Annotated in this window: 56 protein-coding genes and 1 pseudogene (2 of these 57 cut by a window edge); 26 read left to right on the top strand and 31 right to left on the bottom strand. The window is 51.7% G+C overall.

Translation table 11 applies throughout. The features are described 5' to 3' along the window. The 3 genes in view from lolE to cobB are tightly spaced (at most 32 nt apart) and all read left to right on the top strand, a layout consistent with a single transcriptional unit that may run on beyond the window. Positions 1-1,138, top strand: partial view of a lipoprotein-releasing ABC transporter permease subunit LolE gene (lolE, locus tag OGX80_RS09470; RefSeq protein WP_024130429.1) — the 3' portion only. The gene continues 107 nt to the left of window position 1, outside the view; 1,138 of the gene's 1,245 nt are visible here — the last part of the coding sequence; its start codon lies off the left edge, out of view; the stop codon is at positions 1,136-1,138. Positions 1,139-1,170: 32 nt separating this feature from the next. Continuing rightward, positions 1,171-2,082 carry an N-acetylglucosamine kinase gene (nagK, locus tag OGX80_RS09465; protein WP_110494339.1) on the top strand — a complete coding sequence of 304 codons (912 nt, stop codon included), beginning with the start codon at positions 1,171-1,173 and terminating at the stop codon, positions 2,080-2,082. A 15-nt stretch (positions 2,083-2,097) separates the two neighbouring features. Continuing rightward, entirely contained in the window at positions 2,098-2,919 is an 822-nt protein-coding gene (cobB, locus tag OGX80_RS09460) for a Sir2 family NAD+-dependent deacetylase (protein ID WP_047457485.1), read from the top strand. Positions 2,920-3,020: 101 nt separating this feature from the next. On the opposite strand, the gene potD is transcribed toward cobB, so the two are convergent. The 4 genes from potD to potA are packed head-to-tail and all read right to left on the bottom strand — an operon-like array spanning position 3,021 to position 6,845. Then, a complete protein-coding gene (potD, locus tag OGX80_RS09455; RefSeq protein ID WP_114848562.1) occupies positions 3,021-4,067 on the bottom strand; it encodes a spermidine/putrescine ABC transporter substrate-binding protein PotD in 1,047 nt (348 codons plus the stop codon). 24 nt (positions 4,068-4,091) lie between these two features. After that, entirely contained in the window at positions 4,092-4,871 is a 780-nt protein-coding gene (potC, locus tag OGX80_RS09450; RefSeq protein ID WP_012132793.1) for a spermidine/putrescine ABC transporter permease PotC, read from the bottom strand. Further along, a complete protein-coding gene (potB, locus tag OGX80_RS09445) occupies positions 4,868-5,725 on the bottom strand; it encodes a spermidine/putrescine ABC transporter permease PotB (RefSeq protein WP_047457478.1) in 858 nt (285 codons plus the stop codon). Before potB ends, potC begins: the two co-directional genes overlap by 4 nt. Further along, positions 5,709-6,845 (bottom strand): spermidine/putrescine ABC transporter ATP-binding protein PotA, encoded by a 1,137-nt coding sequence (gene potA, locus OGX80_RS09440; protein ID WP_012132791.1) that lies wholly within the window; start codon positions 6,843-6,845, stop codon positions 5,709-5,711. The genes potB and potA overlap by 17 nt, the downstream gene beginning before the upstream one ends. 250 nt (positions 6,846-7,095) lie before the next feature. Between potA and pepT the strand changes: the two genes are divergently transcribed. Beyond that, entirely contained in the window at positions 7,096-8,322 is a 1,227-nt protein-coding gene (pepT, locus tag OGX80_RS09435; protein WP_047457474.1) for a peptidase T, read from the top strand. A 109-nt stretch (positions 8,323-8,431) separates the two neighbouring features. On the opposite strand, the gene roxA is transcribed toward pepT, so the two are convergent. The 12 genes from roxA to rluE all read right to left on the bottom strand — a co-directional run bounded on the left by roxA (position 8,432) and on the right by rluE (position 20,593). Then, a complete protein-coding gene (roxA, locus tag OGX80_RS09430) occupies positions 8,432-9,553 on the bottom strand; it encodes a [50S ribosomal protein L16]-arginine 3-hydroxylase (RefSeq protein WP_047457471.1) in 1,122 nt (373 codons plus the stop codon). Between the two features lie 92 nt (positions 9,554-9,645). Further along, entirely contained in the window at positions 9,646-11,109 is a 1,464-nt protein-coding gene (gene phoQ / locus OGX80_RS09425) for a two-component system sensor histidine kinase PhoQ (RefSeq protein ID WP_012132787.1), read from the bottom strand. Further along, on the bottom strand, positions 11,109-11,780 hold the full coding sequence (gene phoP, locus OGX80_RS09420) for a two-component system response regulator PhoP (RefSeq protein WP_024130426.1): 672 nt from the start codon (positions 11,778-11,780) through the stop codon (positions 11,109-11,111). Before phoP ends, phoQ begins: the two co-directional genes overlap by 1 nt. 65 nt (positions 11,781-11,845) lie before the next feature. After that, positions 11,846-12,577: an Arm DNA-binding domain-containing protein gene (locus OGX80_RS09415; RefSeq protein ID WP_233644113.1), complete on the bottom strand. Its 732-nt coding sequence runs from the start codon at positions 12,575-12,577 to the stop codon at positions 11,846-11,848. Further along, the gene (gene xisR / locus OGX80_RS09410) at positions 12,577-12,792 is read right to left on the bottom strand and encodes an excisionase family protein (protein WP_115181714.1); all 216 of its coding nucleotides are present in this window, start codon (positions 12,790-12,792) and stop codon (positions 12,577-12,579) included. The genes OGX80_RS09415 and xisR overlap by 1 nt, the downstream gene beginning before the upstream one ends. 221 nt (positions 12,793-13,013) lie before the next feature. Then, complete coding sequence (locus OGX80_RS09405; RefSeq protein ID WP_142757155.1) at positions 13,014-14,336, bottom strand: DUF6418 domain-containing protein; 1,323 nt, start codon at positions 14,334-14,336, stop codon at positions 13,014-13,016. Between the two features lie 326 nt (positions 14,337-14,662). Continuing rightward, entirely contained in the window at positions 14,663-15,727 is a 1,065-nt protein-coding gene (locus OGX80_RS09400) for an acyltransferase family protein (protein WP_181898483.1), read from the bottom strand. A 529-nt stretch (positions 15,728-16,256) separates the two neighbouring features. Further along, positions 16,257-17,627: an adenylosuccinate lyase gene (gene purB / locus OGX80_RS09395; RefSeq protein WP_012132704.1), complete on the bottom strand. Its 1,371-nt coding sequence runs from the start codon at positions 17,625-17,627 to the stop codon at positions 16,257-16,259. A gap of 3 nt (positions 17,628-17,630) precedes the next feature. Beyond that, positions 17,631-18,272 (bottom strand): high frequency lysogenization protein HflD, encoded by a 642-nt coding sequence (hflD, locus tag OGX80_RS09390; protein WP_115182340.1) that lies wholly within the window; start codon positions 18,270-18,272, stop codon positions 17,631-17,633. Positions 18,273-18,307: 35 nt separating this feature from the next. Beyond that, positions 18,308-19,414 carry a tRNA 2-thiouridine(34) synthase MnmA gene (gene mnmA, locus OGX80_RS09385; RefSeq protein WP_024130406.1) on the bottom strand — a complete coding sequence of 369 codons (1,107 nt, stop codon included), beginning with the start codon at positions 19,412-19,414 and terminating at the stop codon, positions 18,308-18,310. A 54-nt stretch (positions 19,415-19,468) separates the two neighbouring features. Next, positions 19,469-19,930, bottom strand: coding sequence for an NUDIX hydrolase (locus OGX80_RS09380; RefSeq protein WP_047457463.1), 462 nt, complete (start codon positions 19,928-19,930; stop codon positions 19,469-19,471). 9 nt (positions 19,931-19,939) lie between these two features. Beyond that, complete coding sequence (rluE, locus tag OGX80_RS09375; protein WP_012132700.1) at positions 19,940-20,593, bottom strand: 23S rRNA pseudouridine(2457) synthase RluE; 654 nt, start codon at positions 20,591-20,593, stop codon at positions 19,940-19,942. Between the two features lie 172 nt (positions 20,594-20,765). On the opposite strand from rluE, the gene icd reads away from it, so the two are divergent. From icd to OGX80_RS09360, 3 genes are all read left to right on the top strand, one after another. Further along, on the top strand, positions 20,766-22,016 hold the full coding sequence (gene icd, locus OGX80_RS09370) for an NADP-dependent isocitrate dehydrogenase (RefSeq protein ID WP_047457457.1): 1,251 nt from the start codon (positions 20,766-20,768) through the stop codon (positions 22,014-22,016). A gap of 704 nt (positions 22,017-22,720) precedes the next feature. Continuing rightward, positions 22,721-23,680, top strand: coding sequence for a Kdo(2)-lipid IV(A) acyltransferase (locus tag OGX80_RS09365; RefSeq protein WP_024130404.1), 960 nt, complete (start codon positions 22,721-22,723; stop codon positions 23,678-23,680). Positions 23,681-23,803: 123 nt separating this feature from the next. Next, positions 23,804-23,935 (top strand): hypothetical protein, encoded by a 132-nt coding sequence (locus OGX80_RS09360; protein WP_012132696.1) that lies wholly within the window; start codon positions 23,804-23,806, stop codon positions 23,933-23,935. A 666-nt stretch (positions 23,936-24,601) separates the two neighbouring features. On the opposite strand, the gene uspF is transcribed toward OGX80_RS09360, so the two are convergent. Beyond that, a complete protein-coding gene (uspF, locus tag OGX80_RS09355) occupies positions 24,602-25,030 on the bottom strand; it encodes a universal stress protein UspF (protein WP_012132695.1) in 429 nt (142 codons plus the stop codon). 531 nt (positions 25,031-25,561) lie between these two features. Here uspF and OGX80_RS09350 point away from each other — a divergent pair. From OGX80_RS09350 to OGX80_RS09320, 7 genes are all read left to right on the top strand, one after another. After that, on the top strand, positions 25,562-26,656 hold the full coding sequence (locus tag OGX80_RS09350; RefSeq protein WP_115181709.1) for a NapC/NirT family cytochrome c: 1,095 nt from the start codon (positions 25,562-25,564) through the stop codon (positions 26,654-26,656). Positions 26,657-26,676: 20 nt separating this feature from the next. Next, on the top strand, positions 26,677-29,121 hold the full coding sequence (locus OGX80_RS09345) for a trimethylamine-N-oxide reductase 2 (protein ID WP_115181708.1): 2,445 nt from the start codon (positions 26,677-26,679) through the stop codon (positions 29,119-29,121). Between the two features lie 136 nt (positions 29,122-29,257). Next, positions 29,258-29,908 (top strand): metal-binding protein ZinT, encoded by a 651-nt coding sequence (zinT, locus tag OGX80_RS09340; RefSeq protein ID WP_024130401.1) that lies wholly within the window; start codon positions 29,258-29,260, stop codon positions 29,906-29,908. A 209-nt stretch (positions 29,909-30,117) separates the two neighbouring features. Next, a complete protein-coding gene (leuE, locus tag OGX80_RS09335; RefSeq protein WP_012132690.1) occupies positions 30,118-30,756 on the top strand; it encodes a leucine efflux protein LeuE in 639 nt (212 codons plus the stop codon). A gap of 186 nt (positions 30,757-30,942) precedes the next feature. Further along, positions 30,943-31,305 (top strand): DUF1971 domain-containing protein YeaR, encoded by a 363-nt coding sequence (gene yeaR / locus OGX80_RS09330; RefSeq protein ID WP_024130400.1) that lies wholly within the window; start codon positions 30,943-30,945, stop codon positions 31,303-31,305. Positions 31,306-31,308: 3 nt separating this feature from the next. Continuing rightward, complete coding sequence (locus tag OGX80_RS09325) at positions 31,309-31,491, top strand: DUF1869 domain-containing protein (protein ID WP_012132688.1); 183 nt, start codon at positions 31,309-31,311, stop codon at positions 31,489-31,491. Positions 31,492-31,723: 232 nt separating this feature from the next. Further along, positions 31,724-32,371 (top strand): hypothetical protein, encoded by a 648-nt coding sequence (locus OGX80_RS09320; RefSeq protein WP_058669016.1) that lies wholly within the window; start codon positions 31,724-31,726, stop codon positions 32,369-32,371. A gap of 63 nt (positions 32,372-32,434) precedes the next feature. Here OGX80_RS09320 and fdhF read toward each other — a convergent pair whose 3' ends face one another. Further along, on the bottom strand, positions 32,435-34,582 hold the full coding sequence (fdhF, locus tag OGX80_RS09315; protein WP_115181707.1) for a formate dehydrogenase subunit alpha: 2,148 nt from the start codon (positions 34,580-34,582) through the stop codon (positions 32,435-32,437). A 466-nt stretch (positions 34,583-35,048) separates the two neighbouring features. Between fdhF and OGX80_RS09310 the strand changes: the two genes are divergently transcribed. Next, positions 35,049-35,297, top strand: a complete 249-nt coding sequence (locus tag OGX80_RS09310) for a GlsB/YeaQ/YmgE family stress response membrane protein (protein ID WP_012132684.1) — start codon at positions 35,049-35,051, stop codon at positions 35,295-35,297. Positions 35,298-35,436: 139 nt separating this feature from the next. Here OGX80_RS09310 and OGX80_RS09305 read toward each other — a convergent pair whose 3' ends face one another. Then, on the bottom strand, positions 35,437-35,535 hold the full coding sequence (locus OGX80_RS09305) for a YoaK family small membrane protein (RefSeq protein ID WP_024130398.1): 99 nt from the start codon (positions 35,533-35,535) through the stop codon (positions 35,437-35,439). Between the two features lie 170 nt (positions 35,536-35,705). Between OGX80_RS09305 and OGX80_RS09300 the strand changes: the two genes are divergently transcribed. Further along, positions 35,706-35,960 carry a putative hemolysin gene (locus tag OGX80_RS09300; protein ID WP_115181706.1) on the top strand — a complete coding sequence of 85 codons (255 nt, stop codon included), beginning with the start codon at positions 35,706-35,708 and terminating at the stop codon, positions 35,958-35,960. A gap of 55 nt (positions 35,961-36,015) precedes the next feature. On the opposite strand, the gene OGX80_RS09295 is transcribed toward OGX80_RS09300, so the two are convergent. Next, entirely contained in the window at positions 36,016-36,363 is a 348-nt protein-coding gene (locus OGX80_RS09295) for a DUF488 domain-containing protein (protein WP_115181705.1), read from the bottom strand. 217 nt (positions 36,364-36,580) lie between these two features. Between OGX80_RS09295 and OGX80_RS09290 the strand changes: the two genes are divergently transcribed. Further along, positions 36,581-37,288 (top strand): CTP synthase C-terminal region-related (seleno)protein, encoded by a 708-nt coding sequence (locus OGX80_RS09290; protein WP_012132680.1) that lies wholly within the window; start codon positions 36,581-36,583, stop codon positions 37,286-37,288. A 32-nt stretch (positions 37,289-37,320) separates the two neighbouring features. Here OGX80_RS09290 and OGX80_RS09285 read toward each other — a convergent pair whose 3' ends face one another. Further along, entirely contained in the window at positions 37,321-38,508 is a 1,188-nt protein-coding gene (locus OGX80_RS09285) for a CynX/NimT family MFS transporter (RefSeq protein WP_047457440.1), read from the bottom strand. A 99-nt stretch (positions 38,509-38,607) separates the two neighbouring features. Between OGX80_RS09285 and OGX80_RS09280 the strand changes: the two are divergent. Beyond that, positions 38,608-39,397: pseudogene (locus tag OGX80_RS09280) on the top strand (AraC family transcriptional regulator); the annotation flags it as partial. Here the strand turns inward: OGX80_RS09280 and OGX80_RS09275 are convergent. Further along, positions 39,380-39,826, bottom strand: coding sequence for a DUF441 domain-containing protein (locus tag OGX80_RS09275; RefSeq protein WP_012132677.1), 447 nt, complete (start codon positions 39,824-39,826; stop codon positions 39,380-39,382). The pseudogene OGX80_RS09280 and the gene OGX80_RS09275 overlap by 18 nt on opposite strands. A gap of 210 nt (positions 39,827-40,036) precedes the next feature. On the opposite strand from OGX80_RS09275, the gene yoaI reads away from it, so the two are divergent. Then, the gene (gene yoaI, locus OGX80_RS09270; protein ID WP_096753847.1) at positions 40,037-40,141 is read left to right on the top strand and encodes a small membrane protein YoaI; all 105 of its coding nucleotides are present in this window, start codon (positions 40,037-40,039) and stop codon (positions 40,139-40,141) included. A 4-nt stretch (positions 40,142-40,145) separates the two neighbouring features. Here the strand turns inward: yoaI and OGX80_RS09265 are convergent, their stop codons facing one another. Continuing rightward, on the bottom strand, positions 40,146-40,649 hold the full coding sequence (locus OGX80_RS09265) for a YbaK/prolyl-tRNA synthetase associated domain-containing protein (protein WP_012132676.1): 504 nt from the start codon (positions 40,647-40,649) through the stop codon (positions 40,146-40,148). A gap of 45 nt (positions 40,650-40,694) precedes the next feature. Further along, positions 40,695-42,182 (bottom strand): diguanylate cyclase DgcJ, encoded by a 1,488-nt coding sequence (gene dgcJ / locus OGX80_RS09260; RefSeq protein ID WP_071258209.1) that lies wholly within the window; start codon positions 42,180-42,182, stop codon positions 40,695-40,697. A gap of 170 nt (positions 42,183-42,352) precedes the next feature. Between dgcJ and OGX80_RS09255 the strand changes: the two genes are divergently transcribed. Continuing rightward, on the top strand, positions 42,353-43,123 hold the full coding sequence (locus OGX80_RS09255) for a class I SAM-dependent methyltransferase (RefSeq protein ID WP_049008788.1): 771 nt from the start codon (positions 42,353-42,355) through the stop codon (positions 43,121-43,123). 51 nt (positions 43,124-43,174) lie between these two features. On the opposite strand, the gene OGX80_RS09250 is transcribed toward OGX80_RS09255, so the two are convergent. Continuing rightward, positions 43,175-44,458 (bottom strand): YeaH/YhbH family protein, encoded by a 1,284-nt coding sequence (locus tag OGX80_RS09250; RefSeq protein WP_058669020.1) that lies wholly within the window; start codon positions 44,456-44,458, stop codon positions 43,175-43,177. 204 nt (positions 44,459-44,662) lie between these two features. Further along, positions 44,663-46,597 carry a protein kinase YeaG gene (yeaG, locus tag OGX80_RS09245; RefSeq protein WP_012132672.1) on the bottom strand — a complete coding sequence of 645 codons (1,935 nt, stop codon included), beginning with the start codon at positions 46,595-46,597 and terminating at the stop codon, positions 44,663-44,665. 432 nt (positions 46,598-47,029) lie between these two features. On the opposite strand from yeaG, the gene OGX80_RS09240 reads away from it, so the two are divergent. After that, positions 47,030-47,776 carry a MipA/OmpV family protein gene (locus OGX80_RS09240; RefSeq protein WP_012132670.1) on the top strand — a complete coding sequence of 249 codons (747 nt, stop codon included), beginning with the start codon at positions 47,030-47,032 and terminating at the stop codon, positions 47,774-47,776. 209 nt (positions 47,777-47,985) lie between these two features. Here OGX80_RS09240 and OGX80_RS09235 read toward each other — a convergent pair whose 3' ends face one another. Together OGX80_RS09235 and gapA are read right to left on the bottom strand one after the other, a co-directional pair. Next, the gene (locus tag OGX80_RS09235) at positions 47,986-48,870 is read right to left on the bottom strand and encodes a D-hexose-6-phosphate mutarotase (RefSeq protein ID WP_047457434.1); all 885 of its coding nucleotides are present in this window, start codon (positions 48,868-48,870) and stop codon (positions 47,986-47,988) included. An 84-nt stretch (positions 48,871-48,954) separates the two neighbouring features. Continuing rightward, positions 48,955-49,950, bottom strand: coding sequence for a glyceraldehyde-3-phosphate dehydrogenase (gapA, locus tag OGX80_RS09230; RefSeq protein ID WP_012132666.1), 996 nt, complete (start codon positions 49,948-49,950; stop codon positions 48,955-48,957). A 341-nt stretch (positions 49,951-50,291) separates the two neighbouring features. Between gapA and msrB the strand changes: the two genes are divergently transcribed. Together msrB and OGX80_RS09220 are read left to right on the top strand one after the other, a co-directional pair. Then, positions 50,292-50,705: a peptide-methionine (R)-S-oxide reductase MsrB gene (msrB, locus tag OGX80_RS09225; protein WP_047457431.1), complete on the top strand. Its 414-nt coding sequence runs from the start codon at positions 50,292-50,294 to the stop codon at positions 50,703-50,705. Positions 50,706-50,746: 41 nt separating this feature from the next. After that, on the top strand, positions 50,747-51,022 hold the full coding sequence (locus tag OGX80_RS09220; RefSeq protein ID WP_012132664.1) for a YeaC family protein: 276 nt from the start codon (positions 50,747-50,749) through the stop codon (positions 51,020-51,022). Positions 51,023-51,125: 103 nt separating this feature from the next. Here OGX80_RS09220 and pncA read toward each other — a convergent pair whose 3' ends face one another. From pncA to sppA, 3 genes are all read right to left on the bottom strand, one after another. Next, complete coding sequence (pncA, locus tag OGX80_RS09215; protein ID WP_115181704.1) at positions 51,126-51,767, bottom strand: bifunctional nicotinamidase/pyrazinamidase; 642 nt, start codon at positions 51,765-51,767, stop codon at positions 51,126-51,128. Between the two features lie 10 nt (positions 51,768-51,777). Further along, positions 51,778-52,794 carry an asparaginase gene (gene ansA, locus OGX80_RS09210; protein ID WP_049008792.1) on the bottom strand — a complete coding sequence of 339 codons (1,017 nt, stop codon included), beginning with the start codon at positions 52,792-52,794 and terminating at the stop codon, positions 51,778-51,780. A 127-nt stretch (positions 52,795-52,921) separates the two neighbouring features. Further along, entirely contained in the window at positions 52,922-54,778 is a 1,857-nt protein-coding gene (gene sppA, locus OGX80_RS09205) for a signal peptide peptidase SppA (protein WP_115181703.1), read from the bottom strand. Between the two features lie 180 nt (positions 54,779-54,958). On the opposite strand from sppA, the gene OGX80_RS09200 reads away from it, so the two are divergent. From OGX80_RS09200 to topB, 3 genes are all read left to right on the top strand, one after another. Next, positions 54,959-55,510, top strand: a complete 552-nt coding sequence (locus OGX80_RS09200; protein ID WP_012132658.1) for an NAD(P)H nitroreductase — start codon at positions 54,959-54,961, stop codon at positions 55,508-55,510. 160 nt (positions 55,511-55,670) lie between these two features. Continuing rightward, a complete protein-coding gene (gene selD, locus OGX80_RS09195; protein ID WP_024130393.1) occupies positions 55,671-56,714 on the top strand; it encodes a selenide, water dikinase SelD in 1,044 nt (347 codons plus the stop codon). Positions 56,715-56,718: 4 nt separating this feature from the next. Next, positions 56,719-56,959, top strand: the 5' portion of a protein-coding gene (gene topB / locus OGX80_RS09190) for a DNA topoisomerase III (RefSeq protein WP_115181702.1). 1,703 nt of this gene lie beyond the right edge of the window; 241 of the gene's 1,944 nt are visible here — the first part of the coding sequence; its start codon is at positions 56,719-56,721; its stop codon lies beyond the right edge, outside the window.

Here is a 56,959-nt window from a genome sequence, read left to right as displayed (position 1 = left end):
GGGCGTGGCGGTACTGATTGTCGGTTTAAGCGCGATGAACGGTTTTGAGCGCGAGCTGAACAACCGTATTCTGGCCGTGGTGCCGCATGGTGAAATTGAAGCGGTGAATCAGCCGTGGACTCACTGGCGCGAAGCGCTGGAAAAAGTGCAGCACGTACAGGGGATTGCAGCGGCAGCGCCTTATATCAACTTTACCGGGCTGGTGGAGAGCGGGGCGAATCTGCGCGCAATCCAGGTGAAGGGCGTGGACCCGAAACAGGAACAGCGCTTGAGCGCGCTGCCGTCGTTTGTGCAAAACCATGCCTGGGATAACTTCAGGGCGGGCGAGCAGCAGATCATCATTGGCAAGGGCGTTGCCGATGCGCTGAAAGTGAAGCAGGGCGACTGGGTGTCGATCATGATCCCCAATGCCAGCGCCGATCATAAATTGCAGCAGCCTAAGCGAGTGCGTCTGCATGTGACGGGGATTCTGCAACTGAGCGGTCAGCTCGATCACAGCTTTGCCATGATCCCTATGGAAGACGCGCAGCAGTACCTGGATATGGGGGCCAGCGTGTCCGGCATCGCGATTAAGGTCAACGATGTCTTTAACGCCAATAAATTGGTTCGGGACGCTGGCGAAGTGACCGACAGTTACGTTTACATTAAGAGCTGGATCGGTACTTACGGCTATATGTACCATGATATTCAGATGATCCGCGCCATCATGTATCTGGCGATGGTGCTGGTGATCGGCGTGGCCTGCTTCAATATCGTTTCGACGCTGGTGATGGCGGTAAAAGATAAGAGCGGCGATATCGCGGTATTAAGAACCTTAGGGGCGAAAGATGGCCTAATCCGCGCCATTTTCGTCTGGTATGGGCTGCTGGCGGGTCTGCTCGGCAGTCTGTGCGGCGTGGCGATTGGCGTGGTCGTCTCGTTGCAACTGACCCCTATCATCGAAGGCATCGAAAAGCTGATAGGGCATCAGTTCCTTTCTGGAGACATCTATTTTATCGACTTCCTGCCATCCGAATTACACTGGCTGGACGTTATTTACGTACTGGTTACGGCATTGTTGCTGAGCTTGTTGGCGAGCTGGTATCCGGCGCGACGCGCCAGCAATATTGACCCCGCGAGAGTGTTAAGCGGCCAGTAGTCGCAGTACATAAGAACAAGGAGCGGTGCGTGATGTATTACGGGTTTGACATTGGCGGGACAAAAATTGCCTTAGGCGTGTTTGATAACGAGCGACGTTTGCGCTGGGAAAAACGCGTACCGACGCCACGCGAAGGCTATGAGGCTTTTTTAACGGCGGTCTGCGATCTGGTGGCGGAAGCCGACCAGCGGTTTGACGTAAAAGGTTCCGTGGGCATTGGTATTCCAGGGATGCCGGAAACGGAAGACGGAACGCTGTATGCCGCCAATGTTCCGGCCGCCAGCGGTAAACCGCTCCGCGCCGATCTCAGCGCCCGGCTGGATCGTGATGTTCGCCTGGATAACGACGCGAACTGCTTTGCACTGTCGGAAGCCTGGGATGATGAGTTCACGCAGTATCCGCTGGTCATGGGGCTTATCCTCGGGACGGGCGTAGGCGGCGGACTGGTGCTCAACGGTAAGCCGATCACCGGTCGCAGCTATATTACCGGCGAGTTTGGTCATATGCGTTTGCCTGTCGATGCGCTCACCCTGATGGGGTTCGATTTTCCTCTGCGTCGCTGCGGCTGCGGTCAACTGGGCTGCATCGAAAATTATCTTTCCGGCCGCGGGTTTGCGTGGCTGTATCAGCATTACTATCATCAACCTCTACAGGCGCCGGAGATTATTGCTTTGTGGGAGCAAGGTGATGAACGCGCGCGTGCGCATGTTGAACGTTACCTGGATTTACTGGCGGTCTGCCTGGGGAATATCCTCACGATCGTCGATCCCGATCTGGTGGTGATTGGGGGAGGATTATCAAACTTCACTGCTATAACAACGCAACTGGCAGACAGGTTGCCACGTCATCTCCTTCCTGTTGCTCGTGTACCGCGTATTGAACGGGCGCGACACGGTGATGCGGGCGGGATGCGCGGCGCTGCCTTCTTACATCTTACCGATTAATCAAAAGAGGTTGTTATGCAGTCGCGTCGGGCTCATCGATTAAGCCGTTTTCGTAAAAACAAACGCCATTTGCGTGAACGCCTGCGTCAGCGAATCTTTTTCAGAGACAGAGTGGTGCCGGAAATGATGGAAAAACCAAGAGTATTAGTTCTTACTGGAGCGGGAATCTCTGCCGAATCCGGCATTCGTACATTTCGCGCCGCTGATGGTCTCTGGGAAGAACATCGGGTTGAGGATGTGGCGACCCCGGAAGGGTTTGCCCGCGATCCAGAACTGGTTCAGTCATTTTACAACGCCCGCCGTCAGCAGTTGCAGCGGCCTGAGATTCAGCCCAACCCGGCGCATGTCGCGCTGGCAAAACTGGAAGAGGCGCTGGGCGATCGTTTCCTGCTGGTGACGCAAAATATCGATAATCTGCATGAACGCGCGGGCAACAAGAATATCATCCACATGCACGGCGAGCTGTTGAAAGTGCGCTGCTCCCAGAGCGGGCAAATTCTGGACTGGACGGGCGATGTGACTTCAGACGATAAGTGCCACTGCTGCCAGTTCCCGGCTTCGCTTCGCCCGCACGTCGTGTGGTTTGGTGAAATGCCGCTTGGCATGGATGAGATCTATATGGCGCTGGCGATGGCGGATGTGTTTATCGCTATCGGAACATCCGGGCATGTTTATCCGGCGGCCGGGTTTGTGCATGAGGCCCGCCTGCACGGCGCGCATACGGTCGAGCTAAACCTTGAACCAAGCCAGGTCGGCAGCGAGTTTGAAGAGAAATATTATGGCCCGGCAAGCCAGGTCGTACCGGCGTTTATTGAGAAATTATTGAAAGGACTGTGATTTTTTTGCCGGATGGCGGCGAATGCCTTATCCGGCCTACGGTTCGCATTTGTCCAGGCCCGATAAGCGCAGCGCTATCGGGCATTTTTTACAACGCTGAATTAGCGTCCCGCTTTCAGCTTCTGATAATACTCTTCATAGATAGCACTGGCGGAACCCACGTCGTTCTGCCATTCCCCTTTATTGATGGTGTCGGCATCAGGGTAGAGTGATTTATCATTTGCCACTTCAGGACTTAACAGCTTACGTGCGGCCAGGTTCGGCGTCGGATAACCGATCGTTTCCGCCACTTCTTTCGCCACATCCGGGCGCAACAGGAAGTTGATCAGCTTCAGCGCGCCTTCTTTGTTTTTGGCGTTCGCCGGAATAGAAAGGCTGTCCATCCAGAAAATACCGCCTTCTTTCGGCCAGATAACCTCAAGCGGCGTCCCTGCCTGACGTGCAACGTACGCAGAACCGTTCCACACCATCCCCAGGTTGACTTCGCCTTCCATATACGGGTTAGCCGGGTTGTCGGAGTTGAACGCCGCCACGTTTGGCATCAGTTTTTTCAGTTCGCTATACGCCGCTTCAATCTCTTTAGGATCGGTGGTGTTGCCGGAGTAACCCAGCTTACGTAGCGCCATCTGGAACACTTCACGCGCATCGTCAGTCAGCAGCAGGCTGCCTTTATACTCAGGCTTCCACAGGTCAGCCCAACTGGTGACGGTTTTCGGGTCAATTTCGTCGCTGTTAACGCCAATTGCCGTTGCGCCCCAGATATACGGGATGGAGTAGTCGTTATTCGGGTCAAACGGTTTGTTGAGCATTTCAGGATCGAGGTTGTGGAAGTTGGTTAACTTCGTTTTGTCGATCTTCTGGATCATGCCCTCTTTACGCATTTTATCGACGTAATAGGTGGAAGGCACCACCAGGTCGTAGGCGCCGTCTTTATACGTTTTCAGCTTGGCATACATGGTTTCATTCGACTCGTAGGTTGAATAGATAACCTTAATGCCCGTCTCTTTAGTGAACTGTTCCAGTAGTCCTGGTGGAACATACTCGGTCCAGTTGTAGAAATAGAGCGTGTTGTTGTCATCAGCGTGAGCGGCGCTCATGCCCAGTGCCAGAGCACCCGCCGCGAGCAGGTGGCGTGACCATTTTTTCATTTAACGTCCCCTGAATAGTGGGCCTCAACGGCCCTTGGTTTTATCACGAGCAATAAGCTGGCTGGCGATGACCATAACCAGCGACAGAACCAACAAAATCGTTGCCAGCGCGTTAACTTCCGGCGAAACGCCGACTTTTACCATTGAGTAAATTTTCAATGGCAGAATCTCATAGCCAGGCCCGGTGACGAATGACGAAACCACCACGTCATCCATCGACAGGGTGAAACTGAGCAACCAGCCAGCCGCGACCGCAGGCATTGCCAGCGGCAGAATGATCTTACGCAAAATCGTGACTTCACTGGCTCCCAGGTCTTTTGCCGCTTCCAGCATCCGCACGTCAAACCCTTTCAGGCGCGAGTAAACGGTAACGACCACGAAGGGCAGGCAAAAGGTGATATGCGAAAACAGCAACGACCAGAAGCCCAACTGGATGCCGAGCAGCATAAACAGCACCAGCAGTGAAATCGCCATTACAATATCCGGCGACATCATGACAACGAACAGCATGCCGCTGACAAACGGTTTACCACGAAAACGATAGCGATACAGCGCCACTGCCGTTAGCGAGCCGATGATCGTGGCAAAGGTGGCCGAGAACACCGCCATCGTCAGCGAGTGCTGTGCCGCCTGCAACAGGCTGTCGTTATTCATCAGCAGGCTGTACCAGTTGGTGGTAAAGCCCTGCCAGTTGATGCCAAAGCGCGAACTGTTAAAGGAGTTCACAATCAAGATGATGATTGGAATATACAGGTACGCGTAGATAGCGGTCATAAAACCGCCACGAAGCAGTCGACCGATCATTCGAGTTCCACCTTCTTATTCAGCAGCCGCGATGCGCGCCAGTAAACCAGCAGCATCAGGCCCATCACAATCGTCAGCGTAATGCTGGTGGCTGCGCCAAACGGCCAGTCGCGAATGTTCAGGAACTGAACCTTAATAACGTTACCAATCAGCAGGTTCTTTGCTCCACCCATCAGGTCAGAGACATAGAACAGCCCCATCGCTGGCAGCATCACCAGCAGACACCCGGCGATGATCCCCGGCATGGTCAGTGGAATAATAATGCGAATAAAGGTCTGCAATTTACTGGCGCCCAGATCGCGGGCGGCCTCCAGCAGCGGCTTATCCAGTTTTTCAATGCTGGAGTAGAGTGGCATCACCATAAACGGCAGCAGGATATAGACCAGACCGATAATGACCGCGCCCGGCGTGAACATGATGCGGATCGGGGTGTCAATCACACCCAGCCACAGCAGGAACTCGTTGAGATAGCCCTTGGTGCTGAGAAAAATTTTCAGGCCGTAAATACGGATCAGCGAGTTGGTCCAGAACGGTACGATCAGCAAAAACAGCAGCAGCGGACGCACTTTTTCCGGCAGTTTCGCCAGAAACCAGGCAAAGGGATAGCCGAGCACCAGGCAGGCGAAGGTGGCGATGAGCGCCATATTGAGGGAATGCAGCAATACCTCAAAATAGAGCGGATCGAGCAAACGAGCGTAGTTATCCAGCGTAAAGACCATTTTGACGAAGTTCGCGTCATCACGGGTCAAAAAGCTGGTACCAATAATCATCAGGTTGGGCAGAAAGACAAACAACACAAGCCAACCAACGACAGTGACAATCACTACATTCTGGAATTTACTTGTGTTCTTCATCAGCCAGTACGACCTCCCAGCTTTCTACCCAGTTAATGGCCATTTTTTGGTCGAGAGAGTGGTCGAAGTCAGGATCGTCTTCATTGAAGAATTCGCTGACCATCACCATTTTGCCATTTTCCAGTTCGACGACGGACTCCAGCGTCATACCTTTGTAGTTGCGCTCGCGCACGTAGCCAATGAGACCTTCAATGTGGTTATCATCGTTAATTTCATCAACGCGCAGATCTTCCGGGCGTAACAGTACGTTCAGTTTCTGACCAGGAACGACGGCAAAGTTAACATAAATATTGCACTCGCGTCCTTCTACATTGGCGCGTACGCGTTGTTCGTCCAGACGTTCAATTACCGTGGCGTTAAACATGTTGATTTCGCCAATGAATCCGGCGACGAACAGGTTTTTCGGCTCCTCATAGATTTCTCGCGGCGTGCCGTCCTGCTCAATAATGCCGTCGCGCATCACCACGATACGGTCAGACATGGTCAGCGCTTCTTCCTGATCGTGCGTAACGAACACAAAAGTGATGCCCAGCTTACGCTGCAACGCTTTCAGTTCGTTCTGCATCTGCTTTCGCAGCTTGTAATCCAGCGCGGAGAGGGATTCATCCAGCAGCAATAAACGCGGTTTATTGACGACGGCGCGGGCGATGGCCACACGCTGCTGCTGCCCGCCGGAAAGCTGATGCGGCTTTCGCTGCGCAAACTCTTCCAGTTGCACCATGCGCAGAGCGTCGGTGACGCGAGGGGTAATCTCGGCGGCGGGGGTTTTCTGCATGCGTAAACCGAAAGCCACATTTTCAAATACGGTCATGTGGGGGAATAACGCATAGCTTTGAAAGACGGTGTTCACATAGCGGTGTTCCGCTGGAACGTCGGTGATGTCCTGGTTATCCAACATAATATGACCGGCATCAACATTTTCCAGACCGGCAATCAGGCGCAGAACGGTTGTTTTACCGCAGCCAGAGGGGCCAAGCAGCGTGAGGAATTCGCCGTTATTGATGGTCAGATTCAGATTAGAAATGACCTCTTTTCCGTCGAAGCTTTTGCGAATTCCCGCCAGTTGTACCAGCGGTGAAAGCGAACGCGGTTGTTTATTCAATTTTTTACTCTGTCCCATGTAGACGCAACGGATGGCTGACCGATGCGGGGTTTGTGGTTAACCACCTTGGTGACTCTTAATGAGGGCGGTCATTCTACGGCAAACCGCTAAAATCGCCAATCCTTGTTGCGAATTACTGGCTTAGCTTTATAGTCAGAAAAAGTGTCTACGCGAAATATTCTCGTTTGCAGGGATAAAAGTGACCTGACGCAATATTTGTCTTTTCTTGCTTATTAATAATGTTGTCACGAAAAGTGAGGGTGACTGCATGGATAAACTACTTGAGCGTTTTTTACACTACGTGTCGCTGGATACCCAATCAAAGGCGGGCGTACGGCAAGTGCCCAGCACTGAGGGCCAGTGGAAATTATTACATTTGCTCAAACAACAGCTCGAAGAAATGGGGCTGGTGAACGTCACGTTAAGTGACAAAGGGACCGTCATGGCGACGCTGCCAGCCAACGTTGCTGGCGATATCCCCGCGATTGGTTTTATCTCTCATGTGGATACCTCACCTGATTTCAGCGGTAAGAATGTGAATCCGCAGATTGTGGAAAACTACCGTGGTGGCGATATTGCGCTAGGGATCGGCGATGAGGTGCTGTCGCCAGTGATGTTCCCGGTTCTGCATCAACTGCTGGGGCAGACGCTGATCACCACTGACGGGAAAACGCTGCTGGGCGCTGATGACAAAGCGGGCGTGGCGGAAATCATGACCGCGCTGGCGGTACTGAAACAGAAAGACATTCCGCACGGTGATATTCGCGTGGCCTTTACGCCGGATGAAGAGGTCGGTAAAGGGGCGAAACATTTTGACGTTGAGGCTTTCGGCGCGCAGTGGGCTTATACCGTTGATGGCGGCGGCGTAGGGGAACTGGAGTTTGAAAACTTCAATGCGGCCTCCGTGAATATCAAAATCGTGGGCAATAACGTACACCCCGGTACGGCGAAGGGCGTGATGGTGAATGCGCTGTCGCTGGCGGCGCGTATTCATGCCGAGGTTCCGGCGGATGAGAGCCCGGAGACGACCGAAGGCTATGAAGGCTTCTACCATCTGGCGAGTATGAAAGGCACCGTTGATCGTGCGGATATGCACTACATCATTCGCGATTTCGACCGCAAACAGTTTGAAGCCCGCAAGCGCAAAATGATGGAGATCGCTAAAAAGGTCGGGAAGGGGCTGCACCCGGACTGCTACATTGAGCTGGTGATCGAAGACAGCTATTACAATATGCGTGAGAAAGTGGTCGAACACCCACATATTCTCGATATTGCACAGCAGGCAATGCGTGACTGCGATATTGTGCCGGATATGAAGCCGATTCGTGGCGGCACTGACGGCGCCCAGCTTTCGTTTATGGGTTTACCGTGCCCGAACCTCTTTACCGGCGGCTATAACTATCATGGCAAGCATGAGTTTGTGACGCTGGAAGGGATGGAGAAAGCGGTGCAGGTGATTGTGCGTATTGCGGAGCTAACTGCGAAGCAGCAGTAATGGTGTCGTGGTGTGATGGCGCCGGATGGCGCTTCGATTATCAGGCCTACCGTGTGTAGGCCTGATAAAACGCGCTAGCGTTGCCATCAGGCTCAATCGCAATAACTTATTACCCTTCGAAGAACCAGTACCCGCTGTTGACCAGTGCGGCCAGCATTGCGAGGAACGACGGGTCTTCCAGCGCATCGCCAAAATTCTCGGCGGTCAGCACGATGTGACTGGAGAGCGCCTCCAGCGCCGGGCGGTGCGGAGAATCAATCTTCTCACCGTTGGCGTAGACCTCATCGCCAATGCGCAGGACGCGTAATCCGCCCAGACGCACCAGCACATCGCCTTGTTTCAGCGCATCATAGATCTCATCCGGCTGATACGGAGGTTCCGGCGGCGCGATGTCCAGTTCGTGACGAGACTGGGAGATAAATTCGCCAAACCACTGTTTAAAGTGTTCAGGCTGATTGATCAGGTCGAGCATCATTTCACGCAGCTTGTCCATCTCCTGCGGCAGAACGTCGGCAGGATGCTCGCGCGGCGGGATATCCGGGTCGCTGTAATAGGTGCTGCCCAGTTCGCGTTGCAGAACGTAGTCGGCAAAACCGCTGATCAGTTCACGCGTATTCGGCGCGCGGAAACCAACCGAGTAGTTCATCGCGTTTTCCAGCGCGTAGCCTTCGTGCGGGAATCCGGGTGGGATATACAGAATATCGCCGGGCTCCAGCTCTTCATCAATGATGGCTTCAAAAGGATCGACCTGGAGTAGATCCGGGTGAGGGCAATGCTGCTTCAGTTGCAGCTTCTCGCCTACGCGCCAGCGGCGGCGACCGGTTCCCTGAATGATAAAGACATCGTACTGATCCAGATGCGGACCCACGCCGCCGCCAGGGACGGAAAAGGAGATCATCAGATCGTCAATACGCCAGTCTGGCAACGCGCGGAAAGGGCGCATCAGCGCAGCGGTAGGTTCATGCCAGTGGTTTACGGCCTGAACCAGCAGCGACCAGTTGTTCTCGCCGAGGTGGTCGTAACTCTCGAACGGGCCGTGGCTGACCTGCCATTTACCATCCTGATGACTGACCAGACGGCTATCGACTTCGCTTTCCATCGCCAGTCCCGCCAGTTCGTCAGGGGAGAGCGGATCAATGAAGTTGTTGAACCCACGTTTTAACACCACCGGGCGTTTTTGCCAGTGGCGTTCAAGAAATTCGGGCCAGTTAAGTGTTAATTGATATTCCATGTTGATTATCCGCAGGCTGGTATCTGACACCGATTATAACGGATGCTTAACGACATGCGGTGAAGAACATACATAAATATTACACGCCAGCGTCATTCATCGCGCTGAATCGGGTGCTGGCGACCAAAAATCACCTCCATCCGCGCTCCGCCGAGCAAACTGTCACCGGCGACGATCTTCCCTTCATATTGCTCAGTGATCTCACGGGCGACCGCTAGCCCAACGCCTTGCCCTGGTCGCAGGGTGTCAATGCGCTGACCGCGATCGAAAACCACATCACGCTTGCTTTGCGGAATGCCCGGGCCGTCGTCTTCTACCAGAATATGCAGATGCTCATCGGTCTGCCGGGCTGAAATTTCGACAAACTCAAGGCAGTATTTACAGGCGTTATCCAGCACGTTGCCCATCACTTCAACAAAGTCATTCTGCTCGCCGACAAAGCTGATTTCCGGCGAAATATCGAGGCTAATGTTGACCCCTTTACGCTGATACACCTTATTGAGCGCGCAGGTGAGATTGTCCAGTAACGGCGCTACGGGGTGCAGCTCGCGACTGAGTAACACGCCGCTTCCGCGCATGCTGGCGCGATGCAGGTAATAACCAATCTGCTGGGAGATACGGCTGATCTGTTCCAGCATGACCGGTTCGGCGTCGCTGACGCTCATTTTTTCGCTGCGCATTGAACGCAGGGTGCTCTGCAATACTGCCAGCGGCGTTTTCAGACTATGGGTGAGGTCGGTTAACGTGGTGCGGTATTTATCATAACGCTCACGTTCGCTCTTCAGCAGCCGGTTGAGGTTGCGCACCAGGCTGGTCAGTTCCCGCGTGGTTTCTGGGTTGAGCATTTCGCGGTGGTGTTCTTCCAGCTCGCGCACTTCACGCGCCAGCGCTTCGATAGGGCGTAAACTCCACCATGCGGCGACCCAGAGCAACGGGATGACTAACAGCAGGTTTGCCGCCAGAACATAAATAAACCAGCTCCAGACCATATACGAGCGTTTCAGCTCGATGGGGATAGTATCGACAACCACGATCGTCAGTTGCGGCATCCGCGCGGTAGCCGGATAGACATTCACCGCCACGGAGTGGGTCATTTCCGCATCGTCGTCATCTTCCCGCACCTCTTTGAGCTGCTGTTGGGCGGAATGATCTTCACTCAGCAACGTGCTGGTGGCATCGACATCGGCTTCAATTTCATGAAAACCGTTGGCTTTCAGCCATTCCGGCTGGATACGTTTCTCCAGCCAGGGAACGTTGCGCTGCGCCCATAACAACTTGCCGTTCTCATCATAGATCAGTGTCATCGTGGGGCTTTGCATATCGAGATTTTCCGGGATCTCGATATTGATTTTATTGTTTTGCCATGACGCGAGGGTGTAGAAAAGGTTGCTCTCACCGCGTAACAGGCGAAAGGTTGTCTTATCAAAACTGACGCTATAGCCAACCAGCGCGACCATTCCGTAGGCCAGAGAGAGCACCAGCACAACGCCTGCCGTCGCCAGCAGAAAGCGCAGGCGCAGCGATAAAGGAAAAAGATGACGCAGTAATTTATTCATTAGCGCAGTTCGAACAGGTATCCCTGACCACGGACGGTGGTAATCACATCATCAGGATATCGCGCCTGAATTTTTTTGCGTAAGCGCCCCATTAATACATCAATGGTATGGCTTTCACGCAGTTCCGCATCCGGGTAGAGCTGTAGCATCAACGAATCTTTGCTGACGACTTTGCCATTATTGCGGATCAGCGTTTCCATAATGGTGTATTCAAACGCCGTCAGTTTTATCACTTCATCATTTACGGACAATTCACGGCGGGAGAGATCCACCTGAAAAGGCGGAATAGAGATAACCTGCGAGGCCAGACCGCTGTTGCGGCGCATTAACGCCTGCATACGCGCGACCACTTCTTCAATATGAAACGGTTTTGTCACGTAGTCGTCGGCGCCGGCGCTCAGCACTTCCACTTTATCCTGCCAGCCTTCACGGGCGGTTAATACCAGAACAGGAAGGGAAACGTCATTGCTGCGCCAGCGGCGGATCAGCGAAAGCCCGTCTTCATCCGGGAGGCCTAAATCGACGATGGCGATGTCCGGCAGATGCTCGTTAAGATAATAATCGGCTTCCTTTGCATCTTCTGCGTCATCAACCTGGTGCCCCAAATCCTGTAATTGAACCTTCAGGTGGTGGCGTAATAAGGCATTATCTTCGACAACCAGTACGCGCATCATCTTTTCTCCCTAAATTAACGGTATTAGTAGTTTAACGCTGATTGTGTGGATTGAAACCAGCGCTATGAAATTAAATGACTTTTTTCATACTCCCTCACCCGTGGGGGCCTCATCCCCGTATGCACTGCAATAATGATGATTAATGCCTGGCTACGGGGAAGGGCGGCTATCAGTACCTGGTACTCATGAAGTAAAAGTGGATCGGGATCATTTTTAGATAACTTGAGTCGCGACACTCCTTCATAAGGAGCATGCAATATAAACTGGCTTCGGTTTGCAAGCTTCAGCATTTCTGATAAAACAGCCATCTGTTTATTGACTGTTGAGGGCGCGCGCCCATTTTTGATGCGGTTTGGCATTGAAGGGTTGAAAACTTCCCCGGTCAGTTCTTTGCGGTAATTCAGAATATCTGCGTGCTGAATATCAACCAGCCGTGTGTTCTCGCCCACGACTCGTTTCAGGGTGTTAACGACTGATGTGATGGATAGCAAAGTGGCTTCAGATACCTCCAGTGACTTTGTATCTGTAAAAAAATCACTCAGTTCTTTGAATGTGGAGATCCGTTTTGTGGACGAAAATTTCTTAAGAGCTTTTGATTCCGGGAAACGATCTGCGTAGTCAAACTTACCGAGTTGTATCTCACTCACAATTGCTGCGCGCAGATTGCCCGCTTTTTTAATGTTGCTACTGTTGACAACCCAACCCTGGAGAACTTCGCGGCAACGAATGCCGCGATAGATAAATGTGATTCTGATTTTTCCGTTATGTAGTTCAACACCAGTCGGGTATTTCATTAAGCATCCTGAACTAACTGATTAATCTTCGGGTAGTTGTACCAAAGCAGACCTTTAGAGTTGTCAGTCTGTCCAGGCGCAGTAAGGCGCTTGAAGTGAACACCTTCAACCCATAGCTTCAGGCGATAATTTTTAATTTGTCCTTCAGTAAGTCCTGTTCTTTCGGTAAGTCTGGACTCAACAACCCACTCTTCGTTAAAAATTACCTGTGACATGGTTCACCTCAGGTATAGCTGTACTTCCATCAGTTGAGTGGGGCACTGCTGCGCCAACTTCCGGCCGGTATCTGCAAGGATCTATTGTATACAATACCAATGTGTTGGCTGCTGGAGCGCTGGGGTGGGTGTGTCCTCTGGCACCCCAGGAACATGGCGAGGATTTGGTGGAGTAGCATAATAATTGAAAAGCGGGGCACACATGCCCCGCTGCAATGTCATTATGCTAGTTTTCTTCTTACTAGCAACGCAGATACTATGCAATATGATATAAAAACAAATATACAGGCTATGGTTTTCATCTCAAATAACTGATGCACATCAGCCATTGTCAGAACTCTAATCATGACATAATACAGCTTGATTGATAACAGGCATAATATCATATCACCAACTTTGATTGACTCAATTACCACTCGAAATGAAAGACCTGTTATCCATCCAATGATGATTGCCGGAAGTAAGCACAATGGAAATCCAAAGAAGTAGATAAGATTTACAGGGCCAGCCATAGTAAAAGTGATTCCTCTGTCCATAAATATGTTATAGACATCTGCTGGTGCGACAATACTCATAAGGTATTTTATCCCTTGATAATTGTCTTCTGCGCCAAAACCAAGCATATGAGTTAAAATATTATCCAGCCCAGAAAACCCACCACTAGAGTAGTAATCTACTGCCCACCACATCTGGGCTTGCAAAACAAATCTATTAAGAAGCCTTTCGCTTGCATCACTTCCACTAATAGCTAAATAGCTAAGGAAGGCTGTTATCATAAGCAAGCCAGAGCCAATCAACATCATTGCTATAGTTTTGGGATTGAATAAAATTCTCCATAAATTAATCTGGCGAACTACAACCAATGGAACAAAAAAGAAAATTGTTGACAGGAAAAGTCCTGTAAATTTTTCGCCAGTAAAATATTGAGATAATACCGATATAAAATATAGGAAAATATAAAATTTATTTCTCTTTACTGCGTATAAAACACCAACTAAAAACGATAGTTGTTGTAATATAAATTTTGCATACTCTCCCCATTTAGGCGCTATGTTATTCCAGTAATAAAACCTGTCAACCCCATAATCATTGGGGGAACCATATCTAATTCTGAAATAAAGCATTAACAACACAAGAACCATTACGGTAATGGTTAACATTTTAATTATTATTTCATTTGAAATATGTGATATATTACCGTAAATGAACTTTATTGATCCTGTTATTTTATAAGAATAAAAAGCGCTGAGCATTACGAAGTAGCATACGGCCATAATTCTTGACGTTGCACCTGTCAAAAATGCAAATTGATGTATCTCGCTTAACAAAGCCCCAGTTTCTGCATAAGTACAAACAATACCAGTTACACTAAATGAAAATAGAATTACCAGTGAAATTACACCAAACTCACTATTTTTTCTGATAAAAGCCAAACAGGATATAACCCAAAGAATAACGGAAAGAGAATTAATCAATGACAGACTGACGAAATCAAATAAAGATAAGAAAAATAATGAAAGCCATAATGATGTCAGAAAAATCATTGATTATCTTCCGTTGACTTCTTGCATAAGTTTGATAGTGTTGAATCAACATCAAAGACAGCAGCTATAATCAGAATTACAATCATAACAAACAATGTGGCGTCAAGATCAAAAAACATAGCTTTGACCATTCCACAAATCATCATCAATACATATGTGATTCGGAGATTTTTTTTGAAAATCAATGTGTTACTATTCATTCTTCCCCCAGGTTAACCTGTAACTACACTGCAAATTGTACCATCGTAATGTCAATTGATCGATGAGTTACTGGCTAAAATGTAATTATTTATTTATCAGTTAGTTAATCCTAGCCGTCATGCAGATTACCGTGTCAAGGACTTTAGAACATAGCTCTTTGCGGCTCTGTATGTGTAACTGACAGCAGTTGGTAATAAAACGCCGACTGCTGAATACACTGGCCACGTCCACTTATCATAAAAATGGTTGCTATATGCGTCAGTGCCTTGAATTTTGTAAGATAGTGTATAACTGAAAATAATATCAAGAATAACAAAACTTAATATATGATAAGACATGATGTCACGGGATGATTTTCCTATTTCTCGGAATAGTTTCATCTCGCCTTGTAATGCGAGTAATTTTGATATGAACATAACGGCATATATGCCAGCGAACGCTGTAAACGTTGAAACGTAAAAGCCGTCTTTGTATGCTGCCCAGGACATTCCGGTACTTGTTGCTAGACCATAGTTTCGTAGCACAAGCAATAGCGCAGTTATAATTATAAATGAATAAATATTAAGGTTATCAAAAATGTAATTCCTAAGAGAGAATCCTGCACAGTAAAACATAAGACCGAAGCATACTTGTGAAAGTATCAGTTTCGCTATTTTTTTGTCCAGATGATAGCTGTCAGCGAACACATTAACAGCAACGTACCCTAGAGCCAATCCCACTAAAATGATAAGAGCACGGTTTAATGCTGTGTTTTTCACCAATGATAAAATTTTGTATGCTGCGGAGAATGCTATTGATACCAGCCAATATGCAAGTAAAAACCACGCGACAATAAAAAGTTTATTGTTTGACAGGTTTGATTTAAAAGCTAAAGCAATTGAATCCAGTAAATTACCTGTGTACACATTCCCGTTTTTTATACCAAAAATACTTTCTATAAGCATTCCTATTATTGCAAGAATAATGAAAGTGTATACAAGATAAAAAAACTGTTTTTTTGTAGAGTTAACAACCGTGGTAATGAAAGGCCTGTCTTTGTACAGTATTCCACCAATAAAGAAAAACAAAGGCATGTGATACATATACGCATGGTATACATTAAAAAAACCAGTTTTTAAGTGATACATTACCACCAAAATTATACCTATGGATTTCGCATAATCTATTATTAATGATTCATTATCTTTCATCAAATGGCACCTATGATTTTTTGTGGATAATATCATCTTTCAGATAGATTTGTTAGCAGCTATAGCTTAATGACAGCCCGATGTTTAGGTGCCTCCGCCGTGTCGTATGCAAGAACACAGCGGCGGCCAGCTGACGATCATTCGATAGTGCTGGTTGCCATCTGCTGACTCTCCCTGATTGTCGCTATCCTCTGGTGAGCAGCCCACTCAGGTGGGCTTTTTATTGGTTTTCGGTATGTATTTGGGGGCGGATCTGGGGGTAAATAGTAGGTTTGGGGCAACTTTAGGGGCGATAACATACCTGATATTGTCCGATAAGTACATTCCCCAACTTTTTGATATTGTTATAAATATATGTTTTTTTTTAATTATTTATTTTTTTCATTCGCAGCCTAACGCTGATTATGTTGCGGCGGGGATAAACATTTCGTAAACCGGGGGGAGAGTTATGCCGGATGAGTCTCCGGCATTGGAGGCGCTGAATATCGGCCGGATAAGATGCGTTAGCATCGCTATCCGGCAGGAGGGATTACTTCAGCTCGTCAACCATGGTGATGGCGCGACCAATATAGTTGGCCGGGGTCATCGCCTTCAGGCGCGTTTTCTCTTCTTCCGGCAGGGCCAGACTGTCGATAAACTGCTTCATGCCTTCGGCGTCAACACGTTTGCCGCGCGTTAACTCTTTCAGCTTCTCGTACGGTTTCTCAATGCCGTAGCGGCGCATTACGGTCTGGATCGGCTCTGCCAGCACTTCCCAGTTGTGATCCAGTTCATCCAGCAGACGATCGCGGTTCACTTCCAGTTTGCTTACGCCTTTCAGGGTGGACTGATATGCGATCAACGCATAGCCAATACCGACGCCCAGGTTACGCAGCACGGTGGAGTCCGTCAGGTCGCGCTGCCAGCGGGAAACCGGCAGTTTGCTTGCCAGGTGTTGCAGTACGGCGTTAGCCAGGCCCAGGTTGCCTTCGGAGTTTTCGAAGTCAATCGGGTTAACCTTGTGCGGCATGGTGGAAGAACCAATTTCACCCGCGATGGTTCTCTGTTTGAAGTGGTTGAGCGCGATATAACCCCAGACGTCGCGATCGAAGTCAATCAGGATGGTGTTAAAGCGCGCGACGCAGTCAAACAGCTCTGCGATGTAGTCATGCGGTTCAATCTGTGTGGTGTACGGGTTCCACTGAATACCCAGCGACGTCACAAACTCTTCGCTGAAATGGTGCCAGTCCACTTCCGGGTAAGCGGCAATGTGGGCGTTATAGTTACCGACCGCGCCGTTGATTTTACCAAGGATTTCCACCTGGTTTAACTGGCGGAACTGGCGTTCCATACGGTAAGCCACGTTAGCCATCTCTTTCCCCATCGTGGACGGCGTAGCCGGTTGACCGTGGGTACGGGAGAGCAGGGGAATGTCGCGATACTGAACGGACAGATCTTTTACCGCGTCGATCAGCTGACGCCAGTACGGCAGGATCACTTCGTCGCGCGCGGTTTTCAGCATCAGCGCATGAGACAGGTTGTTGATGTCTTCAGAAGTACAGGCGAAGTGGATGAACTCAGAAACCGCATGCAGTTCCGGGATATCCGCCACTTTTTCTTTCAGGAAATACTCAACTGCCTTCACGTCGTGGTTCGTCGTGCGCTCAATGGTTTTGATACGTGCGGCATCTTCTTCATTGAAGTTCGCGACGATCGTATCCAGGAAACCGTTTGCGTCGGCAGCAAAAGCAGGAACTTCCTTGATCGCTGCGTGCGCGGCCAGTTTTTGCAGCCAGCGTACTTCAACCTGTACACGGAATTTCAGCAAACCGTATTCGCTGAAAATCCCGCGCAGCGCGCTGACTTTATCGCCGTAGCGTCCATCGACAGGGGAAACGGCGGTCAGTGAGGATAATTCCATAGATCACAACTCCGGGGTTAAATGAGCAAGAATTTGTTTTGCCTGAGTGGTCAGGCGATTACGAGAAAACATTAATTGCAGGCGGCCACCGCCGACCTGGTGCCAGAGCACTGCGGCACGGATACCGGCCAGAAGCGAGGCGCGAACTTTTGCCTGCACCTGCGGGCTTTGCAGCACGGCGGGTGAGCCCGTCACCTGAATGCGCGGCCCCAGCGGGCTGATGACATCGACATAAATACCGGCCATCGCGCTCATCAGCGTTTCTGATTGCAGGTCAAAATGGTCAAGCTGACGCTGTAAGCCGTTAATGCGCTCGCCCAGCATGTCCAGCGCGCCTTTGGCGGCTGACAGTTTGCGCTCCAGCACTATCAGGCTCAGCGTATAGCGCGTCAGCTCTGCGTTCAGCCCCTGGCGGCTACTGGCATTCAGGACGCCTAGCAGGGTTTCCAGACCGAGGCGAAGGTTCGCTTCGCTGCCGCCGAATACGCCCAGCGTAGAGCTGGGGTTCATATCGATAACGCTGTTCAGTGAAACGTGTAGCGCATCGGCATCACAGTGCCCCTGGTGCGCCAGCTGTTGCACCAGGCGTGCTGACTGGCAAATACCTGCCAGTGCGAGGGTGATGTCATAATAATTCTTTGCCACGATCACTGCTTCCTTGTATCAGTTATAGAGAATAATTATACCGGCAGGGGCAGGCGCTGCTCGATAATACCGCCGCCGAGGCACACTTCTCCGTTATAAAAGACAGCCGACTGACCCGGCGTTACTGCGGCTACCGGCTCATCAAAAATCACTTCAATGCGTTCGTCATCCAGCGCTTTCACGGTGCACGGAATGTCGGTCTGGCGGTAGCGGGTTTTCACCGTGCAGCGCAGGGTGCCGCTAAACGGTTCGCGATCGACCCAGTGAAGCTGTTGGGCAATCAGGCCGACGGACATCAGACGTGGATGCTCATGACCCTGAGCGACAACCAGAATGTTGTTCTCGACATCTTTATCGACCACGTACCACGGATCTTCGGTGCCTTCTTTGGTGCCGCCGATACCCAGACCTTTACGTTGGCCCAGCGTGTGGTACATCAGCCCCTGGTGCTGACCGATTTCGTCGCCGTCTACGGTGATGATTTTTCCTGGCTGCGCCGGGAGATAGCGACCGAGGAACTCGCGGAATTTACGTTCGCCGATAAAGCAGATGCCGGTAGAGTCTTTTTTCTTCGCGGTGATCAGACCGAGGTCTTCGGCAATTTTGCGTACCTGCGGTTTTTCCAGCTCACCGACCGGGAACAGGCTTTGGGCGATCTGCTCATGGCCGAGTGTGTAAAGGAAGTAGCTCTGATCTTTGTTACCGTCGAGCCCGCGCAGCAGGCGGCTTTTGCCGTCCACATCCGCGCGACGGACGTAGTGACCGGTGGCGATATAATCAGCGCCCAGATCTTCAGCGGCAAATTCGAGGAAGGCTTTAAATTTGATCTCTTTATTACACAGAATATCCGGGTTCGGCGTGCGGCCCGCTTTGTACTCTTCCAGGAAGAGTTCAAAAACGTTGTCCCAGTATTCTGCGGCAAAGTTTACGGTATGCAGTTCAATGCCAAGTTTGTCGCAAACGGCCTGCGCATCAGCCAGGTCGGCTGCCGCTGTGCAATATTCCTCACCGTCGTCCTCTTCCCAGTTCTTCATGAACAGGCCTTCTACCTGGTAGCCTTGTTGTTGCAACAGCCAGGCGGAAACGGAGGAGTCGACACCGCCGGACATGCCGACGATCACTTTTTTTGGGCTTTCTGACATTGGAATACTCACGACATTGAACTTCAAGGCGGCGTATTCTATCACGCAGCCCTTTTACTTGACACCCTCTGTAAACGGCCAGTTAAATTCGCCGATGATCGCCAGCGGATAACGTTGCCCGTTCTGCCAGCAACGAATGCTCTCGGCAACCAGCGGCGAACGCAGGTTAGGGGCGTTGAGGATCGCGTCGGCGCTGACCCAGCGACAGCAGTCAATGTCGTTGTCGTGAGGTTCAGTGGCGCACATCCTGGCAAGCTCAATGGAGAACAGGAAACGCAGGAACGGCGTATTGTCCGGTGCGATCCATTGATGCAGACGAATAAAGTGCTGGGGTTGCGCGGTAATCCCTGTCTCTTCCCAGAGTTCGCGCGCGGCGGCTTCCACCAGCGTTTCGTCGGCTTCCAGGTGTCCGGCTGGCTGATTCCAGAGCGCTTTGCCGTTAATGGTCTCTTCCACCACGAGGAATTGACCTTCTGCATGGACGATGCAGGCGACGGTGACGTGCGGTTTGAACATGGTTTTTCCTTAATCGGTAGCGTCTCGCCATTCGCCGTTGGCAAGATTATCCAGCGTGTAGTTGCCCATTGCGTAGCGGATCAGTCGCAGCGTAGGGTGGCCGACGTGCGCCGTCATACGCCGTACCTGACGGTTACGGCCTTCATATAAGGTCACTTTGAGCCAGCGGGTGGGAATACTTTTTCGTTCGCGAATCGGTGGCGTTCTCGGCCACAGCCATTCGGGTTCGTCCACCACCTCAATACCCGCAGGCAGAGTGGGGCCATCATTGAGCGTCACGCCATTGCGCAGGGCTTCCAGCGCTTCTGCGGTGGGTTCGCCTTCAACCTGAACGTAATAAATCTTACCGGTACGTTTGCCGGGCTGCGTCAGACGAGCCTGCAATGCGCCATCGTTGGTGAGCACCAGAAGACCTTCGCTGTCCCTGTCCAGACGACCTGCTGCGTAGACGCCCTGGACAGGAATATAGTCTTTTAATGTGCTGCGCCCGGCCTCATCCGTAAATTGCGGCAAAACATCGTAAGGTTTATTGAACAAAACCACGCGTTTTGGCTGGTTTTCTTTCCGCCGCTTAGTGACTTGTCGTGAGCTGAATCGCTCAACCCGGTGATTTCTAAAAGAAGTTTTTTGCATGGTATTTTCAGGGCTTATCAATTGCCGCATTATAGCCTAATAACGAGTGTCTTTCATGGCAGCAAACAATAGGGTAGTATTGACACGCTCATTACAAATCATTAACAAAAAAGTTGCTCTAATGCATCCGTGTCGCAGGACGCAAACGCACATGCAGCGTGATGACAGACGAGCAAACCAGAAGCGCTCGAAGGAGAGGTGAATGGAAAGCAAAGTAGTTGTTCCGGCGGAAGGTAAGAAGATCACCCTGCAAAACGGCAAACTCAACGTTCCTGAAAATCCGATTATCCCGTTCATTGAAGGCGACGGTATCGGTGTTGATGTAACCCCAGCCATGCTCAAAGTGGTCGATGCCGCTGTCGAGAAAGCCTATAAAGGCGAGCGTAAAATCTCCTGGATGGAAATTTACACCGGTGAAAAATCCACTCAGGTTTATGGCCAGGATGTCTGGCTGCCTGCTGAAACCCTGGATCTGATTCGTGATTATCGCGTGGCCATCAAAGGCCCTCTGACTACCCCGGTCGGCGGCGGTATTCGTTCCCTGAACGTGGCGCTGCGTCAGGAACTCGACCTGTACGTGTGTCTGCGTCCGGTTCGTTACTATCAGGGCACCCCAAGCCCGGTTAAACACCCTGAACTGACCGACATGGTCATCTTCCGCGAAAACGCTGAAGATATTTATGCAGGTATCGAATGGAAAGCCGACTCTGCGGATGCCGAGAAAGTGATCAAATTCCTGCGTGAAGAGATGGGCGTGAAGAAAATTCGCTTCCCTGAACACTGTGGTATCGGTATTAAGCCGTGTTCCGAAGAAGGGACCAAACGTCTGGTGCGTGCGGCGATTGAGTATGCCATCGCTAACGACCGTGATTCTGTGACCCTGGTTCACAAAGGCAACATCATGAAGTTCACCGAAGGCGCGTTTAAAGACTGGGGCTACCAGTTAGCGCGTGATGAATTCGGCGGTGAGCTGATCGACGGCGGCCCGTGGGTCAAAATCAAGAACCCGAACACCGGCAAAGAGATCGTGATTAAAGACGTGATCGCCGATGCGTTCCTGCAACAGATCCTGCTGCGTCCGGCTGAGTACGACGTGATTGCCTGTATGAACCTGAACGGCGACTATATCTCTGACGCCCTGGCGGCGCAGGTTGGCGGTATCGGTATCGCGCCGGGCGCGAACATCGGTGACGAGTGCGCGCTGTTCGAAGCGACTCATGGCACTGCGCCGAAGTACGCGGGCCAGGATAAAGTTAACCCGGGCTCCATCATTCTGTCTGCTGAGATGATGCTGCGCCACATGCAGTGGTTCGAAGCCGCAGATCTGATCGTCAAAGGGATGGAAGGCGCGATTGCTGCGAAGACCGTCACTTACGATTTCGAACGTCTGATGGAAGGCGCTAAACTGCTGAAATGTTCAGAATTTGGCGACGCGATCATCGCAAATATGTAATCCAGTTTCTGGGTTAAACAAGAACGGGAGCCTGAGGGTTCCCGTTTTTTATTATTAGCATTCGAACTTGTTTTTTGAATGTCGAACCCGCAGAGGATTAAGACGATACTTCGCAAGTCTCCAGACGGGGAAGATGCGCATCTGCCAGTGGCTCAGACGCTTAGCCCATCAGCGGATATGGCTACGGAGCATTGTGCAAAACGGGCATGAACAACCTGGAACGGGTGAAGCGTCACAGGTTCCCAAAAATGTTGTCTGCGGCTCAGTACCATGCTGACTGTAAAAACTTCCCAGAATCTTACTTTCGAGTGTGCGAACGTTATCAGGAGCCGTACCGGGTACTACGTTAGGCGGCGATTTGAATGCCAGGCAACTGAACGACGAGGCAGCCAGTGATATGGCGAATATGTTTCTGACTTTCATCTGATGATTACCCTTCTCACTAAAAGTTATGTAATAACATAACCTCAATTGTGCTTAATGAATAGACCTGAAATTGTCCGATCGGTCATGTGGCGGCGAAAAGGTAAATGACGTTTTTACGACCTCGCGGTGAGCAGGGGATAAGTCGCAAAAAATGACAAAACGACTTTTTCGTCTTTTTATAGACTTTTTGTGCTAACCGGGGCTTTAGTTTTCCCCTCTTTGTAATAGTCAGATAGCTAACACCGCAGTTATCAGTAAACCGGAACGTATTTTACTCAATGACGAGACTCCCAACATTTTCATTCGCTTTTTTTCATCCTCGCTACTGGCTGCTATGGCTGGGTATTTTCTTCTTACGATGTGCTGTTTTGCTGCCTTATCCCATTCTGCTCAGGCTTGGCGCTTGTCTGGGGAGAGTGGCCATGCGCGCATTGCCTCGCAGGGTAACAATAGCCCGTCGCAACCTGGAACTTTGCTTTAAGGCGTTACCTGCGAAGGAGCGTGAAAAATTACTGATTAAAAATTTTGAGTCGGTAGGCATGGGGGTACTTGAAACCGGTATCGCCTGGTTCTGGTCAGACAGGCGTTTACGCAAATGGTTTACGGTTACGGGTTATGAACATATGGAAAGTGCGCGAGCTGAAAATAAAGGCGTGCTTCTCATCGGTATGCACTTTCTTACTCTTGAACTTGGGGCGCGCATATTTGGGATGCTCAATCCGGGCATTGGCGTATACAGGCCGAACAATAACGCGCTGTATGACTGGTTGCAGACGCGAGGACGTCTTCGCTCAAATAAAACCATGCTCGATCGCTATGATTTAAAAGGCATGATACGAGTGCTCAAACAAGGTGAGATTGTCTGGTATGCACCTGATCATGACTATGGCGCTCGTAACAGCGTGTTTGTTCCTTTTTTTGATGTCCCCGATGCGGCGACTACCGCAGGCAGTTACATGCTTGTCAGAAGCGCGCGCCCGGCGGTTGTTCCTTTTGTTCCCCGACGCCGAGCGGATGGAAGAGGGTACGAGCTGATTATCCTCCCGGATATCGGCCATGAACTGTATGACGAGGGCAAGGAAACCGTTGCGACCAGAATGAATCGGGCGATTGAACGCGCAATCAGCCTGGCTCCTGAACAATATATGTGGCTACACCGTCGCTTTAAGACCCGACCAGCAGGCAAGCCGGCCTTGTATGGGAAGAAGGAAAACGCGATTGAGAGTAACGGCGAATAGCTCGTTTCCTGGTTTCAAACCGCCTCCGGGCGGTTACTGGTCAATAATGCCGTCATAAACCTGTCATGTGTTCGTGCTATTGGGAATTTAGTCATTCATTTTCTGCGGTCAGGGGAGGTGAAAATGGGTACGGAACATGAACGCATTCGGTCAGTATTAACGGGGCTGCTTATCGCGCTGCTGATGCTGCTTGTCATGGCCGGGTGGCCTTATCTTGTGCGTATGATCTCCGGTTATATCGCCGGGTATCTGTAAATATGCACCTGAGGATAAACAAGAACGGGAACCTGTCAGTTCCCGTTTTTTTATGCCAGTAGAATGGCGTGTTGTGAGAGTGACGACTCTGCACCTGCAATTACCAGCCAGGCAGCGTACCTCCGACACTCCACTCTTCGGAGCCAAAATCGGGTTTCTCGCCCCGGATCACACGGTTTCTTTCTTCTTTTGTCGGTTTATGGGTGGCGGCGCGGCTGGGAAGTTTTCCGGGAGTTTTTACACAGCCGAATCCCTGACAAATTGGGCTGGCGGAAGAGGGCGCGGGTTGTACTTCTGAGTCGACACAAGCCGTCAACAATACGATTGAAATCGTGCCGGCAACTCTCTTTATGTTCATAAATATCCTTTTAATGTTTAACGACTCACATGCCCTTTTCCCTGAGAGCATGAATACTCTGGCAAAAAAAGCCCGCAACAGAGTGCGGGCAAAATCATACTGGAAGCAATGTGAGCAATGTCGTGCTTTCAATACCTGTATTAGGCGCTAAGGTATTTACAGCAAGAGAATGATAACCATTATCATTTAATGATTCAACCATTCGTTTTATAAGGCTGTTTTTATCGGGAGTCATTCATCAGAAAACAGGTGTGATACAAGAACGGGAGCCTGTTGGCTCCCGTTTTCGCCAGGGTTAGCGAGCGGTATTAGCGTACAACCAGAACAGGGCAGTTTGCATGGCGAACAACGGCCGCAGCAGTTGAACCCAGCAGATAGGTGCTGAAACCCGGTTGATGCGACGCAATGATAATCAGGTCGGCTTCTACCGCATCCGCCAGTTTGAGGATCTGATCTTTGGGCGGGCCGTAGACAACATGGGACTGGCTCCTGCCCTCGGGGATATTGAATTGTTTAACAATTTCCTCCAGTTTGACGGCGGCCTTTGACTGAAGACCGCTTCTATCCGGGAACTCGCTGGAGTAGGCCAGACCCAGTGAGGCATAGAACGGGACAGAAGGTATTACGGCCAAAAAATGCACCTTTGCGGTTTTAGCATGCGCCTCAACCTGCGGGATGATCTGACGGGTCAAGCTGGCTTCTGAGATATCAATCGGCACCAGAATAGAACGATACATATTCACCACCTCCTGTTTGTTTTATCTCCACCTTAAGTGTACTGGACTTATCGGTTGTATAAGAAGTAATCAGATCAAAGTTATGTGAACGAGTCCGCAAGTCGTAAGAATGTAGACACAAAACGTCCACCAGAAGGTGTTACTGACATGATGGCTGTCAGGAGAATGATTTTTACCGTGAATATCGTTATGAAGCAGTAATGGGTTCCGTTTTGCTTTATTTCATTGTATATTTATTTATATAACGACGGGATATTTTCTCTCTCTTGAATCGCCATCTTAATTATTTGAAACTTTCTCCTGATATTTAATTTAATACCGGTTTAAATATCTATATTATGCAGTGTAACTGACTGTGTTTTAACACTTTTGTATTCATATATCCCGTTGCTGTGTAATCTGCGATCCCCTTCAAATTTACTTGCATGCTAATTCTTATTCACATCCACGCTTGATGGATATCAATAATTAACCTGCTCGGTCTAATTATTGTCTACCTCTAAAAGGGTAGTTGTCTGACGAGAATGAAGAATGAGAAAAATAAATAAAACCATTTTATGGATGATGCTGCTTTGCATCGTTCTTGGCGCAGTAATTGTTTTAGCGGGGCAATGGACGTTACATAAAACATCGAGCACTGAATTTTGTCTGTCTTGCCATACGATGCAGGCGCCTTATGAGGAGTATACGGGCTCGGTTCACTTCCAGAATCAGAAGGGGATTCGTGCGGAATGCGCGGATTGCCATATCCCGGAAGGCGGGGTGGATTACCTGGTAGCCAAGCTCCTTGCCTCGAAAGATGTCTATCATCAGTTCATCACCAAAAAAATCGACACGCCAGAGAAGTTTGAAGAGCATCGTCTGGAGATGGCGCAAACCGTTTGGGCGCAGTTGAAAGCCAGCGACTCCGCAACCTGTCGTAGCTGTCATAGCATGGATGCGATGGATCTTGACGCGCAAAGCGCTGATGCCCGCAAAATGCACCAAATGGGCATTCAGGAAAAACAAACCTGTATTGATTGCCACAAAGGCGTCGCCCACTTCCCACCCGAAATAACAATGGACGACAGCGCCCTCAAAGCGCTTGAGGCCCAGTCTGCATCTACCCCCGCATCTGCAAAAACGCTCTATGCCGTAAGCAATACCGCACTTGGCGATCTGGCAACCGTCTATCCGGCCACGCAAATGCATGTCCTGAAATCGACGGAAACGTCACGGCTGGTGGAGATCCGCGGGAGCCAGATGCAGGGGAGCGAGCAGGTTATTTACTACGCGGCAGGCCAGCGGTTGATCCTTGCCAGTCTGAGTGAGAAAGGGCAGCAATCACTCCACATTCTCTCTGACTGGAAAAAAGATGATTACGGTAACGCGTGGCGGGATGTGGCGCTACAGGGCGAGTGGAGCGGCTCTGCGCTCGCCAGCCGCGAACCGATGTGGGACTACGCGCGCAAACTCGACAATGTGTACTGCGCAGGCTGCCATGCGCCGATTCCTGCGAAGCATTTTACCCTCAATGCCTGGCCCTCTGTGGCGAAAGGGATGGGGGCTCGTACCAACATCAGTGAAAACGAACTGGATATCCTGAGCCGTTACTTCCAGTACAACGCGAAAGACATGCATGAATAGTGATAATACCAGGAGAAATCATGAAACTCACAAGACGTGACTTTATCAAGACGGCTGGAGCGGCAACCGGGACTATGGCGATTTCTTCGGTGATCCCAATGCCTGCCTGGGCCGAAAACCAAAATGGCGGCGCCATCCTGACGGCCGCACGTTGGGGGGCCGTATATGTGGAGGTCAAAGACGGCAAAGTTGTCTCTTCAAAAGGCGCATTACCTAAAACCATACCGAACTCATTGCAGCAAACCGCGCCGGACCAGGTACATACCAACGCCCGTGTAAAATACCCAATGGTGCGTAAAAGCTATCTGGAAAATCCAGGTAAAGCGGACGGTAAACGGGGAAGCGATCCCTTTGTGCGGGTGAGCTGGGAACAGGCGCTGAAACTCATTCATGAGCAGCATAGCCGTATTCGTAGCAGCTATGGCCCGTCCTCCATTTTTGCGGGTTCCTATGGCTGGCGCTCCAGTGGCGTTCTGCATAAAGCGCAAACGTTGCTGCAACGCTATATGAGTATGGCCGGGGGATATGCAGGCCATACCGGGGATTATTCCACCGGGGCGGCGCAGGTTATCATGCCATATGTTGTGGGATCGGTTGAGGTATATGAACAACAGACGACATGGCCGATGGTGCTTGAGCACAGCCAGGTGGTGGTGCTGTGGGGGATGAACCCGCTCAACACGTTAAAAATTGCCTGGAGCAGTACGGATGAGCAGGGGCTTGAGTATTTTAATCTGCTGAAGAAATCGGGAAAAACCGTTATCGCGATCGACCCAATGCGCTCAGAAACCATTGAGTTTTTTGGCGACAATGCAACGTGGATCGCCCCGCATATGGGAACTGACGTGGCGATGATGCTGGGGATTGCGCATACGCTGGTGAAAAAAGAGCGTCACGATAAAGCGTTCCTGGAAAAATACACCACCGGTTATCCGCAGTTTGAAGAGTATCTGCTCGGCAAGAGCGACAACGTTGAGAAAACCGCTGAATGGGCATCCGGCGTCTGTGGCGTACCCGCAGAACAGATTGAGAAACTGGCGGAAATTTTCGCCAGCAACCAAACCATGCTGATGGCGGGCTGGGGGATTCAACGTCAGCAATACGGTGAGCAAAAACACTGGATGCTGGTGACGCTGGCCGCGATGCTGGGGCAAATTGGGACGGAAGGCGGCGGTTTCGGTTTCTCCTATCACTATTCCAACGGCGGGAACCCGACGCGTACCGGTGGTGTACTGCCTGCGATATCGGCGCAAATTGAGGGGGGATCGTCGGCAGGGAACGACTGGGCGGTATCGGATGCGGTGGTGAACCTGCCTGTGGCGCGAATTGTGGAGGCGCTGGAAAACCCGGGAGGAAAATATCAGCATAATGGTAAAGAGCAGACCTTCCCGGATATCAAAATGATCTGGTGGGCAGGCGGCGCGAACTTTACTCATCATCAGGATACCAACCGCTTAATCAAAGCGTGGCAGAAGCCCGAGCTGGTGGTGATTTCCGAGTGTTACTGGACGGCGGCGGCGAAACATGCCGATATTGTTCTCCCGATCACCACATCGTTTGAACGTAACGATCTCACGATGACCGGAGACTACAGCAACCAGCATCTGGTGCCTATGAAGCAGGTGATTGAGCCGCAGTTTGAGGCCCGTAATGACTTTGACGTCTTTGCTGATTTAGCTGAGATGCTCAAACCCGGCGGCAAAGCGGTCTATACCGAAGGTAAAGATGAGATGGCGTGGCTTAAGCAATTCTACGACGCCGCGCAAAAGGCGGCTCGCGCTCAACGTGTGGCAATGCCTCAGTTCAATGCGTTCTGGCAGCAGAATAAGCTGATTGAAATGCGCGAGAACGAAAAGAACAACAAGTATGTGCGTTATGCCGATTTCCGCCATGATCCGGTCATGAATGCGCTCGGTACGCCAAGCGGTAAGATCGAGATCTATTCAAAAACCATTGAAGGTTATCACTACAAAGACTGTCCGCCTCATGCTTCATGGATTGAACCAGATGAGTGGAAAGGGTCTGCGGATAAGGATCAGTTACAGTTGCTGACCGCCCATCCGGCGCACCGTCTACACAGTCAGTTGAACTATGCGTCGTTGCGAAAAGAGTATGCCATTGCCGATCGCGAGCCGGTGACGATTCATCCAGATGATGCGAAGGCAAGGGGCATTGTCGAGGGCGACCTGGTACGCGTATGGAATGGTCGTGGTCAGGTTCTGGTCGGGGCGCACGTCAGCGACGGGATCAAGCCGGGGATCATCTGTATCCATGAAGGCGCCTGGCCTGATATCGAGAATGGCATCTGTAAAAACGGCGGCGCCAACGTGCTGACGGCGGACATCCCGACGTCAAGACTGGCGAACGGCTGCGCGGGGAATACGACCCTGGTATACGCAGAGAAATTTACCGGCGAAGCCCCGACGCTCACGGTATTTGATGAGCCAGAGATTGTCACTCTGTAACGCCGGGGACTGTTAGTTTGTCGGAATAAGCGGGAGCCTGTGTGCTCCCGTTTTTTATGCTTCTCATTCAGAGTTGAATTAATGGTGATGTTATATTATAACATTCCATCTTTACGCACTGATTGAGGGTGATATTTTGGCGATTCATTTTGAAAAATTAGCAGTAGCTCTGGGAATGCTTCTGGTTAGCGGACACGCGCTTGCGCATGGGCACCATTCACATGGCGCACCGCTAACGGAGATGGAGCAAAAGGCGGCAGAAGGCGTTTTTGACGATAAAAACGTGAAGGACAGGGCGCTAACGGACTGGGACGGTATGTGGCAGTCTGTTTATCCGTATCTGGTAAGCGGGGAGCTTGATCCGGTATTTAAAAAGAAAGCGGAGAAAGATAACAGCAAAACGGCCGAGGAGATTAAGGCCTATTACCGTAAAGGCTACGCCACCAATGTGGATACTATCGGCATTGAGAATGGCGTCATGGAATTTCACACCGGTAATCAGGTTGAGTCCTGCCAATACGATTATGCCGGACACAAAATCCTGACCTACGCATCCGGTAAAAAAGGCGTTCGCTATCTGTTTGAGTGTAAAGATGCGAAGAGCAACGCGCCTAAATATGTGCAGTTCAGCGATCATATTATCGCGCCGCGTAAGTCGAGCCATTTCCATATCTTTATGGGGAACACTTCCCAGCAGGCATTGCTTGAAGAAATGGATAACTGGCCAACCTATTATCCGTACCAGCTGAAGGCCGAAGAGGTCGTCGACGAGATGTTGCACCACTAAGATGTTGTTATTATGGCGGGCCCGGCAGGACCCGCCATCGTGTTGTGACGGCGTCCCAAAAGAGCGATATCTGTCATAAGTAGGGCGCCTTTGCCGGTAAATATCATGATATAACGCAACGCTATGATTTCCCTTCCCATCATTCAGTTCATTCGTTAGCATATTGTTTCGCAGTAAAGCGTATCTGTTTTTTTCAGGAAGAGGTTAACGTGTTCGCAGAGTATGGAGTTCTGAACTACTGGACGTATCTGGTTGGGGCCATTTTTATCGTGCTGGTGCCGGGGCCTAATACGATATTTGTGCTGAAAAACAGCGTCGGGCGAGGGATGAAAGGTGGGTATCTCGCCGCCAGCGGCGTGTTCATTGGCGATGCGGTGCTGATGTTTCTGGCGTACGCGGGCGTCGCAACATTAATAAAAACAACGCCGGTGCTGTTTAATATCGTTCGTTATCTCGGCGCTTTTTATCTGCTGTATCTTGGTGCGAAGATCCTTTACGCCACGCTCAAATCGAAAGGGAGCGAAGTGGCGCATGATGAGGTTCCGTTTGGCGCAATCTTTAAACGTGCCTTAATTCTGAGCCTGACCAATCCCAAAGCCATCCTTTTTTACGTTTCGTTTTTCGTTCAGTTTATTGACGTTAATGCGCCGCACGCGGGGCTGTCATTTTTTATCCTGGCGACAACGCTTGAAGTGGTGAGCTTTTTCTATCTGAGCTTCCTGATTATTTCGGGCGCTTTTGTAACGCAGTACATTCGCACGAAAAAGAAACTGGCGAAGGTGGGGAATTCCCTTATCGGTTTGATTTTCGTTGGTTTTGCCGCACGTCTGGCGACGCTTCAGTCATAACGCCATCAGGCCCGCGCACTCTGTGGGCCTTCCGTTTTTACTTTTTACTTAAAGATGATGCTCACCGCCACGCGCGGCGGAAAAAAATAACCAATAAATGGTATTTAAAACACATCTTATGAGGCGTACCCTTTTTACAGCAGCGATTCAGTAAGATCGCTGGTTGTTACTGGAAGAGGGAATAAAATGCTTCAAATTCCACAAAATCATATCCATACACGCTCCACTCCGTTCTGGAATAAAGACACCGCGCCAGCCGGAATTTTCGAACGCCACCTTGATAAAGGAACCCGACCAGGGGTTTATCCTCGCCTGTCGGTTATGCAGGGGGCGGTCAAATATCTCGGATACGCAGATGAACACAGCCCGGAACCGGAAAAAGTGATGATCATTGAAGCCGGTCAGTTCGGCGTTTTTCCCCCGGAAAAATGGCACAACATCGAAGTGATGAGCGACGATACCTACTTTAACATCGACTTTTTTGTTGCACCGGAAGTGCTGATGGAAAGCGCCAGCCAACGAAAAGTCATTCATACCGGGAAGGAGTAAATCATGGGCAAAGCGACCTATACCGTTACCGTAACCAATAACAGCAACGGTGTTTCAGTTGATTATGAAACTGAAGCGCCGATGACACTGCTGGTCCCGGACGTTGCGGCAGAAGTGGTGAAAGATCTGGTGAACACCGTGCGCTCATACGACACCGAAAACGAGCACGACGTTTGCGGCTGGTGATCCCGTTCGGGAAGCCTGCTACCGCGATTTTTTAACCGTTACGCTAAACCGCACAGCGCTATCACGACGCTGGGCGGTTTTTTTTTCGCCTGATATCAGCATGTACCTGACAACTGAAATTAATTGAAAAGAAATATTAAGGAAACCTTAAGAACATCGCATTGTTTGTTAATGCTCTGGCATTCATAAAATATATGATTGAGCATCAAACACTGAACAGAAAATGACCACCATGAAATTTGATACTCGATTAACCTCGTCGGCTCTCGTCCTTGCGCTTGTTGCGTTGGTTATTCCTTTCACTGCGAACTGGCACGTACCTCTGCTAAATGGCGTCGTGGTGTTATGGATTGAAAATGGGCAGGCGCTATGGCTACTGTTTGGTGCGCTATTTACCGCCTGGTATATCAGGCCGTTGTCTCGCCCTGACGGCGCAAAGCAGTTTTGGCTTTGGGCGGTGGTGTGGTGGCTGGTGTTGTTAGGGCGAAGCACCAGCTGGGGGCGCGACTATTTTCCTGACCATCCCAAAATGATCTTCCGGGGGATTTCCGTTGTCCTGATCGCCGCGCTTGTGCTTCCGGTATTGATCTCAAAGACTTTGCGCCAGGAAATTGCGCGTCGGCTGCGTGAAGAATCCCTGCCGCTGTGGTTGCTAACTGTTACTGCCTGCGCGTTTTTAATTTCCGATACGGTGGAGCATCATCGGTTACTGGCGCCGCTGTTCCTGCACAGTAAGCAATACACCGATTTGATTGAAGAACTGTACGAATTGCCGTTCATGATCGGGCTTTTTTTGGTTACGCTGACGTTTATGAAACGCGATAAACAAGATGAATATATTGCGTTGCAGACGGCGGAACCGCAGCATGCGGAATATTGAGGTTCGCTGATGAAAATGCCCGGGTTCTTTTTCCCGAACCCGGGCTAACAGGAACAGCGCGGCTTATGCAATTGCCTCGCATAAACGCGACTTCATATCGCTGTACGATTGGGCAGCATGGTTTTCCGCCCAGCGCTGATCGGTAATGGCTTCGACCTTCACGGCGCAGTATTTGGTTTCAGGCGTTTTCGAAATCGGATCAAGATTATCCTGAGTCAGTTCGTTACAGGCGCCTATCCACCATTGATAGGTCATATAGACCGTTCCCTGGTTAATGCGATCTGAAACATCGGCCCGGCTGATGACTTTACCGCGACGTGAGCTCACCCACACCAGTTCGCGATGACGAATCCCCAGTTTTTCCGCATCGTTCGTGTTGATTTGCACGTTGCCAGGTTCATCTGCCAGCGCCTGTAGCGCAGCGCAGTTGCCGGTCATTGAGCGGCAGGAATAGTGTCCCACTTCGCGAACGGTACAGAGCACCATCGGGAACGCATCATCAGGAACTTCCGCCGGAGCCCGCCACGGCGCGGCGAATAACTTGCCTTTGCCGCTGGGCGTATCAAACTGACTATGTGCGTAAAGATACGGCGTACCGGGGTGATCAAGATCCGGGCACGGCCACTGCACATGCCCCATATCGCCCATTTTCTCCCAGGTGACGCCGTAGAAAAGCGGACACAGTTCGCGCATCTCATCCCAGATGTGCTGGTTACTTTCATAATGCATCGGGTAGCCCATTTCGGTCGCCAGCAGACTGATAATCTCCCAGTCGCGCTTCACATCTCCGGTGGGGTCGATGGCTTTTTCAAACCGCTGGAAGCCACGGTCGGCACAGGTGAAGACGCCGCCGTGTTCGCCCCATGAGGTCGCGGGCAGGAGAACATCCGCCATTTCTGCCGTTTTGGTCATGAAAATATCCTGCACCACGATAAAGTCCAGCGCCTCGAAACCGGCCCGCACCAGCCCCAGGTCGGCCTCGGTTTGCAGCGGATCTTCCCCCATGATGTAGTAGGCTTTAATTTTGCCTTCCATCGCCAGGTGCGGCACCTCGGTAATACGCGTGCCGACTTTGTCATCCATCAGGCTGGCATCGATTCCCCAGGCTTGCGCGAATTTCTCTCTGGCGGCTGCATCCGTCACGTCCTGGTAGCCGGGGAACTGGTTAGGCAGAACGCCCATATCGCACGCTCCCTGGACGTTGTTCTGACCGCGTACCGGGCCGACGCCGACGTCAGGACGCCCCAGATTGCCCGTCAGCAACGCCAGGCTCGACAAACCGCGCACGACGTCGACAGCCTGACCAAACTGGGTCACACCCATTCCCCACATGACCGTGGCGGAAGGGGCGGCGGCGAACGTTCGCATCGCCTGACGCACCTGCTGGGCAGGGACGCCGGTCAAATGTTCAACGGATTCCGGGGCGTAATCTTTTACGGTCTCCCGGTAGGCCTCCAGTCCTTCCGTGTGCTTTTGTACGTACTCCGTGTCGTAAAGGTGTTCATCAAGCAGAACGTAGCCAAAGGCGTTAACCAGCGCCATATTGCAACCGTTGTTCAGTTGCAGGTGCTGATCGGCAATACGGGCGGTCTCAATGCGCCGGGGATCGCACACAATAATTTTGGCGCCGTTCTGCCTGGCCTTAATGACTCTGCGCGCGACAATAGGGTGAGAGTCTGCGCAGTTATAGCCGAAAATCAGCAGGCATTTGGAGTTCTCTATATCACTGATGGAGTTACTCATCGCCCCATTACCCAGCGTCTCCTGCAACCCGGCGACGGAAGGGCCGTGGCATACGCGGGCGCAGCAATCGACGTTGTTGGTATTGAGTACGGCGCGGGCGAATTTCTGCATGACGTAGTTGGTCTCATTCCCTGTCCCACGGGAAGAGCCCGTCGTCATAATGGCGCGGGGCCCAAAGGTTTCTTTAATGGCGGATAAGCGTTGTGCGGTATAGCGGATCGCTTCATCCCAACTGACGGGGGTAAATTTTCCGCCTTTTTGATAGCGGATCATCGGGCGGGTCAGACGTGGCGTCAGAAGCCGCGTGTTGTTAAGGAAGTCCCAGCCATAGTAGCCTTTCAGGCATAACTGGTTCTGGTTGGTTACACCCTCTGCGCCTTCGGCACGGATAATTTTGTTATTTTCAACAACAAGCTTGAGCTTGCACCCGGCCCCACAGTACGGGCACACACTGGTGATTTTTTTCATCAATAACAGACCTGTTAAAAGCTGAAATAGCGCGAATTGTAGTCGAAGCCGACGCGCGACATGGCGCTGGCTTCGGTTTGTCGTAGCGACGGGCTGTTAAAGCACAAACCGTGCCAGAAACAGAAACTCAGGCGCGGCGGGGCTTGCCTGCGAAAAGATGAAGAAAATGACAGCGGATTCGTCATAAATGACGAGTAAACGTCAAAAAAAAGCCCGCACTCAGTGAGGCGGGCAAAAATACTGGAAGCAATGTGAGCAATGTCGTACTGAATACCTGAGTGATTTGCTCAACTATTCAGTAATGAGAAAGATAATCTTTATCATCTAAACTTGCAACCCCAACTTTTATGGGAGTAAAGAAAAAATAATAAAAGTGACATTTATCACAAATTTCAATTCTCTGATGATGTGCTATTCTTTTTAACGGCGAGTAAACCGCTAACGTACAAACATAAGTGAGGAAAAAATGGGCATTATTTCATGGATTATCTTTGGGCTTATTGCAGGTATTCTGGCGAAGTGGATTATGCCTGGTAAGGATGGCGGCGGATTCTTCATGACGATCATCCTGGGGATCGTCGGTGCCGTGGTAGGGGGATGGATCAGCACGTTCTTCGGGTTTGGCAAAGTTGACGGCTTCAACTTTGGCAGCTTTGCCGTAGCGGTTATCGGCGCGATTGTCGTTCTGTTTATCTACAGAAAAATCAAAAGTTAAGCGAAGTAGTTCGTAAGACGAAAAGGCTACCGTTGGTGGCCTTTATTATTTTGATAAGCCCGTTACCACCAGCCCAGTTTGGTTCCTGCCACCGCGATAATCGCAATGCCAATCATGATGAGCGTCGTTTTCTTCATCGTTACGCCCCCGGCGTGGCGTAGCCGCCGATGAAAAACCATGCCAAAAAAGTCACCGCCGTAATGAAAATCACGACAGGAAAAATAATGCCTAATTTCATGCTATCACCCGTTCTCGTTATAGGAAGACGAGCAAGGATAGCAGGGCGTCGTGCGTGACAAAAGATGTTTTAACGTCACGCTTTTCATTCTGATACGCATCGCAAGAAAACATGGAGATACAACGGCAGGCGGGTTAACCTGTCGGGGTGTAATGTTAACGGGAGTTCATATGAGATTCATGTTTGTCGCGCTGCCGTGCGCGTTGGTGCTCTCCGCCTGTTCGTCGTCATCCCAGCCCGAGGCGCCGAAACCCCCGCAAATAGGTATGGCAAACCCGGCTGCCGTCTATTGCGAACAGAAGGGCGGTACGCGAGTGCCCGTTCAAAGCCCGCAAGGGGTACGCACGGAATGCAAACTGCCCGGCGGAGAAGTGATCGAAGAGTGGGATCTCTGGCGCAGAGATCATCCTGCCAGCGGTAAGTGACACCCGGTGCATCGCTTTGCGCGTGCGCCGTGTTTTGGCGGATTTTGTGTGCGAATCACAATCCGCGTAGCCAGTCGGCCAGGACAAGTGCGTGATTCTGCTCTGTGTTCTTTGCCGCATATAGCAGGGTCAGCGTCTGCTGGCGGGCAATGTCCGCCAGCCGTTTACCTTCTTGCTTCTGTTGGTCGAGTTCACTCCGGTATTGCTCAGTAAAACTCTTGAAATCAATCATTTCAGAGTGAAAGGACTTGCGTAATTCAGATGAAGGCGTCAGCGTTTTATCCCACTCGTCAAAGGCCAGATCGGTTTTTTTGACCCCTCGCGGCCACAGCCTGTCAACCAGTACACGGTAGCCGTCGCTTTTTTCTGCCGGGTCGTAGACGCGTTTACACTGAATTTTCATCCTTTTCTCTCCTCAATCCAGGCCATGACTTCATTAATCTGATCGCCGGAAAATCGTGCCGCGTCATGATGACGTAGCAGGCTGTTTCTGAAACGTAGAACGTCATCACTATAGCACTTCGATCCTCCTCAATTTAAGGGATTGTGATAACAGTAAAAGATCGGTAGTCTGAGGTTCCTTATGTTGTCCCTCATTGCATTGACATAAGGAACGCCTCATGGAACTTTCCCCTGTTAAAGACACGCTACGTATTGCGCTGGTGGGTGATTACAACCCCGATATTGTGGCGCACCAGGCCATTCCCCTTGCTATTGATGATGCGGCCGCCGTGCTGGAGTTAATGGCGGACTATGACTGGCTGACGACGCCCGACATCAATAGTGACGAAGATTTGGTGGGCTATGATGCCATCTGGGTTGTTCCCGGCAGTCCCTATAAAAATACCGAAGGGGCACTGATTGCTATTCGCTATGCCCGTGAAAACAGCATTCCTTTTCTGGGAACCTGCGGCGGATTCCAGCACGCGATCCTCGAGTATGCCCGCAACGTGCTGGGCTGGCGCGATGCGGCGCACGCCGAAACTGATGCTTCCGGCCGGATGGTTATCGCCCCGTTGAGCTGCTCGCTGGTGGAAAAAACGGATGATATCGAACTGAGGGCGAATACGCTGGTCGCCAAAGCCTACGGGCAGGACGTTATCTCCGAAGGGTATCACTGCAACTACGGGGTATCAGAGGATTTTGCCGCTGAACTTGAGAATGGCGATTTGCGGGTTACCGGGTGGGATGAGGCGGGAGACATCCGTGCCGTGGAACTGGTAACGCATCCCTTTTTCGTTGGTACGCTTTTTCAGCATGAACGTGGCGCGCTGGCGGGAAAACCCGTTCCCCTGGTGCAGGCGATGCTGCGAGCCGCACGGGGATAAAAACAAGGGCAGGTCAATGCCTGCCCGTTCGGTTATTTTGCTGCGATCTCCCGATCGCGTCCGGCATAAAGGCCGAATATCGCCATCGCGACCGCCAGAACCGCCACGCCAATTAGCGGGATGTGCCAGTCGCCGTTGGCATCATGAATCTTACCCATCAACGGCGGCCCACATGCCGCCAGCAGATAGCCGACAGATTGCGCCATGCCTGAAAGCGCCGCCGCCTGGTGCGCGGAACTGGCGCGCAGCCCGATAAACGTCAGACCCAAAATCATCGTCGCGCCAGAGCCAAACCCAAACAGAATCGTCCACAGCACCGCCTGTTCCGGCACAAACCAGAACCCGGCCGCGCCGAGAGCGCACATGAGCGATACCAGCGCGGCAATACTGCGCTGATCCTTGAACCGGTGCAGGATGAGCGGAATCAACAGTCCCGGCGCAGCCGTCGCCAGTTGCAGCAGGCCGTGTAGCGATCCGGCCTGCGCTTCACTGTAGCCGTGGCTGATTAAAATCGCGGGCAGCCAGCCGATGATAACGTAATAGATAAGCGAGTTAATGCCGAGGAATAAGGTGACTTGCCAGGCGAGGGAGGATCGCCAGATGCCGCGCGAGTGTAACGCGCGGGAGCTGCTCAGGTTGGCGGTAGCCGTGTTGCGCCACTGCGGCAGCCAGATAAGAAAGGCCAGCAGGGGAAACAGCATCAGCATTAACAGCGCACCGCGCCAGCCAAAGCCATGCAACGCCAGCGGTACGACCATTGCCGAACCCACCGCTGCTGCGGCGCCCATCGTCAATGAATAGGCGCCGGTCAGTTTTGCCACATGCTGCGAATAATCGCGTTTAATCAGCCCGGGGAGCAGCACGTTTCCCAGCGCGATACCGCAACCAATAATGGCTGTGCCGGTAAACAGGAAGCTGGCAGAAGGCAGCGAGCGCACGGCAATACCAAAGCAAATCAACAGCATGGCGGCAAACAGGCTACGTTCCATGCCGAACCGGCGCGCAATGTTTGCCGCCAGCGGAGAGACTAACGCGAAAGCCAGCAAGGGAAGCGTGGTCAGGAGGCCCGTTTGTGCGGTAGTTAGCCCGTAATCTGCACGAATCGTCTCCAGTAACGGCGCAGCGCCAGTGAAGGTAACGCGCAGCGTCGTCGCAATCATCAGAATACCGGCAATCAGTAATGCACCGTTTTTGCCGCGTAATGAAGGGGAAATAGTCATTGTTTTCTCATATCAACAGGCGAGGCGATACCTTACCGTTTTTACTCTCTGGATCAATCAAGCTAAAATGACAGTTTATCGCTAAAATCGGACAATATGATGATTGGCCTGAGACTGGATGGCTACGAGCCTGACCTTCACCATGATGCGGCTGTGGCCTTTTGCATTCGCGCTCGCGAAGATGAGCTTTTCAGTCCGCTGCATCACCATCGAAAAGGGCAACTGATCCTGGCGCTGCATGGCGCTATTACCTGCGAGGTAGAAAGCGCCATGTGGATGGTGCCGCCACAGTATGCGGTATGGGTTCCCGGCGAAATTCCCCACAGTAACCACGTCACGGCGGGGGCGGAATTATGTTTTCTGTTTATTGAGCCGGATGCGGTCGTGATGCCGGATCGCTGCTGTACGCTAAAAATAACGCCATTGTGTCGGGAGCTGATTCTGGCGCTTGCCGCGAGAACGGATATTCAGCGTACCGAGCCAATGACGCAGCGCCTGACACAGGTCTTGTTTGATGAGCTTCCGCAACAACCACAGGAGCAGATGCAGCTCCCGGTCTCCGGGCATCCCAAAATACGTCAAATGGTGGAGACGATGGCGCGTGAACCAGCCCGCTGGCAAACGCTGGGGCAGTGGGCGAGCCTGTTCGCCATGAGCGAACGCAATCTTGCCCGACTGGTGGTAAAGGAAACCGGCCTGAGCTTTCGTCGCTGGCGTCACCAGTTGCAGCTTATTCTGGCGTTGCAGGCGTTGATTGACGGACACAGCGTGCAGCATGTCGCCCAAACGCTGGGTTATGATTCAACGACCGCGTTTATCACCATGTTTAAAAAGGGGCTGGGGCAAACTCCAGGCCGTTATCTGGCCGGGCTTACTGCTTCCCAATAATCAGCGACACCAGGCCTGCGGCAATGAGCGGGCCGACCGGCACGCCCCGGAACAACGCGACGCCCAGTACCGTCCCCACCAGTAAACCCGCGACCAGCTGCGGCTGGCTTCCCATCAGCGTAACGCCGCGCCCGCCCAGCCAGGAGACGAAGACGCCAATGGCGATGGCAACCAGTGATTTCCAGTTGACGAAGGAGTGAATGAGCGTAGAGGGAGGCAGCGAACCGCTAGCGATCGGCGCCATGACGCCGATAGTCAGGATAATGATCCCGACGGTCAGCCCCTGTTTCTCAATCCACGGGAAAAACGTATTGAGTGGGGTAACGCGGACAATGATCAACACCAGAATTGAAACGGCGACAGTGGTGTTATGGCTGATAAAGCCCAGCGCTGCCAGTCCAAGCAGGATCAGCAGAGTGACATCAAACATCGTGGTTTCCTTGCCAGAGAAAGATAAGCCTGCTTACTGTACGCGCAAATACGTGAGTGAACAGGCTTTTTTATCAATAACGGCACATTTTCAGGCGAATGCCTGAGGGAGAATTTTCCGGGCAGGCCAGGCTTGCTGTCATTAAATTGCCATTAATTCGATTTATCAATAACAGGTGAGCCGTTTTCTCTGTCGCAACGGGGTGAAACCATGAACGATCATATGCTGATTGAAACGCTGATCATTACCTCATCATTTTTCGCTATTGCCGCGGTGATTGTGATTTCCGTACTGGTGCTGGAAAGACGTTTCTGAGCCGTTATTGCGCTCGGCGAAAGTTGACCAGTTCCGGCTGCGCAATGCGCAGGTAATCGTCGGTATTCATAATGACTGATTTTTCCAGCACACCGGCGTTAAACGCGATTTCGTTAAAGCGCTCGAACAACAGCGGATCGGCCACCAGCTTCAGGTTAGGGTGGAAGCTAAAAGGGGGAATCGCGCCAAAGACGCAGCCGGTCAGCGCATCCACCTCGGCAGGGCTGGCAAGCGAAGCTCTTAGTCCGCCGAGATGGTTTGCGAGTTGGGCGAGATCGGCCTGCTGGTCAGCGGAAAGGATCGCCAGGACATGTTGATTGACGCCATTGCCTTTCACTTTACACACCAGCGCTTTTGCCCCCTGGCCTAGTGCGGTGCCGCGAATTTCCGAAACCGCTTCGCACTTACCGACCGCCTCGTGGCTGAGTACACGATAAGTGGCGCCTTCCTGCGATAAAAGGGTAATCAAACGCTGGTGAGCCGTGATCCCCTTAGCGACTTCATTCATTATTCACTCCCAATATTGTGATGAAGTTTCAACGGCAAAAGGGTATCACAAACGTGCATGATTTTGTTGTTTGTTGAGATAGAGTTGCTCATCAGAGGCCTTGTAAGCGTCCTGGATCGTATCCTCAGGTTGCATATGATAAAGTCCAGCGGAAAAACTAATCACCTTATCTGGCGCGATGATTCGCAACTTATTGGCAATACGCTCAGGTAAAGTTGTTGCCGGTACAACTGAATCGATAAGAATTACACAAAATTCATCACCTCCCAGTCTTATTGCGTAATCTGTTTTACGCACCGATGCTTCAATGGCTTTTGCCAGCAATGTAATTGTGCGATCGCCTTCCTGATGCCCCTGCGTGTCGTTAATGACTTTCAACCTATCCAGATCGATGGCGATAAACGTCACGGAGGTGCCTGTGTTGACCAGTCGCTGCAAACGCTGTTCAAGCTGCGGTGTCAGGATCTTACGGTTATAGAGGCCGGTCATCGCATCGCTGATATTTTCACGATTAACATTATGGTAAAGGCGAAAATGCATTCTGACCATGTTCAGTAACGTAGCGGTAACGAGCAGGTAAAAGGCGAACAGTTTCCATGATGAGACAATAAAATACAGGATGTCGAGAGATAATGTGACACGGATTCCGCCTGGCAGATCGTGAACATAATTAACATAATTAAAGAGGTTATTTTCGCTCTGATGGACAATGATTTTTTTCTCTGAATTCAGGTCGAACAGAGTCGCGTCCAGATAGCGCCAGACCAGTGGACGATCCTGAGTGTAAAAAATATTCTTCAGGTTATCCTGGTTAATATCCACCATTACTATGCCTTTTAACTTTCCATGTAGATAAACGGGAGTTAAAAAACTCATCACATTTTTTTCAGTAAGATCGTCCTGATAAATGCTTGAGAGCACTGTTCGCCCTGTGAATTGACCATCAATATCGTTACGGTTGATTCCCAGCGTTCCTTTTCGCAGAAAAGACCAGTGGTGCATAAAAAATTGTCTGGAGTCAATCAGGTTATAGAAATAGACGTAGCGTTTTTTAATATCCAGATAGTAGTGGAATTTATCTTCTACAGTGCCCAGCCCTTTACCATAATCCTTCTGGTTACGATTCGCGGCCACCGCCTGATCAAAAGCGAACAACAGAGGAGCGTCGTCAGCTACGATCGCGCAGTTTGCCTCGGCGGTTTGCAGTGTTCCATGTAGCGATGGGTTATTATGAGTGGTGAGATTGATGCCGTGGGTATTGCGACCTGTTTCAAATCTGCGGCATAACGCATATTGTTGTTCATCGGATGACGGTGTTTTGGGCTCCGTGAACGTGCGCATTAAATGAGCTGCAATGCTCTGATTCTGGTACTTGTCATACAAAAATGAAGAGTCTGCCTTTTCGATGATATAGCCCATATAGGCATTCATCGCCCTGTCACTGGCGATCAGTTCATAAGCCAGAAAAGAGGACGTCAGTACAATGACGCTTGCGGAGATAAAGAGCCTGAGCGCTTTATGATGCAATTTCATGATGAATAACAGTTTTCAAAGGGCGACGCTTCAGTTTATCACAGTGGCGATGTTCTCTCTAACAGCGCCTTCGTCCTCTTTTGTGTTATGAAATAAAAATCATTCTCATACTTCCCCTTTTTCTCTTAATGTTGTATTTATAATGCAACTTATCAGGAAGGAGGTGCGCGATGAGTGCGAATGAAAAAGCGGGCCATACATTTTTAGCAAGCTTGGGCAAAACCCGTCTGCGTCCGGGCGGCATTGAGGCGACGGAGTGGCTGTTCAGCCAGTCTCAGCTGACGCCGGGCAGCCAGGTGCTGGAAGTGGCATGCAATATGGCGACGACCGCCATTGAGTTGGTGCAACGTTTTGGTTGTTCGGTCTACGCTATCGATATGGATAAAAACGCGCTGGCAAACGCGCGGAACAATGTTGCGGCGCACGGGCTGGAAAATCACATCCATGTCATGGCCGCCAATGCCAACAGCTTACCCTTTGCCGATAACAGTTTTGATGTCGTGATTAACGAGGCCATGCTCACCATGTATGCCGACAAAGCGAAAGCAAAGCTGATCGGTGAATATTATCGGGTTCTGAAGCCGGGTGGCCGTCTCTTAACGCACGATATTATGCTGACCAGCCAGAAGCTGGCGGAAGGTGAGCAGAACCAGCTTCAGCATGTGGTGAAATCGAATGTAAGCCCGATGACCAAACAAGGCTGGCGCGATCTGTTGCTGGATTCCGGGTTTGAGCAGGTTTTACAGCAGAACGGTGAAATGTCGCTGATGTCTCCGCGAGGGTTGATTCGCGATGAAGGGCTGAAAGGGGCGCTTAAAATTGTTTATAACGGGCTGTGCATCCGTGACAATCGCAGCCGTTTTATCAAGATGTTTCGCTTCTTTAAATCACAGCGCCATCAGTTGAATTACATTGCCTGCTGTTCGGTTAAGGGGAAATAAAGAAAAGCCAGAACACGGTTCTGGCTTTTTACTGACCTGACGGACTGATTTCTAGTCTTTACTTGTCGTACTTTGTTTCTGGAACAGTTCACGGAAGACTGGATAGATATCATCCTGGTCGCGGATATGCTGCATCGCAAAGTTATCAAAGGTCGATTGCAGATGCTCATATTCGCGCCATAAGGTCTGGTGGGCGCGGCGGGTGATTTCGATATAGCTGTAATAGCGCACCACCGGCAGCAGTTTTTTCGCCAGAATCTCATGACACAGCGGAGAGTCATCTGCCCAGTTATCGCCATCCGAAGCCTGCGCCGCGTAGATATTCCACTGCGCCGGGTCGTAGCGATCTTTCACTACCTCATCCATCAATTTCAGGGCGCTGGAGACGATAGTGCCCCCGGTTTCCTGGGAGTAGAAGAACTCATGCTCATCCACCTCTTTTGCCTGCGTATGGTGGCGGATATAGACCACTTCAACGTTCTTATAGGTTCGGCTGAGGAACAGGTAGAGCAGGATATAAAAACGTTTGGCCATATCTTTGGTGGCCTGATCCATCGAGCCGGATACGTCCATCAGGCAGAACATCACGGCTTGGCTGGAAGGGTCAGGGCGCTTTTCATAATTTTTGTAGCGTAAATCAAAGGTGTCGATAAAGGGGACACGGTCGATTTTTGCCCGCAGTTCGGCAATCTCTTTACGTAGCCGCTCCTCTTCCAGCAACTGCGCGGGTTCGCTTTTGGTGATGATGTCCAGGTCGTCCTCAAGCGCGCGCAGCTCCCGACGTTTACCCGCAGTCATCGCCGTGCGGCGCGCCAGAGAGTTTTGCAGGGAACGCACCACGCTGATGTTGGCCGGAACGCCGTTGGAGGTAAAACCCGCGCGGTGGGTTTTATACTCAGTAAGCTGCCGTTGCTGATTTTTTTTCAGGTTAGGCAGCGCTAAATCTTCAAAGAGCAGATCCAGATACTCATCTTTGGAAATCTGAAAGACGAATTCATCCTGACCCTCACCATCCTGACTGGCCTGGCCTTGCCCACTCCCGGAACCACCGCCGCCACCTTGTGGACGCTCAATGCGATCGTTCTGTACGAAATGATCGTTGCCGGGGTGTACGCGATGGCGCAAGCCGCCCCGTCCCTGATGAAACATCGGTTCGCTGATGTCATCTGTCGGGATTGAGACGGACTCGCCGCTCTCTACATCGGTCACCGAACGTTTATTAATGGCCTCGGAGATCGACTGTTTAATTTGCGCTTTATAACGGCGTAAGAAGCGCTGGCGGTTCACCATGCTCTTGTTTTTACCGTTAAGACGCCGGTCAATAAACCAGGTCATAAGCCCCCCGTACTGCATTTGCCAACTTACGCTTCATCCTTCAAGTTGTCTCTGCGTTGGCTGTATTCGCTCACCCCAGTCACGTACTTATGTACGCTCCTGGGGATTCACTCATTTGCCGCCTTGATACCTCTTGAATGATTTCGCGTACAAAAGAATTGTTGGCCCGGTAAACGGATAAAATTTTCCGGGCCATTTATGCTGTTAAGACGATTTCCGTACGCGCAGATACCATTCGCACAGCAGGCGAACCTGCTTACGGGTATAACCTTTCTCCATCATGCGGTCGACAAAATCGTCGTGTTTTTTCTGCTCGTCGGTTGAGGTTTTCGCGTTAAACGAAATCACCGGCAGCAGCTCCTCGGTATTCGAGAACATTTTCTTCTCAATAACCGTGCGCAGTTTTTCGTAACTGGTCCAGTTTGGATTGCGACCGCTGTTATTCGCTCTGGCACGCAGAACGAAGTTGACGATCTCATTACGGAAATCTTTCGGGTTGCTGATGCCCGCCGGTTTTTCGATTTTCTCCAGTTCAGCGTTCAGTGACTCGCGGTCAAAGAGCTGGCCGGTATCCGGGTCACGGTATTCCTGATCCTGAATCCAGAAATCCGCATAGGTGACATAACGATCAAAAATGTTCTGTCCGTACTCGGAATAGGATTCCAGATAGGCGGTCTGGATCTCTTTGCCAATAAACTCGGCGTATTTCGGGATCAGATAACCCTTCAGGAACTCCAGATAGCGCTCAGCCAGCTCCTGCGGGAACTGTTCGCGCTCGATCTGCTGCTCCAGTACGTAGAACAGATGCACCGGGTTGGCGGCCACTTCGGCATGGTCAAAGTTAAACACGCGGGAGAGGATCTTAAACGCGAAACGCGTGGACAGACCGTTCATCCCTTCATCGACGCCGGCGTAGTCCCGGTATTCCTGATAGGACTTCGCTTTCGGGTCGGTATCTTTCAGGCTTTCGCCATCATAGACGCGCATTTTCGAGTAGATGCTCGAGTTTTCCGGCTCTTTCAGACGAGAAAGAATCGAGAAGCGCGACAGGGTTTCCAGCGTACCCGGCGCGCATGGCGCATGAGTCAGCTCACTGTGATTCAGCAGCTTCTCGTAGATTTTGATCTCTTCGGAAATGCGTAAGCAATACGGTACCTTCACGATGTAAACACGGTCGAGGAAGGCTTCGTTATTTTTGTTGTTGCGGAAAGTCACCCATTCGGATTCGTTCGAGTGGGCAAGAATAATGCCGTTAAACGGCAGGGCGGAGATACCTTCCGTCCCGTTGTAGTTACCTTCCTGAGTGGCGGTCAGCAGAGGATGCAGCACTTTAATCGGTGCTTTAAACATCTCGACGAACTCCATGATCCCCTGATTAGCGCGGCACAGCGCGCCGGAATAGCCATAGGCATCCGGGTCGTTTTGCGCGTGGTGTTCGAGTTTACGAATATCCACCTTGCCGACCAGCGCGGAAATATCCTGGTTGTTTTCATCGCCGGGTTCTGTTTTGGCGATAGCAATCTGTTCCAGAATGGACGGCCAGACTTTGATGACGCGGAATTTGGTAATATCCCCGCCGAACTCATGCAGACGTTTTGCGGCCCACGGCGACATAATAGTGCCGAGATAGCGGCGCGGAATGCCGTACTCTTTTTCCAGAATCTGCGCGTCCTCCTGCGGATTAAACAGGCATAACGGGTGATCGTTTACCGGACTACGCTCACCGTTGGCGCTCAGAACATAAATAGGCACATGCTGCATCAAAGATTTCAGTCGCTCGGCCAGCGACGATTTACCGCCCCCTACAGGCCCCAACAGATACAGGATCTGTTTCTTCTCTTCCAGCCCCTGAGCCGCGTGTTTCAGATAAGAGACAATCTGTTCAATCGCGTCTTCCATGCCGTAAAACTCTTCGAATGCGGGATAGCGAGCGATGACCCGGTTCGAAAAGAGTCGAGAAAGTCGAGGTTCCTGGGCAGTATCGACCATGACAGGCTCACCAATAGCCATCAGTAGCCGCTCTGCCGCGTTGGCATAAGCACTGCGATCTTGCCGACAAGTGGTAAGAAACTCCTGCAGTGTGAACTCTTCGTCCTTGGCAGCTTCATAGCGCTGGCGATAGTGATCGAATATATTCATGGTATGCCGTCCTTTCGTTTTTTAGCACATGGTAAGAGCCGTTCATATGAATAGTAGAGGCTCCCGGAAGAGGTAACTGAACGACGTCTCTACTGATAAACAGCAACTCTCATGCCACAACGCAGAGCAAGAGATCAACGTGCCCGGTGATACACCTTCTTAAAATTAAGCGTAGATGGCATTTGCAAAACTTGCCTGTGCGCATAAATGAATTTCAATGGCATATCAATAACTCATCCGCTAAAAGTGCATGGTTATGTAAAGAAAAGAGATGAAAGTCATCCCGCGTTCATCCGACTGCAAGCAAACTGTCATCCACTATTGAGAAATTAACCGGTTACAGAGAGTGAAACGAATAAGTAAAATAGTTGGGTTGAAACGTATTGGCAGTTACACTTTTGGCGCTAAACATTTGAATAAGGAATATGGATTGTGACCAAACTCAAACTTCTGGCATTTGGCGTGCTTATCGCCACATCAGCTGGCGTAGCGCAAGCTGAAAACGACTTGACGCTGGGCGCTGGCGTTGGTGTGGTTGAACATCCTTACAAAGATTACGATGCTGATGTGTATCCGGTGCCGGTTATCAACTATGAAAGTGATAACTTCTGGTTCCGGGGGCTGGGCGGCGGATACTACCTGTGGAACGACAAAGCGGATAAATTGTCGATTACCGCGTACTGGTCTCCGCTGTACTTTAAGCCGGGCGACAGCGACGATCGCCGACTGCGCGAACTCGACAAGCGTAAGAGCACCATGATGGCGGGCCTGTCTTACATCCACAATACCGAATACGGTTTCCTGCGCACCACGCTGGCGGGCGATACGCTGGATAACAGCAACGGCATCGTGTGGGATCTGGCCTGGTTGTACCGCTATACCAATGGCGCGCTGACGCTGACGCCGGGTATTGGCGTGCAGTGGAACAGCGAAAACCAGAACGAATACTACTATGGCGTTTCGCGCAAAGAGTCCTCGCGCAGCGGCCTGCGTAGCTACGATCCAGAAAGCGGCTGGAACCCGTACCTGGAAATCAGCGCTAACTACAACTTCCTCGGGGACTGGAGCGTTTACGGTACAGCGCGTTATACCCGTTTGTCGGATGAAGTGACCGACAGCCCGATGGTTGATAAATCCTGGACCGGCCTGATCTCAACCGGGATCACCTATAAGTTCTGATTGTGCATTTTTACAGTGCAATTCGTGCATCAAAACAGGGCGCTTGCGCTCTGTTTTGCTTTGCGGTGGTGCATTGATGGGGAGGATGCGATGACAGGACGTGGTACATGGGTGAGAATGCCAGCGCAGAGATGTACGCAGACGGCGGTGCCGACAGGTTGCAGGCCGGATAAGATGCGTCAGCATCGTCATCCGGCATCAGTCAAGCCTTAACGTTTTGCGACGCGAATTGTTTGCACCAGGCGAGACGGTTTTTCTTCGCTGGCTTTTTGCGGCGCTGTGGCATAAGCCGTTTCCACACAGACAAAGGTTTTGTAGCCATCATCCGGCATGTCGCCCATGCTGGCGGCGAGTGCCGGGCCAGGGTTCCATCCCACAACGTTAATGTTGTGATGGTGGATGACGTCAATGTTGCGGTTCAGCGCGTCATCGTGGATGACGCTACAGGCTTCCGGGTTCAGGTAAACGCGGTCAGTACGATCCGGGAACGTCTGGACGCCGTCTGCCAGCACATCTTCTTTGGCGTCGTTCACTTTATCAATGAAACGGTCGCCAAGGCCGCTGACCTTAACTGCGGCGATATCGCCGACGTTAAAGTAGGTGTGCAGGGCAGACGTGGTTTCGAATTCGCCGTGGGCCTCCAGTTCGATCTCACAGGTTTTACCCACTTTGAAGCGCGCAAGCAGGGTGAAATCGTGCGGCCAGTACTGGCGAGTCGCCTCACTGCTCTGTAGTTCAAATGTCAGTACCGCGCCGTTGTCGTCTTCGTTGTGGGCTTTCAGCGCCCACGGCAGGTTACGGGCAAAGCCGTGAGACGGCAGACCCTGCTGCGCAGAGGGGCCAAACCACGGCCAGCAGATCGGTACGCCGCCACGCAGCGCAACGCCTGTTTTAAACGGTGTGTTGTTGCTCAGCCACAGCACTTCTTCGGCGCCTGCTGGTTTCCAGGAGAGCAAATGTGCGCCCTGGAGTGCAAAAGACGCCTTAACTTGCGGGTGATCGACGACGATCACGTCAAGCTCGTCGAGCTGGCGGCGGGAGAGGACAGGGGTAATTTGTTCGATGACCGGGAGAGCGAAAATTGTGTTAATCATGATGCAATCCTTGGAGTTGAAAACTCTTAGCCATAAAAAAAGGCGACCGGAGGTCGCCTTTTGGGATCAATTTCTCATCTCAACTTATTTGGAGATGTGAGCAATCAGATCCAGAACTTTGTTGGAGTAGCCGGTTTCGTTGTCGTACCAGGAGACCAGTTTCACGAAGTTGTCGTTCAGCGCGATACCTGCTTTAGCATCGAACACGGAAGTGCACACTTCGCCGTTGAAATCGGTAGAGACTACGTCATCTTCGGTGTAACCCAGAACGCCTTTCATCGGGCCTTCGGAAGCAGCTTTGATCGCTTTCTTAATGTCTTCGTAAGAAGCCGCTTTTTCCAGACGAACGGTCAGGTCAACAACGGATACGTTCGGAGTCGGAACGCGGAACGCCATACCAGTCAGTTTGCCGTTCAGTTCCGGCAGCACTTTACCTACCGCTTTAGCAGCACCGGTAGAGGACGGGATGATGTTCTGAGCCGCGCCACGGCCGCCGCGCCAGTCTTTGTGAGACGGGCCGTCAACGGTTTTCTGAGTAGCGGTGGTCGCGTGAACGGTGGTCATCAGACCTTCGATGATGCCGAAGTTATCGTTGATAACTTTAGCCAGCGGCGCCAGGCAGTTGGTGGTGCAGGATGCGTTGGAAACGATGTCCTGGCCTTCGTATTTGTCAAAGTTAGCGCCTTTAACAAACATCGGAGTGTTGTCTTTGGACGGGCCCGTCAGAACCACTTTTTTCGCGCCAGCAGTGATGTGCTTACGTGCGGTTTCGTCAGTCAGGAAGATACCAGTAGCTTCAGCAACTACGTCAACACCAACTTCGTCCCATTTCAGGTTAGCCGGATCACGTTCAGCGGTAACACGGATTTTTTTACCGTTAACGATCAGATGACCGTCTTTCACTTCAACGGTGCCATCGAAACGACCGTGAGTGGAGTCATATTTCAGCATGTAAGCCATGTATTCAGCGTCTAACAGATCGTTGATTGCAACAATCTCAATGTCAGAACGTTTCTGAGCAGCACGGAAAACAATGCGACCGATACGGCCAAAACCGTTGATACCTACTTTGATAGTCATATATTCCACCAGCTATTTGTTAGTGAATAAAAGGTTGCCTGTAAAATTACAAAAACCTTACGCAGCGTCAAGCGGAATCGTGTCAATCATTGCGACAAATCAATCCTCTGTACAAGCTTTGCACGGCTGACTCGCCTCACTCTTCCTTTCGGCTTGAAACCACATGGGGGCGGCGCCCCGAATTTTAAAGGGCAACTGAGATAAAAACGTGATTCCGATCACGATTCATAAGCTGCCATTTCGCAAGGATCAAGTTTAGAACAAAAGTTCACACCGGGGTGTTAATGTTTTGTTAGAATCGGTCACGCAATGTGAGTATGGCTAAAGCGAGATGTGAGCAAATGGCTAATCAACCCTCTGCGGAAGATCTGAAAAAAAAGTTGTCCGAAATGCAATTCTACGTGACGCAGAACCACGGTACAGAACCGCCATTTACCGGGCGTTTGCTGCATAATAAGCGTGATGGCGTCTACCACTGTCTGGTCTGCGACGCGCCGCTGTTTCATTCCCAAACCAAGTATGATTCCGGCTGCGGCTGGCCGAGCTTTTACGAGCCGGTCAGTGAAGAATCTATCCGTTACATTAAGGACTTTTCCCACGGGATGCAGCGTATAGAAATTCGCTGCGGCAACTGTGATGCGCACCTGGGACATGTCTTTTCGGATGGCCCACAGCCGACGGGTGAGCGTTATTGCGTCAATTCGGCCTCATTAAGCTTCACCGATGATGAAAACGGCGAACAAACTAAGGGCTGAAAAAACGATTCAGCAAATTATTCCACAGGAGCGGACTTATCATGAATCTTGATGAGATGATCGACAGCATGACGCCGGAAGTTTATCAGCGCTTATCTACCGCCGTTGAGCTGGGAAAATGGCCGGACGGCGTTGCGCTGACGCCGGAGCAAAAAGAGAACAGCATGCAACTGGTGATGCTCTGGCAGGCGCGGCACAATACCGACGCGCAGCATATGACCATTGATACCAACGGTCAGATGGTGATGAAAAGTAAGCAGCAGTTGAAAGAGGATTTTGGTATTGCGCCAAAATCGATTGCGACGCTGAAACTGTAATGTAGCTTTTTTGTTGGTAGCCTGATGGCGCTTCGCTTATCAGGCCTACAAAGCGATGACCAGTAGGCCTGATAAGCGAAGCGTCATCAGGCAGTAAGAGCACCTAACCCTGCGTCTCTTCCCAGTCAGCCAGCGTATACAGCGTGGCGCCGGCGGCCGCCATCTCCATAAAAGCATGCGCGCTGTCCTGCGGTTGAATATTCACACCACGGCAGCCATCGGTAATCACATTCACCGTATAACCCAGTTGCAGCGCATCCAGCACGGAAAACTTCACGCAGTAATCGGTCGCCAGCCCCATCACGATCAGCGTCTGTACGCCGTTCTCCCGAAGCCAGGCGTCCAGGGCGGTTTTCTGGCGGCGTCCGTTATCGAAAAAGGCGCTGTAGCTGTCCACCTGCGGATTCTCGCCTTTATGGAAAACCGCGTCGATGGCGTTCTGCCTGAGCAGGGGATGCAAGGACGCGCCGTCGCTATTTTGTACGCAGTGATCGGGCCAGAAAGTTTGCGCTAAACCGTCCAGCTGTCCCTGGCTGTAGGGCTGCGCCTGATGCTGGCTGGCGAAACTGCCGTGTCCGGCAGGATGCCAGTCCTGGCTGGCGATCACCGCGTCGCCGCGCGCTTTACACCAGGTGATAAGACGGTTTGCTACGTCCACGGTGCTGTCGCCTTCAGGGACGGCCAGTGCGCCGCCGGCGCAAAAATCATTCTGCAAATCAACCAGCAGTAAGGCCCGGGTCGTCATGAAAAGCTCCTTATTCGTCTGGCGTCAGTTCACCGCGCAGATTTTGCGTCATCGCGGTACGAATGGTCTGTGTATCCAGATTCTGGCTTAATAAGTAGTGCAGCTTAGTCAGCGTTGCTTCAACGGTCATATCCGCGCCGCCGATCACGCCCGCATGCGCCAGCGCGTTGCCGGTGGCATACCCACCCATATTCACCTTGCCAGACATGCATTGCGTCAGGTTAACCACTACGATACCGCGTGAACTCGCATCTTCCAGTTCTTTGAGGAACTCTTTGTTCTGCGGCGCGTTGCCGACGCCGTAAGAACGTAGGATCAGCGCTTTTACCGGCTGACGCAGGAAGTTACGCACCACTTCGGCAGAAATTCCCGGATAAATGGTGACGACGCCAATAGGCTGCGGCGTGATTGGGTGAACAATCAGCTCGCCTTCGCCGTGCGGCGCGGGCGGCGTACTTAAGCGACGGATATGAATTCCGGCTTCCAGCAGCGGCTGAAGGTTGGGGGAGGCGAACGCGTCAAAGCCATCGGCATGCGCTTTTGTCGTGCGGTTGCCGCGAAACAGCCGATTATTGAAAAAGAGGGTGACCTCATTGATGGGGTAATTCGCGGCGACATACAGGGCATTCAGCAGATTAATCTGCCCATCGGAGCGCAGCTCCGCCAGCGGGATTTGTGACCCTGTCACAATTACCGGCTTACCCAGATTCTCCAGCATGAAGGAGAGCGCCGAGGCGGTGAACGCCATCGTGTCCGTGCCGTGGAGGATGACAAAGCCGTCATAGTCGGCGTAACGCGCTTTGATGTCTTCTGCGATATGCTGCCAGTCTTCCGGCGTCATATCGGATGAGTCCATCAGCGGGGCATATTCATGAATGGTGAAGTCCGGCATTTCCGGGCGGTGAAATTCGGGCATCAGCGCCAGCTGGCGCTGGAGATGACCTGATACCGGAATGTAACCCTGTTCCGAGCGCTGCATACCAATCGTACCGCCGGTATAGGCAACGTAAATCGATTTCTTCTGCATGGCAATGTTCTTACGAAGTGAAGTCTCTTATATTGCCGGAGGCGGTTGCGCCTTATCCGGCCTACAAATTACGCGAAACTCGTAGGCCGGATAAGACGCGATAGCATCGCCATCCGGCAATGGCAATTTAGCGCACGTTCGCGCAGGTCAGGCAGAACGCATAACGGTTTTGCGGATCGTTAAAGGCAGCCAGCTTATCACTCTCTGCTTTTACCGCGCTGGCGGCTGTCGCCAGCGGCGCCGGGAGCATCGCCTGAATGGCTTCCGGCAGCATCGCGCGCACGGAGCCGGACATGCTGTCCATGATTCTGTCGAAGAATGTCGGTTCATCCTGATAATACTCAAGATGCCATTGCTTCAGTTTAGCCAGCTCTGCGGCTTTGGCGATGGCGTCGTCAAAGTCACCCAGACTGTCTACCAGACCATTCGCTTTTGCATCCTGGCCGGTCCAGACATGCCCCTGCGCGATTTTATCAATCTGCGCCGGGGGGCTCTTACGCGCATCGGCAACCAGCGTGATAAAGCGTTTGTAGCCATTCTCAATGCTGAGCTGCATCATCTGCTGCACTTCAGGCGGCAGCGATTTGGTGACAGAAACGTCCGCCAGCGGCGAGGTGGCAACGCCATCGGTATGCACGCCGATCGAATCCAGGCTGTTCTCAACGGTGTTGATAACGCCAAAAATGCCGATTGAGCCTGTCAGGGTGCTCGGGTTCGCCACAATGTAGCTTGCCGGGGTGGAGATCCAGTAACCGCCGGATGCCGCCATTCCGCCCATCGACACCACAACCGGCTTGCCTGCGGCTTTCGCAGCGGCCAGTTCGGCGCGAATGACTTCAGAGGCGCTGACGCTGCCGCCGGGGCTGTTTACGCGCAGCACAATCGCTTTCACTTTCGGGTCCAGGCGCGCATCGCGGATTTGCGACGCTGTCGTGTCGCCGCCGACGTTACCCGGTGTTTCTTCACCGTCCATAATCGCGCCATTGGCGAACACAACGCCAATACCGTCGCCGGTATCGGCAGGCGTTTTCAGCGAATAATCGTAATAGCTGATGGCCCGATAGTTGTTTTCTGCTTTGCTCCAGCCAAACTGTTTGGTCAGCGCTTTTTCCACTTCGGCGTTAGACGCCAGCGCATCCACCAGTTTGTTGTCGAGCGCGTATTTCGCGGTATCGCCATCCACTTTGCTCAGCCCGTCGAGCATAGCCTGCGCGCCAGGGAAGACCTGCTGCGCGGGGATCTGACGGTTCGCCGCAACGGTGTTCAGGTAGTTTTGCCACAGCTCGCCAATCCAGCGGCTGTCCGCTTCGCGCGCGGCAGGCGACATATCATCGCGGATAAACGGTTCCACGGCGGATTTATAAGTGCCGACGCGGAAGACGTGCGTGGAGACTTTCAGCTTATCCAGCAAGGATTTGTAATACAGGCCGTTGGTTGCGAAGCCGTGCAGATCGACCGTACCCTGCGGAGAAAGCCAGATTTTATTGGCGAAGCTCGCCAGGTAATATTGCCCCTGACTGTAGCTGTCGCCTACGGCAAAGACCGGCTTGCCGCTATCGCGAAATTCGCGCAGCGCTTTCCCGATGTACTGCATGGAAGGCTGATCGGCGCCCGCGAAGTTTTTCAGATCCATCACGATGCCGGTGATATTGCGATCGTCTTTCGCCTGACGAATGGTGTTGACGATATCAAACAGTGAGTTTTCTTGCAGGCGGTCAGAGCTGGCGCCAAACAGCTGTCGGCCAATGACGCCCAGGCGGTTGGTGCTGGACGGTTTATCGACGATCACGCCGGAAATATCCAACAGCAGCGCGCCGCGTGCAGTTTGTTGGCTGGTGTTGCCATCACTAAGCTGCATCCAGATACCGACGCCCACCAGAACCAGAAAGATGAAGAACAGGTTGAGCACCAGTTCCCGGACGAAATTCAGCAGTCGCCATGTCCACTTAAAAAATCCGGCAATAAATCGCCACAGGGTTCGCATGTATTCTCCCTACCAGATTAACATTCCGCTATCTCCGTCATACTCAGAGAGAAAGCGTATAAGATGTGGGTATCGTAATGACCAGGCAGGCACTTGTCAGCAGGAATCACTGCCTGTGCTGTAACTAAATCCCCTCTCGTGTTAATTTTGTGAATAAATATCATTGCTGGAGTTAACCAAATGGACGCACTCGAATTACTTGTAAACCGTCGTAGCGCCTCTCGTCTGGCCGAACCCGCGCCTGCGGGTGAACAGTTACAAAATATTCTGCGCGCGGGCATGCGCGTACCCGATCACAAATCCCTGCAACCCTGGCGTTTTTTTGTGATTGAAGGTGAGGGGCGTGAGCGCTTCAGCGCTGTTCTGGAGCAGGGCGCCATTGCGGCGGAAGGCGATGAGAAAGCGATAGAGAAAGCGCGCACCGCGCCATTTCGCGCGCCGCTGATCATCACGGTGGTGGCGAAATGCGAGGAGAACCACAAAGTGCCGCTGTGGGAGCAGGAGATGTCAGCAGGATGTGCGGTTATGGCGATGCAGATGGCGGCGATTGCGCAAGGCTTCAACGGCATCTGGCGCAGCGGCGCGTTAACCGAAAGCCCGGTGGTTCGCGAGGCGTTCGGCTGTCGCGCACAGGATAAAATTGTGGGCTTCCTCTATCTGGGCACGCCGCAGCTGAAAGCGTCAACGACCATCAGCGTACCGGACCCGACGCCTTTCGTGACGTATTTCTAAGCGTCATAGCCCCGGCAGGCGGCTTTTTCGGTGAGCGCCTGCCGATTATTCGGCAAAACTGTCTGGATTATGAGCAAAGACGCCGGAATTCAGACACTCTCTCTTACCACGTCATGGAATGAGCGCTACCATAGCCCGATTGCAATGACAGGAGATGTCCATGAGCGAGCACGCTATTCGTTTAACGCAATACAGCCACGGAGCCGGTTGCGGTTGTAAAATTTCCCCTAAAGTGTTGGAAACCATCCTGCACAGCGAGCAGGCGAAGTTTGTCGACCCGAACCTGCTTGTGGGCAATGAAACCCGCGATGACGCGGCGGTATACGACCTGGGTAATGGCACCAGTATCATCAGCACCACCGACTTCTTTATGCCGATTGTCGATAATCCGTTTGATTTTGGCCGTATTGCGGCGACCAACGCCATCAGCGATATCTTCGCGATGGGCGGCAAACCGATTATGGCGATCGCCATTCTGGGCTGGCCCATCAACAAACTGTCGCCGGAAATTGCCCGGGAAGTCACCGAAGGCGGGCGTTTTGCCTGTCGTCAGGCGGGTATTGCGCTGGCGGGCGGGCACTCTATCGACGCGCCTGAACCCATCTTCGGTCTGGCTGTCACCGGCGTGGTGCCGACCGAGCGCGTGAAGAAAAACAGCACCGCGCAGGCCGGATGCAAACTGTTCCTCACCAAGCCGCTGGGCATTGGCGTGTTGACCACCGCCGAGAAAAAATCACTGCTCAAGCCGGAACATCAGGGGCTGGCGACAGAAGTGATGTGCCGGATGAACATTGCGGGGGCGTCATTTGCCCATATCGACGGCGTGAAAGCAATGACCGACGTGACCGGTTTTGGTCTGCTGGGGCACCTTAGCGAAATGTGCCAGGGCGCAGGCGTGCAGGCGCGGATCTGCTATCAGGACATTCCAAAACTGCCGGGCGTCGAAGAGTACATTAAACTTGGCGCAGTGCCGGGGGGGACGGAACGTAATTTCGCCAGCTACGGCCATCTGATGGGCGACATGCCGCGCGAGGTGCGTGACCTGCTGTGCGATCCGCAAACGTCTGGCGGTCTGCTGCTGGCGGTGACGCCGGAAGCGGTAGAGGAAGTGAAAGTCACCGCGGCGGAGTTTGGTATTGAACTGACGGCGATTGGTGAACTGGTTGACGCCCGTGGCGGTCGCGCCATGGTAGAGATCCGTTAATTCGATGCGGTTGTTTATTGCCGAAAAGCCGAGTCTGGGCCGCGCCATTGCGGATGTGCTGCCAAAGCCGCACCGCAAAGGCGACGGCTTTATCGAATGCGGGAATGGACAGGTGGTCACCTGGTGCATCGGCCATCTGCTTGAACAGGCGCAGCCGGACGCGTATGACGGTCGTTATGCGCGCTGGAATCTGGCCGATCTGCCGATTGTGCCGGAAAAGTGGCAGCTCCAGCCGCGTCCTTCCG

It is taken from the genome of Citrobacter sp. CK194 (assembly GCF_030333395.1).
Classification (GTDB): Bacteria; Pseudomonadota; Gammaproteobacteria; order Enterobacterales; family Enterobacteriaceae; genus Citrobacter_B; species Citrobacter_B koseri.
The sequence above is the reverse complement of the archived record's forward strand: the minus strand, read 5'-3'. Positions and strand labels throughout refer to the sequence as shown.

Coding starts and splice junctions, on each gene's coding strand:
- sppA (WP_115181703.1), bottom strand. CDS start 54,778: ATGCGAACCCTGTGGCGATTTATTGCCGGATTTTTTAAGTGGACATGG.
- OGX80_RS09415 (WP_233644113.1), bottom strand. CDS start 12,577: ATGAAATACCCGACTGGTGTTGAACTACATAACGGAAAAATCAGAATC.
- dgcJ (WP_071258209.1), bottom strand. CDS start 42,182: ATGAAATTGCATCATAAAGCGCTCAGGCTCTTTATCTCCGCAAGCGTC.
- OGX80_RS09200 (WP_012132658.1), top strand. CDS start 54,959: ATGGACGCACTCGAATTACTTGTAAACCGTCGTAGCGCCTCTCGTCTG.
- rluE (WP_012132700.1), bottom strand. CDS start 20,593: ATGCGGCAATTGATAAGCCCTGAAAATACCATGCAAAAAACTTCTTTT.
- OGX80_RS09285 (WP_047457440.1), bottom strand. CDS start 38,508: ATGACTATTTCCCCTTCATTACGCGGCAAAAACGGTGCATTACTGATT.
- ansA (WP_049008792.1), bottom strand. CDS start 52,794: ATGCAGAAGAAATCGATTTACGTTGCCTATACCGGCGGTACGATTGGT.
- OGX80_RS09255 (WP_049008788.1), top strand. CDS start 42,353: ATGAGTGCGAATGAAAAAGCGGGCCATACATTTTTAGCAAGCTTGGGC.
- yeaR (WP_024130400.1), top strand. CDS start 30,943: ATGCTTCAAATTCCACAAAATCATATCCATACACGCTCCACTCCGTTC.
- xisR (WP_115181714.1), bottom strand. CDS start 12,792: ATGTCACAGGTAATTTTTAACGAAGAGTGGGTTGTTGAGTCCAGACTT.
- selD (WP_024130393.1), top strand. CDS start 55,671: ATGAGCGAGCACGCTATTCGTTTAACGCAATACAGCCACGGAGCCGGT.
- yeaG (WP_012132672.1), bottom strand. CDS start 46,597: ATGAATATATTCGATCACTATCGCCAGCGCTATGAAGCTGCCAAGGAC.
- purB (WP_012132704.1), bottom strand. CDS start 17,627: ATGGAATTATCCTCACTGACCGCCGTTTCCCCTGTCGATGGACGCTAC.
- OGX80_RS09310 (WP_012132684.1), top strand. CDS start 35,049: ATGGGCATTATTTCATGGATTATCTTTGGGCTTATTGCAGGTATTCTG.
- OGX80_RS09325 (WP_012132688.1), top strand. CDS start 31,309: ATGGGCAAAGCGACCTATACCGTTACCGTAACCAATAACAGCAACGGT.
- OGX80_RS09290 (WP_012132680.1), top strand. CDS start 36,581: ATGGAACTTTCCCCTGTTAAAGACACGCTACGTATTGCGCTGGTGGGT.
- mnmA (WP_024130406.1), bottom strand. CDS start 19,414: ATGTCAGAAAGCCCAAAAAAAGTGATCGTCGGCATGTCCGGCGGTGTC.
- cobB (WP_047457485.1), top strand. CDS start 2,098: ATGCAGTCGCGTCGGGCTCATCGATTAAGCCGTTTTCGTAAAAACAAA.
- OGX80_RS09305 (WP_024130398.1), bottom strand. CDS start 35,535: ATGAAATTAGGCATTATTTTTCCTGTCGTGATTTTCATTACGGCGGTG.
- OGX80_RS09265 (WP_012132676.1), bottom strand. CDS start 40,649: ATGAATGAAGTCGCTAAGGGGATCACGGCTCACCAGCGTTTGATTACC.
- OGX80_RS09300 (WP_115181706.1), top strand. CDS start 35,706: ATGAGATTCATGTTTGTCGCGCTGCCGTGCGCGTTGGTGCTCTCCGCC.
- OGX80_RS09320 (WP_058669016.1), top strand. CDS start 31,724: ATGAAATTTGATACTCGATTAACCTCGTCGGCTCTCGTCCTTGCGCTT.
- OGX80_RS09295 (WP_115181705.1), bottom strand. CDS start 36,363: ATGAAAATTCAGTGTAAACGCGTCTACGACCCGGCAGAAAAAAGCGAC.
- OGX80_RS09235 (WP_047457434.1), bottom strand. CDS start 48,870: ATGATTAACACAATTTTCGCTCTCCCGGTCATCGAACAAATTACCCCT.
- potA (WP_012132791.1), bottom strand. CDS start 6,845: ATGGGACAGAGTAAAAAATTGAATAAACAACCGCGTTCGCTTTCACCG.
- potC (WP_012132793.1), bottom strand. CDS start 4,871: ATGATCGGTCGACTGCTTCGTGGCGGTTTTATGACCGCTATCTACGCG.
- pepT (WP_047457474.1), top strand. CDS start 7,096: ATGGATAAACTACTTGAGCGTTTTTTACACTACGTGTCGCTGGATACC.
- OGX80_RS09400 (WP_181898483.1), bottom strand. CDS start 15,727: ATGAAAGATAATGAATCATTAATAATAGATTATGCGAAATCCATAGGT.
- OGX80_RS09250 (WP_058669020.1), bottom strand. CDS start 44,458: ATGACCTGGTTTATTGACCGGCGTCTTAACGGTAAAAACAAGAGCATG.
- icd (WP_047457457.1), top strand. CDS start 20,766: ATGGAAAGCAAAGTAGTTGTTCCGGCGGAAGGTAAGAAGATCACCCTG.
- OGX80_RS09380 (WP_047457463.1), bottom strand. CDS start 19,930: ATGTTCAAACCGCACGTCACCGTCGCCTGCATCGTCCATGCAGAAGGT.
- potB (WP_047457478.1), bottom strand. CDS start 5,725: ATGAAGAACACAAGTAAATTCCAGAATGTAGTGATTGTCACTGTCGTT.
- yoaI (WP_096753847.1), top strand. CDS start 40,037: ATGAACGATCATATGCTGATTGAAACGCTGATCATTACCTCATCATTT.
- OGX80_RS09360 (WP_012132696.1), top strand. CDS start 23,804: ATGGGTACGGAACATGAACGCATTCGGTCAGTATTAACGGGGCTGCTT.
- uspF (WP_012132695.1), bottom strand. CDS start 25,030: ATGTATCGTTCTATTCTGGTGCCGATTGATATCTCAGAAGCCAGCTTG.
- nagK (WP_110494339.1), top strand. CDS start 1,171: ATGTATTACGGGTTTGACATTGGCGGGACAAAAATTGCCTTAGGCGTG.
- msrB (WP_047457431.1), top strand. CDS start 50,292: ATGGCTAATCAACCCTCTGCGGAAGATCTGAAAAAAAAGTTGTCCGAA.
- phoQ (WP_012132787.1), bottom strand. CDS start 11,109: ATGAATAAATTACTGCGTCATCTTTTTCCTTTATCGCTGCGCCTGCGC.
- OGX80_RS09405 (WP_142757155.1), bottom strand. CDS start 14,336: ATGATTTTTCTGACATCATTATGGCTTTCATTATTTTTCTTATCTTTA.
- pncA (WP_115181704.1), bottom strand. CDS start 51,767: ATGACGACCCGGGCCTTACTGCTGGTTGATTTGCAGAATGATTTTTGC.
- OGX80_RS09220 (WP_012132664.1), top strand. CDS start 50,747: ATGAATCTTGATGAGATGATCGACAGCATGACGCCGGAAGTTTATCAG.
- fdhF (WP_115181707.1), bottom strand. CDS start 34,582: ATGAAAAAAATCACCAGTGTGTGCCCGTACTGTGGGGCCGGGTGCAAG.
- OGX80_RS09350 (WP_115181709.1), top strand. CDS start 25,562: ATGAGAAAAATAAATAAAACCATTTTATGGATGATGCTGCTTTGCATC.
- roxA (WP_047457471.1), bottom strand. CDS start 9,553: ATGGAATATCAATTAACACTTAACTGGCCCGAATTTCTTGAACGCCAC.
- OGX80_RS09275 (WP_012132677.1), bottom strand. CDS start 39,826: ATGTTTGATGTCACTCTGCTGATCCTGCTTGGACTGGCAGCGCTGGGC.
- OGX80_RS09365 (WP_024130404.1), top strand. CDS start 22,721: ATGACGAGACTCCCAACATTTTCATTCGCTTTTTTTCATCCTCGCTAC.
- potD (WP_114848562.1), bottom strand. CDS start 4,067: ATGAAAAAATGGTCACGCCACCTGCTCGCGGCGGGTGCTCTGGCACTG.
- gapA (WP_012132666.1), bottom strand. CDS start 49,950: ATGACTATCAAAGTAGGTATCAACGGTTTTGGCCGTATCGGTCGCATT.
- OGX80_RS09345 (WP_115181708.1), top strand. CDS start 26,677: ATGAAACTCACAAGACGTGACTTTATCAAGACGGCTGGAGCGGCAACC.
- phoP (WP_024130426.1), bottom strand. CDS start 11,780: ATGCGCGTACTGGTTGTCGAAGATAATGCCTTATTACGCCACCACCTG.